Here is a 57,416-nt window from a genome sequence, read left to right as displayed (position 1 = left end):
GACCGCCCAGCAGATCCAGCAGAGTCGATTTACCCGAACCGCTGGGACCGACCAGCACCAGGAATTCGCCGTCGCCGAGTTCGAGATCGATGTCTTCCAGCGCGGTGAAACTCTCCCGCGCGCCACGTACCTGGAACTCCTTGCGCACCCCGCGCAGAACCAGTTTCGCCGATGTGCTCATCTCGCCAACTCCTCGCCATCGGGTCCGCCGGCCGGCGGATACGTTGGCACAGGGACCGGAACGATCAGGGTCATCCCAGCTCCTTCCTCGTTGCCGGCCACGGTTTCTCGCCGCGTTTCGACACGACGTAACGACGAACTATGGCCGTGTGCGCGGCTCGCGACAAGAGTTGCGCGCAGCGCGAGCCCAGACCTGGTCCGGTCGCCGGGTGGTGTGGACCGCGCGACGATTAAGGTTTGTGCTGAGAACTGGATGCGAACCATTGCGAGGAGTCGACCGGGTGCTGCGAGACGTTACCGTTGCCGTCGCGGTGGTCGTGCTGACCGTGGCTACCGCACCGCCCGGCGCAGCCGCCCCGCTACCGTGGGCGCCCGCCCCCGTGAACGCCTGTGGCGAAACGGGTTTCGATCCGCAAGCCCGGACGCCGAACCCGGACGCCGCGCCGCCCCGGCCCGCACCGGCGCAGCCGCCCACCATCCAGGTCCAGGTGCTGCAACCCAAGATCACGCCGGTGAAGATTCCCAAGCAGTTGCACAACACCCGGATCGCACCGGCGGCACTCCCGGCCGATCTGTGCGCCAACCCGTGTCCGCAACTGGCCGGAGGGCGCACCCGGACCTCGTATCCGATTCCACCGGGCACGCCGACGTGGCCGGAAGGTCCGCCGAAGCCGACGACCACGACGGCGCCGCCCACCACCACGCCCACCACCACGCCACCACCGACCGGCACGACTCCCCCGACGCCGTGGCAGCTGCCCAAGGTGCAGTTCGTGCCGCACCCGGAGACGATCCCGCTGCCCGTCACCCTGCTCGGCCCGGACGTCACCGGCCCACGCCCGCAACCGATTCCGCCCGTGGTCCATCCGCCGGTGCAACCCGCACCCGTGACGCGCCCGCTCGCGCCGTTCCAGATCCGGGACGTCTATCCGGTGAGTCAGCTGACCGGACCCGGATCGCAGAACCGCACCGATGTGCGCTGGCAGGTGGACGACACCGACCTCGGCCTCATGTGGGAATCGGCCCCGGGCCGGATCGCGGTCGCCTTCGGCGATACGTTCGGCACGGGTTTCCGGGACGGCGGACCGAGCGGCGGGGACTGGCGCAGCAATGTCATCGGCTTCAGCTCCGATCACGATCTCGCGCACGGGATGAAGATCGACAACATGGTCTCCGACGCACCCTGTCACGCCACGGAGGTGCTGGGCAGCTACAAGGTGAACAACTTCGAGATCACCGTCATCCCGACCTCCGGTTTCGCACTGGGCGATCGGCAGTACCTGAGCTATATGTCGGTTGCGCGCTGGTCCGAGAAGCCGAGCCGCTGGTGGACCAACTACGGCGGCCTGGCCTATTCCGACGACGGCGGGCAGACCTGGGTGGACAACGAGCACGCCCGGTGGGACAACGTCTTCGGCCAGGGCCAGTTCCAGGTGGTGGCGATGGCGCCGCACGACGGATACGTCTACATGTTCGGCACGCCCAACGGGCGTTTCGGCACCATCGCCCTCGCGCGCGTGCCGCAGGCGGATGTCCTCAACAAAACGGCGTACCAGTATTGGATCGATGGTTTCTGGCGGCCCACCCTCCAGCCGCCCACGCCGGGCGGTAGCGGGATGGAGCTGTCGGCGAGTCCCATCATGTCCGGTATCGCCGGGGAGGTGTCGGTCCGCTACGACACCGCCGCGGACCGCTGGGAGATGAGCTATCTCGACGCGGACAACAACGTTCTGGTGATGCGTCGATCCACCACCCCGCAAGGCATCTGGTCGGCCCCCGCCACCCTGCTGCACACCGAGGACTATCCCTCGGGCTACGGCGGCTTCATCCATCCGTGGTCCACCGGCAACGACCTCTACTTCACCCTGTCCGAATGGCGCCACTACAACGTCTACCTCATGCACGCCTCGATCCACTGACTCGGCAGGAGACGCCATGACCATCGAACATCGACCGATTACCGATGGGGGCGACCTCGACCACCTCGCCGCGCTCGGCGATCTCCTCGCGAGTACGGGATTGTCCGCGGCCGACGCCGGGGGTGAAGTCGCCTTCGTGGGGCAGGATCCGATTCTGCCGGCGCGGCATCGGCTCGGGGCCTGTATCGGTATTCCGCTCATGGGTGCGGCGGTCGGTGCGGTCGCGGTGCATCGTCGGCGCGGCGGGCCCGCTCAGGATCTGCGGCTGGACCTGCGCCAGGCCGTGCACGGCATCACCCCGCACGCGTTCTGGCATCCCACCCTCGCCGGTGAGCTGCCGCCGTTCCCGCTGGTGGCGGACAATCCCTTCCTGCTCGCGCCATATCGCACCGCCGACGGCCGCACCGTCATGGCCTCGGGGGTGTATCCGCATCTGGCCGCGAAATGGTGCCGATTCCTGGACGTCCCACCGGATTACGCGAAGGTGGCCGCGGCGTTCGCCACCCGGGACGCCTTCGAACTCGAGGATGCCGCCAACGCCGCCGGACTCCCGCTGTGCGTCGCGCGGACTCCGCAGGAATGGCTCGCACATCCGCAGGGCGCACTGCTGGCCACTCGGCCGGTGATCGGGCTGCATCGCATCGGCGACGCACCGGCACACGACTTCGGTTCGGCCGCACGACCTTTGGACGGTATCCGGGTGTTGTCGTTCACCCACGCCATCGCCGGTCCGACCGTCGGGCGCACCCTCGCCGAACAGGGTGCGGAAGTACTGTGCGCCACCCGCCCCAACGACTACGAACACGATTTCATCTATGCCGAGGCCAATGTCGGCTCCCGCAGTGCCTACGTCGATCTGAACACCGATTCCGGCCGCCAACGCGCCGACCGGCTGCTGACGGACGCGCACATCGTGGTCAACAACCATCGCGGCGACAAACTCGAGCAGCTCGGCCTGGATCCGGCACAGCTCGCGGACCGCTATCCGGGGATCATCGTCGTCTCGGTCACGTGCTACGGCTCCGAGGGGCCGTGGCGGACTCGCGGCGGTTTCGATATGAACGGCTCGGCCGCCTCGGGTCTGATGAGTATCGAGGGCGGCACGGAATCGCCGAAACTGCCCGTCACCGGCATGATCAACGATTTCATCACGGGTTATATGGGTGCCATCGGGGCCTTGGCCGCGCTGGTCAAGCGCGGCGCCGAGGGTGGTTCGTGGCACGTCACGGTGAATCTCACCCGCACCGCTATGTGGTACCGGACGCTCGGCCTGGTCGATCCGGCCGATGCGGGTTCCGATGAGCGGCACACCCTGCTCGAACCGGCCGCCTACGATGCCGCGAGTCCGCTCGGTGACGTGCACATGCTCGCACCGCCGGTCCGGTTCTCGCACACCGCGCCCGCCTGGCCGGACCCGCCGCTGGTGCCTCGTGGTTCGAGCCGCCCGCAGTGGAACACCCTGTGAGCTGATCCTTTTCCGTCGGCGTGACCGAGCGGTTTGGGCAACAATGTCCCCGGAAGGTCCACCCGAACAAAGGATTACACAGATGCGACGACCAGCATGGACACGTGCGGCGGCAGCCGTGGCACTCGCGGCTCCCGCGGCGTTCGCGGTGCTCGTGACGCCCGAGGCCTCGGCCGCACCCGCGTTGGCGGCGCCGGACGTGCAATTCAGTGCGTCCGCGCCGGGCACGGTCAGCGCGACCGTGCACAACAAGAACACCCAGCAGGGCACCGTGTGCTGGGCGACCGACATCGACAACAAGACCGCCTTCGGCAGCGGCGGCCAGGATTCGTACGCCGGACCCGGCCGGACGATCACCGTATCGATCCGGAATCTGCCGAACGGCCCGATCCACGCGCAGGCGTTCTGCGCTTACCACACCCCGCCGCTGGGTTCACACGACTACACCTCGTCCACGGCGCCCACGACCGTCACCGTCACCGGCGGCGCGCCCACCGGCAGCGCCGGATAGCCGCCGGGCCGCACGAACGCTCAGGCGGCCGGGCTCGCGACGTCGGCACGTTCGAGCCCGGCCGAGCCGTATCGAGCCGGCGGGCAGATTCCGTTGGGGCTCAGATGGTTTCGGTCTTCGTCCGGTAATTCCGGAGTACCACCGCCAGGCAGAGCAGTGCGACCACGGCACCGGCCACGAGCATGACCGGATAGCCGAGCCCGGTGGTCTGATTCAGCAGGGCCAACAGAGCGGGCAGGCCGAAGCCGAGGTAGCAGACCGAGTAGAAGACCGCGGTCAGCCCCGCCAGATCCTGTGGTTCGGCAATGCGCTCGACCTCCTGTAATCCGGCGACCAGGCCGATGCCGTTCCCGGCTCCCAGCACCGCGGCCGCGATCAGCGCGATCCACAGCGTCAGCGTGCTCGCCGCGACCGCCGCGAGCACCATTCCGGCCGTGACCAGCACGAGTGCCAGCGCCGCGATCCGCGCCACGCCGGGACGATCGATCCGCCGGGCGACGGCCTGGATGAGGAATCCGCAGCCAAGGGTCAACACCGTGAGCAGAGCCGAGAAGCCGATCTGCAGGCTGTGCGCCTGTCCGGCCAGCAACGTCGGCAGGACCGCGTAGGCCGTACCGACCGAGGCGAACACCCACACCGCCACCGGCAGCGCGACGCCCGAGAATCGGTGATGTCCGGGCGCGGGGATACGCAGGTCATCCCGCAGCCGTCCCGGATTCGGCTGCCGCACAACAGTTTCCGGAACACACATCACCCAGGCCGCGCCCGCTGCGCACAGCACGACGTTCACCAGATACGGCAGCGAATGCGGCCACGGCGCCCACTGCGCCAGCACTCCGGCCACACCCGCGCCGAGTGCGAACCCCGCGGTCAGGCTCATCGCCGAACGGCGCGCACCGCTACCGACCGCCGACGACGACGAATACGGCGGCTGCGACAACTCCTTGACCCAACTGCCACCGACGGCCATGGCCAGTCCCAGCGCCACGCCCGAGAGCACCCGGCCGACCGACAGCGCCGCCACCGCATCGGCGCCCACGGCCAGCAGCAGCGATCCCGCCGCCGCGATGAACGGCGCGGGGCACATGAGGCGGCGCCGCCCGAACCGATCCGACAGCGGACCACCGATCAGCAGTGCGGGCACGATGCCCAGCACGTAGTCGAACAGCAGCACGTCCACCGTGGTGACCGACAGGCCGTGATTCTTGTACATCACCAGCAGCGGCGTGAATTCGTTACCGCCCCAGGCGATCACGAACATCGCCGCGGCCACGCCCCGCCAGGCCCGCGGCGCGGCGACCACACCGGCCGCGCGCTCGAGCTCGACCACCGAACCGGTCATCACAGACCCCGCAATTCCAGCTGGTGCACGCCGGACAGATGCTCGACGAGCAGCGCGGCGAAGCCCTCGGCGTCACCGGACTCGATCGCGTCGGCGAGCCGGGCGTGCTCCGCCACGATCTGCGCCGCATTACCCGAACGACGTTGCACCGCAAGGCTGTTCATCCGGCGCTGCCGCTCCCGCAGTGAATCGTAGAACCCGGTCAGGAGCGGATTGCCCGCGGCGGCCACGGCGGCGCGATGGAATTCGGTGTCCATGGCCGCGAACCGCTCCAACTCCCCCGCCGCGGCCAGTTCACGCTGCGATTCGATCACCGAACGCAATTCCGTCAGCAGCGCGGTCCGATCAGCGGTCGCCAGCGCCCGCACCGCGGCCGTCTCCACCACGTACCGAGCGTGCGCGACATGTTCGGCCTCTCCCGGCGGCACCGGCACCACCAGCGCACCGCGCTTCGGATACAGCCGCATCCACCCTTCGGCCTCCAACCGTAGAAACGCCTCACGCACCGGAGTACGCGAGGTCCCCAGATCCGCGGCGACCTCCCCCTCACTGATCAACTCCCCGCCGGGCAACGCACCGCCCAGAATCCGCTCCTTGACCTCCCGATAGGCCCGCTCAGCAGATGAATACGTCATAGACACAAGATGTATCTTAGTGCGGCCGTCGTGCCGCACCCGCGATGCCCCCTGCGAACCCTCGGGTCACACCGCATTCACGGATGCATACGCGCGCCCTTGCTCACCTTGTCCACGACGTTGCGCGGTCCGTAGACGGCGAGTCCGACCAGATCGAGTGCGTCGGTGCCGACCGCGCGGACCGCGGCCCGGTTGTCGGCGTCGTTGCCGGTGGCGAACAGGTCCGAGGTGAAGACCGCCGTCTGCAGGCCACGTGCGAGCGCTTTGGCGTGTGCGGACTGCAAGGTTTCCTTGGCCGCCTCGAAGACGAGGACCGGCTGCCGGAACATCGACTGGTAGACGGCGCCGTCGGCATCCTCGTACGGTTCACCGATGACCTCCGGCCGTACCGTGCCCAGACCGCTGACCAGGAAGGCGGTCACATTCAACCGTTGCCATGCCTGCAGGTCGTCCCGCAGCAGCACCGCGATCTTGGTATCGAAACGCACATTCTCCATGCCCACGACTGTGCGCCGGTCGGGTACGCGAGGGCTTGTACGATCCTGGCATGGTTACCGGCGGCCCACTCGAGCAGGTCCGGGCCTGGCAGCCGCGGGTTCCGGGCATCGTCGAGGTGTTCCATGCCCGGTTCGTCGAGCACGTCTATCCGATGCACGCCCATGATGCGTGGACCCTGCTCATCGTCGACGAGGGCGCGGTCCGCTACGACTTGGATCGACACGAATACGGCGTGCTGGGTTCGGCGGTCTCGCTGCTGCCGCCGCATGTCCCGCACAACGGTCAGGCCGCGACCGAGAACGGCTTCCGCAAGCGCGTCCTGTACCTGGACACCGGCCAACTGCCCGAGACGATGATCGGCTCCGCGGTCGACACCCCGACGTTCACCGATCCGCTGCTGCACCTGCGCATCCGCCAACTGCATGCCGTACTCACCGCTCCGGGCGAGGAATTCGAGGCCGCCGGACGTCTGGCACTCATCCACGATCGTCTGGACACCTTGTTGCGCGGGATCGATCCGCCCGCCCGCCAGGCCGATCCCCGGCTGGCGCACCGCCTGCGCGATCTGCTGGATTCCCACACCACACAAGGCATTTCCCTGGAGCAAGCCGCGGCCCAACTGCACGCCGACCCCACCCATCTGATCCGCGCCTTCGGCCGCGAATTCGGCATGCCGCCGCACCGGTATCTCGTCGCGCGCCGGGTCGATCTGGCCCGGCCACTCCTGCTCAGCGGCATGCCGACGCGGGATGTGGCCGCCGCCACGGGTTTTCACGATCAGCCGCATCTGACCCGGCACTTCAAACGAATCCTGGGTACGACACCGGCCCGGTACGCGCGCAGCGGTCCCGCCCACTGATCGGCGTCACATCACCGATCGGACAGCTTCGCCTCCGTGATCGCCGGCTCGCCGAACCGCACTCCGCCGCACACAATTCTGCGACGAACCGTCATGCCGCGCATTCATTCAGCCGTATCGAGGCCGATCAGCCGGAGTGCGAAATCGGCGTAGCGGTCGGCGAGCTGCTCCGGTGCGACAGGGCCGTCGAGCCGGAACCATTGCGGCAGTGCGGTACACATCGTGGCGATCGCGCGGCTCGCGATGTGGATCCGGTCCCGGCTCAGACCGTGCGCATCGACGGCAGCGGCGATCGTTTCGTCGAGCAGATATTGGATCTCGTTGCGGGAAGCGGTGATTCGCCTGCGGTTCGGCGCGGTGAGACTGCGCATCTCGCTGGCGCCGATGAATGCCAGCTTTCGGCGATGGGTGTGGAACAGGGCGAGGGCTTCGACGGTGTGCGCCACCCGGTCGGCCGGCGTCGTCCCCTGATCGCGCGCTGCCGGAACGCGCCAGTGCAGCTCATCCATGGTGAGGTCGAACGCCCGCACCAGCAATTGCTGCTTATCGGGGTAATGGTGGTAGACGCCCGGCACACTCATCCCCGCCCGCTCGGCGATGGACCGCATGGTCGCGCCGTGATATCCGGTTTCCACGAAGGAATCGACGGCCGCCTCGAGTACGGGATCCATTGGCAGCGGCAGGAATTCACGCCAGTCGCGCTCGACCCGATGGGAAGCGGCGACGGCGTGGGCGCGGACCGGGCGATCGGGCTCCGGTGCCGAGTCCGGCTCACCGATCAGGCGCGGCACCGTCGTGCCGAGTTCCCCGGCCAGGGTCCGCAGCCGGGGCACGGAGACGCCGGTCCGGCCGTTCTCGATGGCGCTGAGCGTGGCGGGGCTGACGCCGATGCGCCGCGCGGTCTCGCGCAGGGAGATACCGGCCGCGGTGCGCGCGGTGCGCACCCGAGCGCCGATATCGCCCGCGGAACGGTTTCCGAGGTCCATCTGTTCAGAATATCCGAACAGTCGAAATATCCGCATCTCGGCTTTTGACACAGGTAATCGCTCCATGGCACTGTTCGTACGTGCCCCGGCCGAGCGAACGTTCGGGCAAACACGGTGAGGAGTGACTGTGGCGATCGATCTGTCCCATCCAGCCCAAGTTCACGAACTGGCCGAGTGCACACGTGAATTCGTCCGCACCACGGTCCTGCCGATCGAGGACGCGCACGGCGGCGATATCGCCGCGGCGGGCGGGGACGCGATCCGGGTCGAACTACAGCAGGCCGCACGCGACGCGGGCGTCTTCGCACCGCACGCGCCGGTCGAATACGGCGGTCACGGTCTCGGAATGTCGGATCGGGCACCGGTATTCGAGGAGGCCGGATATTCACTGTTCGGCCCGACCGCCCTGAATATCGCGGCTCCGGATTAGGGCAATGTGCACATGCTCGCCCATATCGCGAATCCGGAGCAGAAGCAGCAGTTTCTCGAACCGCTCGCCCGCGGTGACGTTCGTTCGGCCTTCGCGATGACCGAACCGGCTCCCGGTGCGGGCTCGGATCCCTCGGCACTGGCCACCCGCGCGGTGCGCGGCGAGGGCGGCTGGCGGATCAACGGCCAGAAATGGTTCATCACCGGCGCCGACGGTGCGGGGTTCTTCATCATCATGGCGCGCACCTCCGGCGAGCCCGGTCAGCGCGGCGGGGCGACGATGTTCCTGGCCCCGGCCGATACACCCGGCATCCGGGTCGAGCGCCACATCGAGACCTTGGACCGGTCGATGATCGGCGGACACTGCGAGGTGTTCTTCGACGACGTGCTGGTTCCGGATTCGGCGGTACTGGGTGCGGTCGACCGCGGTTTCGATTACGCACAGGTGCGTCTGGGCCCGGCCCGGATGACGCACGTGATGCGCTGGCTGGGCGCCGCGCGCCGCGGCCACGACGTCGCGGTGGCGCATGTGGCCGAGCGGCAGGGCTTCGGATCGCGGCTGGGCGATCTCGGCATGATCCAGAAGATGGTCGCCGACAACGAAATCGATATCGCCGCCACCCGCGCACTGCTCACGCAGGCGTGCTGGGAACTCGATCGAGGCGAGACCGCCGCCAACGCGACCTCCATCGCGAAAACCTTCGCCGCGGAAGCGATCTTCCGGATCGTCGATCGCAGCGTGCAGATGTGCGGCGGACTCGGCGTATCCGGCGATCTGCCCCTGGCGCGGCTTTCGCGGGAAGTGCGCCCGTTCCGCATCTACGACGGCCCCTCGGAGGTCCATCGCTGGGCCATCGCCAAGCGTGCCGTCGGTGCGGCCCGACGGGCACGACGCGCCGCCGAGTGAGATTCGACGGCGCTTGATCCGCCGGGCCGTCCAGGTGGCGCCTCCGCCGCTGGCCGAGGTCGCGGGCCGGGCGCAGGCACATCCGGAATACCTCGCCTCGGTGGGTTGCCGACGCGCTACTTCCAGGCGAGCCCGAGAATTCTCCTCGCGCCGCCGCACCCCTTCCGTGCGTCGCGAAGTGCGTGGGCGACGGCACAGCTCAGTGGCATGCCGTAGGCCCCGGACCAGCAAAAGTGGCTCTGCCCATTCGCACCCACCGCCTGACAGCTCCCGGTCACCGAAAGCAGGCACTGGTTTTCGTAGCCGGAAAGCTTCCGACCGGTGCAGACCCTGTGCGACGGTATATTTCACGCGGCAGAGTCCGCGCATGCGATCCGCTCGGTGATGCCGGGCCGCGCGACCGACCGCGGAACGGTGAATCGCCTGCGGCACGGCCGCATTCGTTCCGGCGCCTGCGTTCGAGCCGGACTTATCGAGGAGTGGGACATGGCCGAGGCCGAGCGGACAGCCGAGGCCGAGAATCATGTTCCGCCAGGGGAATCCGATCAACGCGAGCGGCCACCGATCGCCCGGCGTCCGGTGTTCGCGGTCGCGGCGGTGGCGGCCGTCGTACATCTGGTGGTGGCCACCCGGTTCGGCTGGCATCGTGACGAGTTCTACTACGTCCTGTGCGGCAGGCATCCGGACTGGGGTTATGTCGATCAGCCGCCGCTGGCTCCGCTGCTGGCGCGACTGGCCGCCGATCTGCCGGGCGGTGTGCTGCCGCTGCGGTTGCTGGCAATCGCCGCCCAGATCGGTTGTGTCCTATCGGCTTCCGTACTGGCCGCCGAATTCGGCGGTCGGCGTCGCGCCCAGACTCTGGCCGCGGCGGCAGTCGCCGCCTGCCCGGTGTTCGTCGCGGCCTCGATGCTGTTCGGCACGACGGTCCTCGATCAACTGTGCTGGCTGGCGGTACTCGTGCTCACCGCCGGAGCATTGCGAGTGCGCACGACCCGCGCTTGGCTCGCCGCGGGCCTGGTCGCCGGTATCGGATTGCAGACCAAGGACACTCTGGCGGTACTGCTGATCGGCATCGTCGTCGGCCTCATCACGTTCCGGCGCGACGCGCTGCGCAGTCGCGGCCCTTGGCTCGCCGGGCTGTTGGCCTTCCTTGTCGCGGTGCCGAACGTCATCTGGGACGCGCGGCATCAATGGGCGAATCTGCATATGGCGCGGGCGCTGGCCGATCAGCAGGGCGGGCCGCTCGGTGCGCTGTCCCAGGTGCCGGTACTGGTACTGCTGCTGGCCGGCCCGCCGCTGATCGCCCTGTGGTATTCCGGTGTGCGGCACCTGATTTCGCGGGAAGGACGCGACCACCGCTGGCTGCTGGCGGCGGCCGCGGTGATCCTTGCGTTGTTCACCGTCAGCGGCGGCAAGGTCTACTATGCCGCCCCGGTGCTGGCGGGCCTGTTCGCGGCCGGGGCGGTGCGAGTCGAAAGCCTCGCGACCGAACGCCGGCGATGGCGGTGGCCGCTCGCGGTCGCCGGATCCGCGACCATCGCGATCGTGATCGGCCTGCCGGTACTCCCACCGCGCGCGGAGACGGCATTGCGGCCGATCAACCCGCAGGCCATGGAAACCTACGGCTGGCCCCGATTCGTCGACCAGATCGCCCGCGCCGCAGCGCCTTTGCCCGCCGGCGTCCCCATCTTCGCCAGCAACTACGGCGAGGCCGGCGCGGTGAGCATCCTGGGCCCGGCGGCCGGACTGCACCGAACGGTGCTCAGCGGCCACAACAACTATCTGTTCTGGGGCCCGCCGCCCGGCAAGTCCGACACCGTCCTGTGTGTGGGCCAGTGGAATACCGCCTACCTGCACCGATTCTGGTCCCAGGTCACCGAAATCGCACCCCTGACCCTGCCGGACGGACTGACCGATCAGGAGACCGCCCAGCACGCAGCCATCTATCTGTGCACCCTGCCACGGGGCACCTGGGCACAGCTGTGGCCCGACCTACGGCATCTCGACTGAGATCGCCCCCGAATCCTGCCATATCTCAGCCGATTCCGATGCGCGGTGATCACTGCAGCGAGACACGAGGTGAGGCGGGCCCTCCGTCGAGCCCGCCCGCTCGTCTAGCTGTAATCGTAGAAACCACGACCGGTCTTGCGGCCCAAGCGGCCCGCGTCGACCATGCGGCGCAGCAGCGCCGGGGGCGCGTAATGCGGTTCGGCGAATTCGGCGTACAGCGACTCCGAAGCGGCGAGGGCGATATCGAGGCCGACGGTGTCCAGCAGGGTCAGCGGTCCCATCGGGTAGCCGCAGCCGCCCTTCATCGCGGCGTCGATGTCCTCGGCCGACGCATAGCCCGATTCGAGCATCCGCACCGCCTGGCACAGGTACGGGATCAGCAGCGCGTTGACGATGAACCCGGAGCGGTCACCGGCCTGCACGGTGGTCTTGTTCAGCGTGTTCTTCGCGTAATCGGTGACCGCGGCTGCCGTCTCCGGCGAGGTGACCAGCGTCGAGATGATCTCCACCAGCGGCATCACCGGTACCGGATTGAAGAAATGCATGCCCAACACCTGTTCCGGACGCTGGGTCGCGCACGCGACCTTGATCACCGGAATCGACGAGGTGTTGGTGGCCAGGATTCCGGCGGGCTTGACGATCTTGTCCAACTTGCCGAAGATCTCGTACTTCAGCGATTCGATCTCCGGCGCCGCCTCCACCACCAGATCCCGATCGGCGAAGTCGTCGATGTCCAGCGTCACCCGCACCCGCGCAATCGCCGCGTCGGCGTCGTCCTGGCTGATCCTGCCCTTGCTCACACCGCGCGAGATCGAGGCCGCGATCCGCTTCTGCGCGGCATCGACCAGTTCCTGCGTCGTCTCGAGGACCAGGACCTCACTTCCGGCCTTCGCGCATACCTCGGCGATGCCCGCGCCCATCGTGCCGCCACCGATCACACCGATCAGCTTCACAGTCACCACTCCAAATCCTGTTCGACAACAGTTCCCGGCCCAGGGCCACAGCTCAGAATACGAAGGGCGGGTACGGCACCCGCACCCCGCCGCCGTATGGGACATTCCTCACAACCTGGGCTGTAATTTGCATTCTCAAAAATCGAGAAGATAATCTCGGTCTTACAAGAGGATGATTCTCGTTCGATCGGCGCCGGTCCGGCTGGAACGGATGCGCAGGCCACGGGCGGAAAGGACCCCCGCATGACCGTCACGGACAACGATTTACCCATCCTCGCCGATGGCGATCCGCAGCCGGTCGTCGCCGAGATCGACGGCATTCCGATCTCGGGACTACTCGCCCGGGCCCGGAACCCGCGCGCCGCCGTGGTCGCACTGCACGGAGGCGCGACCACGTCGCTGTACTTCGACTGCCCGGGACATCCGGAGCTGTCCCTGCTGCGCACCGCGGCCGCCGCGGGATTCACCGTGCTCGCGCTGGACCGGCCCGGTTACGGCAGATCACACCCGTATGCGGCGACATTGGCGGACCCTCGACTGCGCGTCGAGTTGATGTACCGCGCGATCGATCATCATCTGGATGCGGCATCGCGCGGTGCCGGGGTGTTCCTGATGGCGCATTCGGCCGGGTGCGAGACCGCGGTCCGGATGGCCGCCGATGCCGAACGCGGGCCTCGGCTTCTGGGTATGGAACTCTCGGGCACCGGACGGCAGCGGCAGCCCGCGGCCGAGGAGATCCTCGCCGTGCGGCCCCGGCCCGACAATGTGAAGGTGGGCCGGTTGCTGTGGCAGCCCGCACGGTTGTACCCGCCCGAACATGTGGGCGGCGGGCTGATCGGCGCCGGCGGACCGGGTTTCGAAGGCCAACTGGTGCGGGAGTGGGCGGCCACGCACTTCCCGGAACTGGGCCCGCGAGTACGGGTTCCGGTGCGTTTCACCGTCGCCGACCACGAGAAGGTCTGGCGCAACGATCCGGCCGGCCTGCTCGAGGTCGCCGAACTGTTTCCCGCCGCCCCGCGCCTGGTGCTGAACATCCAGCCGAACTCCGGACACAACATCAGCATCGGGCATACCGCGACGGCCTACCACCTGGAGGTCCTGGCCTTCGCCGCCGAATGCGTCGTGGCCCGCGAGAACGGCGAATTCAGCGGTCCGGCAAGGCAATTCGACGGCGTGCCCGCCGGGCAGAGCTGACTCGGATCGCGGCGGCCGCATGCCGCGGTGCGACAGTCCGGTCGGTGCCGCGGCGAGTGCGACGCCGACCACGAGAGATCACCGGACGCCCGATCGGCGCGGACCTGGCCGAGTTGGCCCGCCGGCGCCCGCCTCACCGGCTGATCCGCCGGGGAACCGTTGCCGCGGTTAGCTTCTCGGGATTGCGGACGGCGTAGAAGGTGTTGATGACATCGTTCACCACCTCGATCAGATAGACCCCTTCCAGCCGGTCGCGCGAGTAGACGGCCATCGCGGGGGTGCTGTTGCAGTTGACCGTCTCGATCCGCAGCCCCGGTGCGGTCTCGGCCTTGCGGAACAGGTCGATCAGATACCGGGCAACCCGCTCCGCCCCCAGCACCGGCCGCCGCGCCGCGACGGCCTTGCCGCCGCTGTCGGCGATGAACACGACGTCCGGGGCGAGCAGGACGAGCAGCCCGCGCAGGTCACCGCTGGTCGTCGCGGCCATGAACTGTTCGGTGATCCGGGTGATCCGCGCGGCGTCAACGGGTTCGAAACGTCTGCGCCGCGCCCGTACGTGCTCGCGGGCGCGGTGCGCCACCTGACGCACGGCCATCACGGATCTGCCCACCGCGGCGGCGACGTCCGGGTAGTCGAAACCGAACACCTCGCGCAGTACGAAGACCGCGCGTTCGTCGGGGCCGAGGGTTTCCAGCAGGACGAGCATGGCCATCGACACCGATTCGGCGAGCACCACATCGGCCGAGGCGTCCGGTTCGGCGAGTTGCAGTGGCTCGGGCAGCCACGGACCGACGTAGTCCTCACGTCTGCGAGCACCGGCACGCAGCGTATTCAGTGCCTGGCGGGTCACCAACCGGGCCAGATACGACCGGGTGTCCCGGACCGCCGCCAGATCCACCTCGGCCCACCGCAGATAGCTGTCCTGTAGGACATCGTCGGATTCGGTTGCCGAGCCCAGGATTTCGTAGACGATCGTGAACAGCAGCGGCCGCAGCAGGGTGAACCGCTCGGCATGTTCGTCGGCCCTCACGCGGAGGTCACCGCCGATGCGCTCGCCCGCGGGTCGGGCCGCGGGCCGCCCGCGAGCCACCTCAGGGAACCGGGTTCGCGGGCCTCACGCCGTATTTTTCCCACGGCGAAATTGCAGGTCACCTCCTTGATCTTCGCACCCGCGCGACCGCCGATGTAGAGATTCATCGCGGTGTCGTCCTTGTGCGCGAGCTGCCGAACGCCGGTGCGGCGTCCCAGGCTCAGACAAACCCCGGTCAGTGCCACGTCGATCACTCGGGGCTCGGACCCCTCGATATGACTCAACACGGTGTCGGCGGCCTGCGCCCCGAGCGCCCCGGCGGCCTGGCTGCTCATCCGCAGCGGCTGCCCCGACGGCGTGGCGGCGTCGCCGGTCGCGACGATGCGGTCGTCGTCGACGCTGGTCAACGTCTCATCGGTGAGCAACCGGCCGATCGCGTCGGTGCGCAGCCCGCTCGCGGACGCCAGCTGCGGCACGCCGAAACCGGTCGTCCAGATGGTCAGGGCACTCGGACGCACCGCGCCGCTGGACAGGACGACCGCATCCGCACGCACCTCCAGCACCGGGTCCGATTCGAGCATCGTGACACCGTGTCGCGACAACCATCTGCGCACATACCGGCGGCCCGAGGCACTCAGCGAGGGCATCAGCGTCCCGCCGCAGACGAGAGTGACTCCCCACCCCCGCTCGGCCAGTTCGGCGGCCGTTTCGATACCGGTCGGCCCGCCGCCGACCACGGTGACCGACGCATCGGCGGACAACCCGTCCAACCGTGCGCGCAACCGTTGCGCGGACTCGAATTCACCCATGCGGCAGGCGAATGCGTCCCCACCGCGCACCGACGGCGTCGCCTCGGTACTGCCGACCGCATATATGACGTGGTCGTAGCCCAGTCCCCGCCCCGACGCCAATCGCACCGTGCGAGTGGCGGTATCGATGCGCGTGGCACTGTCGACCACCAACTCGATCCCCGCTCCGAGCAACGTCCGGTAATCGATCGTCGCCTCACCGGTTCCGGCCACCAGCTGATGCAACCGCACCCGATCCACGAAAGCCGGACGCGGATTGACCATGGTGATCCGAACGTCTCCCCGCTTACGCAACCGGTTGGCCGCGACCGTACCCGCATATCCGCCCCCGACAACCACCACGCTGTGCTCTGTCTTGTGTTCAGTCATGCCCCCGAGACACCGCCGGTCGGGCAAATATGACAGCACACGAATGTGACTTGCATCACTTCATACTGGGCGCCGGGTCGATGGCGCAAACATATTCGGCGACAGCGCGATTCGCCTCGATATCAGGCGGCGAGCTCGACGCCGAGGATACGGTCGAGGGCGTGGGCGCCCGGATCGGTGAGTTGCAGGGTGCGGCGGGTGTTGTGGCGAACCACCCAACCAGCTGATTCCATCCGGGTCAGCAGGGCCGCGCCGAGGGCTCCGCTGAGGTGGTGGCGCTGTTCGCTCCAGTCGACGCAGAAGCGCAGGAACGGGCGGCGCTGTGAGCCGGCGGCGACCAGGTCGACGCCCAGGGCGGTGAACACCGGCTCGGCGTCGGGGCCCAGCTCGTACGGGTGCGTGCGCACCGGGGCGGACAACAGGTCCCCGTCGGCGCGCTCGGCACCGCGCAGGCCGTCCGTGCGAATCAGAGCGCCGCGGTCCAGTAGCGCCTCGGTGACCGCGACGCCGAGCCGACCGGCGAGGTGGTCGTAACAACTGCGCGCACGGCGCAGGGCCGCGGCCCGGGTGGATTCCCGTAACGAGCGCACTGGACGGGTAGGAGCGAGCGCGGCCACCGCCTCGAGTGCGATGCCGACCTTCGCGTCGGCGAGACGGTAGTAACGATGGCGGCCGGAGCGTTCCACGCTCAACAGGCCACCGTCCACCAGCCGTGCGAGATGTTCGCTGGCCGTGGAGGCTGCCACGCCCGCCTCGGCCGCGAGCACCGAAGCCGGTAGCGCCCGACCGTCGGCGAGGCTGATCAGGACCCGCGCCCGCGTCGCATCGGCCAGCAGCGCCCCGACCGATGCGACATCGGCGTATCCGTGCAATGGCCGATCATCCGTCATGACACCAGTCTGCCCCGCCGACACTTCGGTATGCACCGAAATGTGGGCGCCCCCGATGCTCACCGACAAGAACCACGTCCGCTGCTTCGGGGCGCAGATATCCGGCGACGAAACCCGTTATGTCACCGTCGATTTCGGCGATAACCGGTGCGAATCGAAAATCCCGGCGCCACAGGAGACAGGCACAGCCCGATTCGGCATCCGGCACCTGGAATTCACTGCGTCGAATAGCTGATCCCACCGTGTGTGATGTTTGCGATCGAGCGGCCATCTGCCCGAGGCCCAGCAGCATCGGGATCTCCTCGGAACACTCGGCCGGACCGGCGGGCCGATGCGAGACCGAACCACCGCGCGCCCATCCTTCGGCCCACACCGAAGCTTTTCGGCGAAACACTTGGCGGCATGAGCATTTCGAAACCGATCGCGGAGGACTCTCCTCAGGTCAGGCCGGGCCGGGTACTGGGAGTGATGTGCGCCGGCATGTTCCTGGTGCTACTGGACGTCACGATCGTCAACGTCGCGTTGCCCAGCATCGGACACGGCCTGCGTTCGGATGTGGCGATGCTGCAATGGGTCGTCGACGGATACGTGGTCGCCATCGCCGGACTACTCCTGGCGGGCGGTACCGTCGGCGACCGGATCGGGCACCGTCGGGTGCTGCTCACCGGATTCGCGGTATTCGGCGCGGCCTCGCTGAGCTGCGCGATCGCACCGAATATCGGCGTGCTGATCGGCGCGCGCATCGTCCAGGGGGTCGGTGGAGCACTGCTGCTGCCCAGCACGATGGCGGTCATCGTCGAGGTGTTCCCGGATCGCGGTGAGCAGGCGCGGGCGCTGGGCACCTGGGCGGCGATCCCCTCGCTGGCACTGCCCGCGGGCCCGCTGCTGGGCGGGCTGCTCACCGGCTGGCTCGGCTGGCGTCCGGTGTTCTGGATCAATGTGCCGCTGACCGCACTGGTCATTTTCGCGACACTGCGCACGGTGCCGAACCGTCCGGGCGAGGAGCGCGAACGGATCGATCTCGCCGGCCTCGCCGGATTCGTCGTCGGATTGGGCGGGCTGGTGTTCACCGTCATCTCGATCGGGCACCACGCCGGACGGCCGACGATCGCCGCCGCGGCCGTGGTCACGGTCGCGGCCCTGGCCACAGCGCTGATCTCGTCCGCGCGCGGCGCGAATCCGGTGCTTCCGCTGGATCTGTTGCGGCGCAGGGATTTCCTGAGCCCCAACGTGGTGGCGCTGACCATGAATCTGGTCTTCAACGGGCTGCTGTTCGTCACCATGTTGTATTTGCAGGACGTCCTGGGCTGGTCGCCACTGCCGGCCGGACTGGCGGTGCTGCCGCTCGCGGTTCCGCTGGTCGTACTCGCCCCGGTATCGGGCCGGATCACCGCACGGCGCGGGCCGCGCACGGCGGTCGCGCTCGGGTGCGTCATCGCCATCGCGGGCACCCTGCTGCTGACCCGGTTGCAGGCTACCGGCGGAATCGGTTGGCTGCTGGCCGGATTCGGAATTCTGGGATGCGGCGCCGGACTGGTCACCGCTTCGGTGGTGGCGGCGGTGGTACGTGCGACACCCCCCGACCGCGCGGGGCTGGCGACCGGCACCTCCAATACCGCACGGCAGATCGGCACCGCCAGCGGCGTGGCGATCTTCGGTGCGATCGCGGGGTCCCCCACCGGGCCGCATTTCATCGGCGCGATTCACCTGCTGACCATCGCATCCGCCGTGGCCTGGGCCGGGGCGCTGGCCGCCACCGCGTACGGCGTCGCCGGACGCCCCCGAAGCGAGTGACCCCGCGTCCTCGCGAGCCGACACAGCACCGCTTCCCACCCGCTCAACGCCCGCCAGGATAGGCTTTTCGAACGAACGAGCGAAAGCGTGCCGCATCACAGCCGGAGCGAAGGCCGAGGACGCGGCGAACACGCCGGAGCGGAGCGTCGGTGCGAGGATACGGAGTTGTGAAGATGAGCCGGACCGTGGACGGGCATACCGGCGTGCCCGACGACCTGCGCGACACCGTCACGTTCGAACTCGAGGAGATCGACGAGACCGTGGCCGCGATGGTCGCCGAGCAGGCGCGGGAGCGTCCGCGCGACGGCGAGCTCATCACCCAGCGGCTCGGCCTGGACGGCGAACGTCCCGAGACGCTCACCCTCATCGGGGCGCGATACGAACTGTCCCGAGACCGTGTGCGCCAGTTGTACACTCGCGCCATCGGCCAGGTGATCCGGCGAGTGCAGGCCACCGGGCTGCCCGATACCGCGATCTTCGCCGCGCGGTATCCGGTCGGCTGGGGCGATCAGCGACTGGTGCGCACCCTGCTCGGCGAGATCTACGCGACCGACACCGATATCGCCGGACAGGATCTGGCCTATCTGCGCCTGCGGCTGGCCGGCCACGCGCTGATGGACGCCAAACGCGTGGCGGGCTTCGTCTTCCAGCAGATCGCCGGATGGCAGCAGCGCGGCCGCTGGCACGCCGTCCCGCGATTCACCGAACCCGTTGCCGGGCAGTTGATTCCGCTGCTCCGGCGAACGGACTGGGCGAGCGGTGCGGCGACGCCGCTGCCGGAGCTGCCACTGACCACGGTGGATACCGCCGACGACGCCCGCGGTTCGATCTTCGCCGAGAAGCTCGGCCGCGAAACGAGTTTCGACACTGCCCTGGAGGCACGGCTGCTGCGCATGCTGGACGAGAGCGAACAGGTCGCGGCCTACACCGAACGTCCGCTCGCGGTCGACTATCGCCTCGACGAGATCGACCGGGTGCACTATCCCACCGCCGCCGCCCGGCTCACCGACGGGCGGGCCCTGCTGATCGATGTCATCCCGCTGGCCCGGATCGCCGTGTACGGCAACCGAATCAAGCTCGCGGCAGCCCGCGCCGCGGCGCACGATCGCGGCTGGGGCCATCTGGTGTTCACCGGCAGCCGGATGGGCGAACCGGACCTACGCGCGCATACCGTCCCCGCGGCCACGGAGAACATCCTGCGCAACCGCCTGGCCGAGGGCCCCGTGGACTGGACCGAGTTCCGCCGCTACCGCGCCGAGACCGATATCCGGCTCACCGATCTGAACGCCATGGTGCTACGCCACGGCTGGCGCTGGGAGCGCGGCCCGTTCCGGTTGTCCCGCCACGGCTGATCGACCGGAACCCGTTCACCCGCAACGTCGCTCATAACGTCGCTCATTCAGCGCGAGTTCGCCGGCTCAGTGCAGGATCATCGCCGAGGCGACGAAGGCCACGATGACGAGCAGGGCGAAACAGGCGATCAACTGCCAGTGCATCACCGCCGTGCGCTGCCGCGCGATCGTCAAACGCAACGTGGCGTCGATCCGGCCGTGATCGGCCAGCCGACGACGCGCGCCGTCGAGTTCCTCGGCTACCTGTTCGGTCCGCTCCAGCCGGTGCATGAGCTTGTGTACCTGTTTGGCCTTGTCCCGAGTCGCCTTGCGCGCCAACGCCAGTGCGGTGCGCTGGTTCACCAGTTCCTGGCGCTGCTGCGCGATCACGGCGGCCTGCGCCCGCGTGTGCTGTTCCCACGTGCTCACCGTCGCCCAACCTCCTGCGGTCTCGTCGCGATATCCGAAGGCAACCTCCGCGGCGACCCACTCCTGCATGAATTCTCGCACCGTCCACGCCTGCTCCCGGGGCCGGGCGAGCCCGTTCGGCCCGGCCTCGAGCAGGCCGGACACCAGCCGGTAGTCACAGCCGTCGGCGGCGAAGTCGTCCACGGCCACACCCGGCACCTGCGCGACCCAGAATCCGGGCGGGCACAGCCACAGCACCTCGTCGACGCCGACCGCGCGCAGCCGGGCCGCGCGCTCGAGCGCGAAGCCGACATGTACCGGCGCACTGCACACCTCGATCGCACATATTCGAGATCCCTTGCGCCACAACAGTCCCGGAGTCTGCGCACCCACCGCCTTGTCCACCTCGGCGTCGTCGGCGCCCTCGGCCAGTAGTCGCCCGCGCAGCCAGTACTTGAATCGCTGCACATCCCAGTGGCAGTCGCCGCAGCCGGGCTCGCGGCACCGCTCGCCCGGCTGATGTCCACGCGGATTCGGTTCCACCGCAGGAAGATCCGCGGGTTCGGGCGCGGTCAGCAGTAACGCCTGCCCCGGCCCGGCCTCGATACGCTGCTCACGTTCGACCATGCCCGCACCTCGCCGCTCGGCTCCGGCACGTGCCAGTGGCCCGGCCGTGCCCACTACCCGCTCGCTACGCTCGCCCATGCGATCCATCGCCCCTACACCGTGCACCGGCGGCACATCCGAAACCGCCCCCTCTAGAGTGCCGTAAAGATCGGTTGTCGGCACCGCGTCCTGTCTACTTTCGTTATGCAACCGGGAGCCGCGCGTGATCATGAGACCCAGGCGCGGCGCCGAACGCCCTCGCCTGCGACGCTTTCGACCTTGGCGCACCGAACCCCGGCCGCTACGCTGCGCTGGTGACCCCCACCGAATACATGAATGTATCGTCGCCGCTCCGGGCCGCGCGGCAGGCCAATTCGGTGGCATTCGCACTCCAGGGCTTCTTCCTGGCGGTCATCCTCACCGAACTGCCGCAGGCACAGTCGCGGTTCGGCCTGAGCGATACCCTCATCCTGGTCGCGGTGGTGGTGATCTCACTGCTGGCGGCGGTGGGAAGTGTTGTGGCCGAACAGCTTGCGGTCCGCTGGTCCAGCCGGGTGACGTTGCGGATCGGACTCGGGCTGATCGCGGTCACCGGCGCGGTCATCGCCTTCGCTCCGGACAAGGCGCTGCTGTTCGCGGCATTGAGCGGATACGGCGTGGCCGTGGGCATCGTCGATGCGAGCACCAATATGCAGGCGGTGTTCATCCAGCACGGCTACGGGCGGTTCGTATTGTCGTCCTTCTACGCCGCGTGGAGTGCGGGATCGATCCTGGGCGCACTGTTCGTCTCGGGATGCGAGAAATTCCACGTCACGTGGACCGAGGCGGTATTCGCCGCGGCGTTGGTGGTGCTGGTGGCGGGGTTCGTGTTCGGACCGCGGCTGTTGGGCACCCGGCAGGCCGAGGCCGAACCCGCCGAAGCCGAGCGCGCGGCGGCCGTTCCGTTGCGGGCCTACCTGGCACTGGGTATCGCGATGGCGCTGGTGTTCGCCATCGATCTGGCGGTCGGCAACTGGTCGGCGCTGTACCTGAAGAACGAACTGCTGTCCTCCTCGGCCACCGCGGCGCTGGCGCTGGCCGCCTACCAGGGGGCCTCGCTGCTGACCAGGCTCACCGGCGATCTGTGGGTGCGACGGTTCGGGCCGCGCGTGGTCGTACTCGTCGCGGCCGCGATCGGCGTGGTCGGACTGCTGGTCGTGGTGAGCGCGCCCGGACCGCTAGCCGCGTTGACCGGATTCCTGATCGCCGGGATCGGCCTGCCCGTGATCGCCCCGCTGTGTTTCAGCGAGGCCGGACGACTCACCGGCGGCTCCGGGCTCGACGCGGTGATCGCGCGGCTGAACCTGTTCAACTACGCGGGCACGCTGATCGGCGGCGGCGTGGTGGGCGCGGTGTCCGATATGGCGAGCCTGCGCATCGGATTCGTCATACCGCTGCTGTTCGCCGCGGTGCTGGTGCTGTTCGGCCGTACCTTCCACGCGCGAACCGCCGCGACCGCATACGAACCGGACGAATCGACCTGACCGGCACGCCACCACTGCGGCGGGCGAGGTGATGTGATGCCATGGATCACGTGAACAACGACACGATGGTCACGGTCGACCGTGCCGGACTCTGGGACGCGGAGGCCATCTCCGACGTCGCGGCCGCCACGTTCCCGCTCGCCTGTCCGCCCGGACTCGCCGAGGCCGATATCGAGACCTATATCGACGAGACGCTCTCGGACGAACGGTTCGGCGAATATCTCAGCGATCCGGATCACACGGTGCTCAAGGCCGTATCCGGCGGGCAGATCGTCGGCTACGCCATGCTGATCGCGGGCGGCCCGACCGATCCGGTCGTCGCGCGAGCGGTGGATCTGCGGCCAGTGCTGGAGATCAACAAGATGTACGTCCTGCCCGGCCATCACGGCAGCGGCGTGTCGACCGCCCTGATGACCGCGGCCCTGAACCACGCACGCGACAACGGTTACGCGGGCGTGTGGCTGGGCGTCAACCAGGACAACGCCCGTGCCCAGCGGTTCTACGCCAAACGGGGATTCCGGATCGTCGGCACCCGCACCTTCACCGTCGGTGCCACGGTGTGCCACGACTACCTCATGCAGCACGCCCTGGAATCCGCCTCGCCGAGCTGAACCCGGCCGGCGCGACAAATTCGGTTCAACTCAGCAGTTCGGCCTTCAAGGCGGCGATATCGGCGTCGGTCAGCTGCAGTCCCTGGTGGACGTAACTGTCGAAGCTGCCGTACGACTTGTCGACCTGGTCGAAGGCCGCGTCGAGCGCCGACCGGGCGACCCCGTCGGCCAGGTCGCCGGCGCGGGCGTCGCGGTAGTAGCTCGACAGCAGATAGTCGTAGTCGACCGTCTTGCGGTCCACGCCCAGGATGGTCAGCAGCACCGCCGACATTCCAGCCGGTGCGATCGTTACCCGCGGTGCAGTGGTAGAGCACCGCACCGTCGCCGGTGCGGGCGATGTCGCGCAGGACGTCGACGAAAGCCTGATTCGCGCCCGATGCGGTGACGAACGCCCGGTACAGGTCGTCTCCGGCGAACAGGGTCGAGACGAGCACCTGCGGCGGCGCCTGGCCGATGACGTCGTCGCAGTGCGCGGTCGTGCCCGCGGGAATCCGATCCGGGGACAGCACGCGCTCGTAGGCGGTCCGCAGATCGTGGACGGAACGGACCTCGCGCGTGCTGAGAACGGCCAGGTCGGCGTCGGTGGCCTCGGCGAGTTCGCCGGTCGGTACACCAGACCGGTGCGCACCACGCGGCCGTCGGTGGTGCGGTAACCCCGCACGTCACGGTACCGCGCGATCAGCCTGCGGGCACCTCGTACCGCGAGAGCGCGAGCAGCCGGGAGATGGCCCGCAGGTACTTCTTGCGGTAACCGCCGTCGAGCATCTCCTGGGAGAAGATCGCGTCCAGTTTGGCCCCGGACACCGTCACCGGAATTCCCGCGTCGTACAGCCGGTCGGCCAGGACAACCACACGCAGCGCCACCGCCTGATCGGTCACCTCGTGCACGCCGGAGACGAACACCGCGCCCACTGCGGAGATCAGCGCGCCGAATCGCGAGGGGTGCAGGGTACTCAGATGTCGCAGCAGCGCGTCGAAGTCGTCGAGGGTGGAACCCGGCGTGGCCGCAGCCTTCTCGGCCAGCAGGTCGGGTGCGGTCGGCTCCGGGGCGGGCGGCAGGTCGCGGTGCCGGTAGTCCGGGCCGTCCACCCGGACCGTCTCGAACAGCGATCCCAGTTTCTTGATCTCCCGCAGGAAATCCTGCGCCGCGAAACGGCCCTCACCGAGCTGACTGGGCAGCGTATTGGAAGTCGCCGCGACCGAGACTCCGCGCGCGGTCAGCTCGGTCAACAGCCGCGAAACCAGGGTGGTGTCGCCCGGGTCGTCGAGCTCGAATTCGTCGATGCACAGCACACTGTTGCTCGCGAGCCGCTCCACCGCGTTCGTGAAGCCCAGCGCGCCCACCAGATTGGTCAGCTCGCCGAAGGTACCGAACGATTTCGGCTCGGGCGAGGCGTGGAAGATCGAGGCCAGCAGGTGGGTCTTGCCGACGCCGAAGCCGCCGTCCAGATACAGGCCCGCACCCTGGACGTGCTTCTTCTTACCGAACAGACTCCTGCGGTTCGCGGCGGCGTGGATCGAGGCGACCCGCCCGGCGAAATCGCGCGCCTTGCGCACGGCGTCGGCCTGACTGGGCTCGTTCGAATCCGGAATGTAGGAGTCGAAGCTCACCTCGTCGAATGTGGGCGGGGGCACCATCTGGGCGATGAGCTGATCGGCCGGAACCTCCGGATGGCGATCGACGAGGCGTTGTTGCACGCAAGTAGCGTACTGACGTGGTGTGATCGGTGGTTATGCAGCGTATGCCCAATGCGATCCAGTTCACAACTCTGGGACCCGACGACCTCGTGCGGCTCTACGCCTACCCCGCCTCGCTCGAATCCCCTTGGATCCGAGTCAACTTCGTCACCAGTATCGATGGCGCGGCAACCGTGGACGACCGGTCCGGTGGGCTGGGAAGTCCGGCCGACCACGCGGTGTTCGAAATCTTGCGGGACCTGGCCGATGTGGTCCTGGTCGGCGCGGGAACCGCACGTCAGGAGAACTACGGCGGCGCACGTACCGACGCCCACCGCCGCCTGCGGCTGTTCCACCACGGTCTCGGCGGCAGTCCGGACGGCTCGCCGCCCCCGATCGCGGTGGTGACCGCCAGCGCGGCGCTGGATCCGGCCGGACGGCTGTTCACCGACACCGGCCGACCGCCGATGATCCTGACCACCGTCGCCGCACCGACCGACCGCAAGCGCGCACTGGCCGACGCGGGCGCGGAGGTGATCGAGTGCGGCGAGGCATCGGTGGCCGCAGCGGACATCCGCACGATCCTGGCGCAACGCGGATTGCTGCGCGTGCTGTGTGAGGGCGGTCCCTCGCTGTTCGGCGACCTGATTGCCGCCGGTGTCGTGGAAGAACTCTGCCTCACCGCATCGCCGCTGCTCATCGGCGGTTCCGCGAGCCGAATCGCGGTGTCCCCCAAGGCGTTGCCGACCCCGATGACCTTGCGTCACGCGATCCTGGACGACGACGGCACGATCCTGACCCGCTGGGAACGCGCCCGCACCCAAGGCTGAAAGCACCCACCGGACCTGGCAGGCTGTAACGCATGCGCAGGACTCGAGCCGCACTGCTGGCATCGTCATCGCTGACGATCCTCCTCACCGCCGCCTGCGGCGCCGGCCCGTCCGATCGTCCGGGAATCGCCGAGGCCCGCCCGCATTCCGGCGGCTCGGCCGCAACCACCTCCTCGGCCCCTGCGGCGCCACCGCCGGCCGAGACGCCCAAGACGGACCTGGGCTGGCACGACTGCGCGGCGTCCACGTTCAACGCTCTGGGCCTGGGCGCGCCACCGGGCGGGCTGATCTTCGAATGCGCCGACTACTCCACCCCGATCGATGCCGGGGGCGCGGTACTGGGCACCTTCCGCAACGCCGCCGTGCGTGCCCGGCTGCCGCAGACCCCCGCGAACGCCACGCCGCTGGTACTCACCTCCGGTGCGGACCGCTCCTCCACCGCGACCCTCGCCGGACTGGCCACCGGCCCCAACTCCGCGATATTGGCCGCGCATCCGATCGTCGCGGTGGACCGGCGCGGGGTCGGCAGTTCCCAGCCGATCAACTGCCTGACCGACGACACGCGGCGCAGCCTCGCGGACAACGACCAGTTCGCCGGGGGCAACCAGGTCGATGCGATGGCCAAGATCAGCCAGGACGCCACGATCGCCTGTCAGGACTTCCTGCAGCCCTATCAGGGCACCTTCGACGCCGGACACGCCGCCGACGACCTCGATCAACTGCGCAAGCAGTGGCAGGTCGACCACATCGCACTGCTGGGCGCGGGCGACGGCTCCCGGGTGGCGCTGGCCTACGCCGCCAAATACGGCGAACACCTGGCCCGGCTCGTCCTGGATACCCCGGTGGCCGCCAACGCCGATTCCGCGACTCGCGCCGAACAGCGCGTCAAGGGCTCCGAAGCCGCGCTGACCGCATTCGCCCAACGCTGCGCCGCACTGAACTGCTCGCTGGGCAGCGATCCGCGCGGCGCGATCATCGCGCTGGTCAACCGGGCGGCCGCCGGGCAGCTCGGCGGCATCTCCGCGAACGCGCTACTGACCGCCGTCTCCGGATTCCTCGCCGACCCACGCGCCGATCAGGCCAACCACACCGCCGATCTGGCCGACGCCCTGTCCGCGGCGGGCCGCGGCGACAACGACGCGCTGAACCAGCTGATCGGCCGGGAGTCCGCCGCCACGGACGCCGACGGGCAGTTCGTTTCGACCTGCAGCGACAACCAGAAACCGGCAACCCCGGATCGGGTGAAACAACTCGAAACCGTCTGGGCCAAGCAGTATCCCGTCTTCGGCAAGGCCGCGGCGATCGGTCTCATGGCGTGTACCGCCTGGCCGACGCCGAATCCGGCGCAGCTGCCCACCACGTTCACCCTGCCCACCCTCGTCCTGGGCAACGACGCGAATCCGATCGCGGGCAGCGACGCGCGTCCCTCGGTCACCGGTGTACTCGGCGCAGCGGGTGCTCGCAGCTCCACCGTCACCTGGCAAGGCTGGGGTTATCCGGTGTTCACGCACTCGGCGTGCGCACAGCAGAACCTGGTCGGCTACCTGAAGGATGCGACATTGCCCGCCGACGGGACGGCCTGTCCCGCCTGATCGCCAGTGCCGCCGATCCCGGCGGAACGGCTACGTCGGCGGTCCGTATCGCCGCTGACACATGCGGGTGCGCGGAGCGATCACCCCGGCGATCCGACTCCGGTACCGCGAACAGCGGCGCTCGAGCGGAGCGGAGGCGGTGCCCGGGATGCGGTTTCGGCGGGTCCGAGCAACGGTCCGGGTACTTTCCGGTGTACCGTGCCCCAGTGTTCCTTCGTCAGCTCGAGCCGCGCACGGCTCGCACGACCTCCGAGGTCCTGAACTTCGCGCTATGGCCTTTCGCGGTCATGACCGTGCTGCACCAGGTCTTCGTCAAGGCGACGAACTTCAACATCACGGACGATTTCGCACCGGTGTACAAGGCGTCCCTGGCGTTCCTGAACGGGCGGTCGATATACGCCGAGAACTTCGACCTGGTGGATCCGCACTACCTGTATCCGCCGGGCGGCACGCTGCTGATCGCGCCGCTGGCGATCATCGACCCCGAGAAGTCGAAGTGGTGCTTCGTCGGAGTCAACGCGGTGGCGATGCTGATCGCCTGGTACCTGCTGCTCAAGCTGTTCAAGTTCAGCATCAAGTCCTATGCCGCGCCACTGACGCTGCTGCTTATGTTCGCCTCCGAAACGGTCATCAACACACTGGCTTTCGGCAATGTGAACGGGTGCATCCTGCTCGCGGAGGTCATCTTCATCATCCTGCTGCTCGCCCGGCGTGAACTCTGGGCCGGCGCGGTGATGGGTTTGGCGATAACCGTGAAACCGACCATCGCGCCGATGCTGCTGATACCGCTGATGCGGCGGCAGTGGAAGGTCTTCCTGCCCGCGCTCGGCGTACCGATCGCACTGACGGCCATCGCGCTGCCGCTGATCAAGGATCCGATGGACTATCTGCATCGGACCCTGCCGTACTCGATTCAGGCTCGCGACTACTTCAACAGCTCGATTCCGGGCACGGCCGCCTACTGGGGACTGCCCTCACCGCTGGTCTGGAGTATCCGGATCGGGATGGGCGTGCTCGTGCTGATCTCACTGTGGCTGCTGTACCGGTACTACCGCCACGATGAACTGTTCTTCATCTGCACCAGTTCCGGCATTCTGCTGCTCGCCGAATTCCTGATCAGCGGGCTGGGCCAGCAGTACTACTCGATGCTGCTGTTCCCGTTCCTGATGACGGTGGTGCTGCGCAATTCGGTGCTGCGGAACTGGCCCGCCTGGCTGGCGATATTCGGCTTCACCACCTTCGACAAATGGCTGCTGGACCACTGGCAGAGTGTGGGCCGCGACCTGGAGTACCTGCGGATCACCTTCGGCTGGGGCCTGCTGTTGTTCGTCACGTTCTGCGTACTCGGTGACCGGTATCTGACCGCACGGCGCGAAGGCCGGCTCGACTCCGGGATCGACCCGTTGTTCCTGTTGCAACCGGACCACAACCCAGCGCCCCTGCCGGACGGTCCTCGGCCGCCACGGTCTGCGCCCCCGCAGACCGCCGCGGCCACCGATCTGGCCGATCCGGACGATGAGCAACCCAGTACCGCACCGGACGAGGCGGGCGTTCTGCGCTGAACGCCTACCCGTAGTTCGCCCGAGAATTGCCGGACAAGCCCGATCCACCGTATTCATGATTACAACGTGCCGTTCCTACCTGTCCGGATCGCACTACTGTGACCCGGACACTCACCTCACATCTCCCGGGAGCTGCCGTGTTGTCGAAAATCATTGCGGTGGGCGCGTTGTCACTGGAGCTTGCGATCGGCCTCACCGGTGTCGCCGGCGCCGACCCGCGGGTTCCCGACACACATTCGGCCGGTCCGTTCACCCAGTCGGGCGAATCGACCGGTAAGGCCGCCTGCGAGCAGGCGGCGATCAACACGGGGCATTACAGCGGCTGCTTCGAATATCCGTCCGGCAGCAGGGAGTGGTACTACGTCCCGCCCTCGGCGGGGTGAGTCCGAACCGTCGGCTGCGCGGCAGCGCGGTGCACCGTCGTCTCATTAGAATCGGCCTATGAGTTCCGAGTCCGAGACGTCGCTGCCCGCACCCAAGATCGTGCTGACCCCGCAGGAATGGCGGGCCAAACTCAATCCGCAGGAGTACGCGGTACTGCGCGAGTCCGGTACCGAGCGGCCCTATACCGGCGAATACACCGATACCGAAACCGCCGGTGTCTACGAGTGCCGGGCCTGTGGTGCGGAACTGTTCCGCAGCACCGAGAAGTTCCATTCGCACTGCGGCTGGCCGTCGTTCTTCGATCCGGCGGATTCGGGTGCGGTGCTGCTGCGAACCGACGACTCACTGGGTATGCGCCGTGTCGAGGTGCTGTGCGCCAACTGTCACAGCCACCTCGGCCACGTCTTCGAGGGGGAGGGATACCCGACCCCGACCGACAAGCGGTACTGCATCAACTCGATCTCGCTGCGCCTGCACCCCTCGAACGACGCAACACACTGAGGCGACGGGGGAACAGTACGGCGCGAAACCGGCACCACGCATGACCCGATTTACCGGGGCTCGCGATGCTCGGCTCGAACCGCTAGTGCTCCGGGTTGCGACCGCGGTCAGGGCAGTGAGGCGATCAGCTGCTCGAGTTCGACTCGCGGACCGGTGAAGAACGGAACCTCCTCGCGCACATGTCGCCGGGCCTCGGTGGCGCGCAGATCCCGCATCAGATCGACGATGCGATGCAGTTCGGGCGCCTCGAACGCCAAGATCCACTCGTAGTCGCCGAGGGCGAAGGCGGGAACGGTGTTGGCACGCACGTCGGGATAATCGCGGGCCTCCTTGCCGTGGTCGGCCAGCATCTTGCGACGTTCGGCGTCGGGCAGCAGATACCAGTCGTACGACCGCACGAACGGGTAGACGCAGAGGTAGTTGCCCGGCTCCTCACCGGCCAGGAAGGCCGGGATATGACTCTTGTTGAACTCCGCGGGGCGGTGCACCGCGGCATTGCTCCACACCGGGGCGCTGGCCCGGCCCAGTTCGGTGGTGCGGCGCAGATCGGCGTAGGCGGCCTGCAGATCCTCGATACGGTCGGCATGCCACCAGACCATGAAGTCGGCGTCGGCGCGCATTCCGGCGACGTCGTACAGGCCGCGCACGACCACGCCCTTGTCGGCGAGACCGTCGAAGAACGCACGCGCCTCCTTGATCGCCGCCTCGCGATCCTCGCCCAATGCCCCGGGCTGCACCTGGAACACCGAGAACATCAGATACCGGATGGTCGAATTGAGCGCCTGGTAATCGAGTCGTGCCATACCCCCTATGGTGCCACTGCGGATCGTGCGGCGACACAGCCGCACCCGTTGCCGGGCAACACGCCGCGCGAAGCGGGTGCGGATCCAGCCAACGGGTGCGTCCATTGGATAGTTATGGACTCGTAATGCCTTGTGTGCCAGCATTTTTCGCATGACAACACCGACCGCCCACGACACTCGGCAAACCCTTGTCGACAGCGCCCCACCGGAACGGCCACGGTTCCCCGATCACGGTGTGAGAGATCGTTCGACCGCGCCAGGCGCACTCGAACGGGGCCTTCGTTCCCGCCTGCGGAGAGCATTCGCCCGATTCAGACGCGCGCGGAACTTCCTCGCGCCCGTCCGTCCGCGAGCACCCCGGAACCGCGGTTCAGCTCGTTCGCCCGGCGATGATCTGCTCGGCGGCGGCCGTACCCGATGCCGCGCAGGCCGGGACGCCGACACCGTGCAGGTAGGCGCCTGCCACCGCGAGGCCGGGCGTCGCGGCGACCGCCGATTCGATCGCGGACACGACCTCGGCGTGCCCGGGGGCGTACTGCGGCAGGCCACTGCGCCAGCGCTGGACCGCCGCGGCAACCGGCTGTATCGAGATCCCGGTCACCGTCGCCAGATCCTCGCTCGCGGCGGTGACGAGTTCGGCATCGGAGAGCGCCAGCAGGCTGTCGTCGCCGAACCGGCCGAACGAGGCACGCACGATCGCGACGTCGCGGTCGGCCAGGTGCGGCCACTTGCGACTGGACAGCGTGAAAGCCTTGGCCCGCAACGATTCTCCCGTGGCGACCAGGATGCCGGAGTTCTCCGGCAGCGGCGTGTCCGCCGGCAGCGCCAGCGCCACCACCGCCGAGGAGGACAGCTCGATCCGCGCGACCGCACGGGCGGCCTCGGGCACGGCCGAGACCAGCAGATCGGCGGTGACGGGTGCGGGTGTGGCGAGGACGACCGCGTCATACTCCCCTACCGGTCCCAGCCGCCAGCCGCGCGGGGTGCGCGTCAGATCCGCTGCGGCGGTATCGATGTCGAGTTCCGGGTTCGCGGCGCCCAGCAGCGCGTCGAGCAGGGCGCGGTAACCGTCGCGAATACCGCCGAAGACCGGTGTGGTCGAGGGCGGCGGCAGCGCACGCGACACCGCACGCGTCAGATTCGGAGCGCCCGCGTCGAGGGCCGCGGCCAGACCCGGCAGTGCGGACCGCACGCCGATCGAATTCGCCAGTCCCGCATACACTCCGCCCAGCAACGGCTCGACGCTGCGACTCACCACCTGTGCGCCGAACCGTTCGGCCACCAGGTCCGCAACCGAAACGTCGTCGCCTGGCGTCCAGTGCAGCGGTCGGTCCGGCTCCGCGGCGATCTGCCGCAGCGTCGCCTCGTCGACCAGGCCGGCCATGGAATCCGCCTGTGTGGGAATGCCCATCAACGTGCCCGTCGGCATGGGATGTGCCGCGCCGCCGGCCCAGATCAGTGGCCGCCGCCCGGAGGGATGCACCAACTGGTCCTCGAGACCCAGCTCGCGCAGCAGAGCCGGGATTTCGGGCCGCCGCCCGACGAAGGCCTCCGCGCCCAGATCCACCGGCCCGCCCGCGAGCATGCCGGTGTGCAGCGTCCCCCCGATCCGCTCGCGCCGTTCCACGAGCACCAATTCCAGTTCGGCTCCCAGCGCCGCCCGCAACCGATAGGCCGCGACCAGCCCGCTGATCCCCGCACCGACCACCGCGACCCGCATCGACCACACTCCTCACCGCGCCGACGAACCCGCCTCACCGAGCCCGTACCGAACCTACTCGGCGAATCGCAGCCACCGCGTCCGACCGCCCCTGGACATCCGATTATTGGCCCCGCCGCCTGTACTGACCGGCGAGCAGTGCCGTGTCGAGGCCGCGGCCCTCTCCCGGAACGTCTACGAGCGGACCGCGAGCAACGCCATGAGTCGATCAGCCGCGCGAACCCGCCCGCGAGCACACACATAGCCGACGTGGGGACCGGACGTGCGTTCGATCAGCACGCACCCCACCTTGCCCCGGGGCACCGATTTACAGAGGCAGGCTGTGGACCAGGTCCACCACGGCAGTGATGGCGCCCGGATCGGTATCGGGTAGGACGCCGTGGCCGAGGTTGAATATGTGACCCGCCGCGCCGAGGGTGATCGCTTCGTCCGCTTCATGGGCGATGCGGCGCACCTCACGCTCGAGCACCTCGGGTCCAGCGAACAGCGTGGCGGGATCGAGATTGCCCTGCAACGCCTTTCCAGGTCCGACGCGGCGCACGGCCTCGGTCAACGGGACGCGCCAGTCCACCCCGACCACATCGGCTCCGGCCTCGCCCATCGCGCCGAGCAGCTCACCGGTACCGACGCCGAAGTGGATGCGCGGCACTTCCGGTCCGGTGATCGTGGCGACCTCGGCGAAGACCCGCTCCGAATGCGGCAGGACGAACTCCCGGTACTGTGCCAGCGACAGCGCGCCCGCCCAGGAGTCGAACAGCTGCATCGCGTCCACACCCGCGGCCAGCTGGGCGCGCAGGAATTCGATGGTGATATCGGTGAGCACACCGAGCAACTCGTGCCAGGTGTCCGGATCGGCGAGCATCATCGCCTTGGTGCGCTCATGGTGTTTGCTGGGTCCGCCCTCGACCAGATAGGACGCGAGAGTGAAAGGGGCACCGGCGAATCCGATCAACGGCGTATCGCCGAGCTCGCCCACCAGCAGCCGCACGCCCTGGGCAACCGCACCGACCTCCTCGTGTCGCAACCGCGGCAGCGCCCGCACATCAGCGGTCGAACGCACCGGATTCGCCACGACCGGCCCCACCCCGGCCACGATATCCAGGTCGATCCCGGCCGCCTTGAGCGGAACGACGATGTCGGAGAACAAGATCGCCGCATCCACCCCGTGCCGACGAACCGGCTGCATGGTGATCTCGCAGACCAGCTCCGGATCGAAACAGGACTCCAGCATGCCGATCCCGGCACGCACCTCGCGGTACTCCGGAAGTGACCGCCCGGCCTGTCGCATGAACCAGACGGGACGCCGCGTCGGGCTCGCTCCACTGGCAGCGGCGAGGAAGGGCGCGTCGGACAACCGGCGACGTATTGGTGTGCTCATCACGGCCATCGTATGCGACCAGCGACACCACCCCTAAGCGCCACTCGAACCCCCACATCACCCCAATTCTCCGGTTTGCGGCGGAGCTCCTCGACCGGACGCGCGACAGGTACCGAGGCCGGTTACCCGACACGGCGCGGGTGCCGCGCCTCGAGATACCGCAAACTGCCGCCGTGGTGCGGAGGCCGCGTCACGGCGCGCCTCCGGTCTTACCGACCGGTTCGGGGATAGGTTCACATTCGTGACACCGCTCGACTTCCGCGACGGCGCCGCACCGACCCCGGGCCCAGCCGGCGAACCCGCCCAGTTTCGCGCCGCGGTCGATGCGATGGGCACCGCATCCGTGCATCCCCGGATCGAGCTTGCACCGATTCGACCACCGCAACGCTTGGCCCCGTATTCGTATGCCATCGGCGCCGAAGTCAAGCACCCGGACACCAATGTGATCCCCGTCGATTCCGAGGACGACGCGTTCGGCCGGTTGATCCTGCTGCACGATCCGAACGGCCAGGACGCCTGGCACGGAGTGTTCCGGCTCGTCGCCTACATCCAGGCCGATATCGATGCGGCCCTGGCCGGGGATCCGCTGTTGCCGGAGGTCGCCTGGAGTTGGCTGGTGGACGCGCTGGAATCGCGCGAGGAATCGTTCACCGCGCTGGGCGGCACCGTCACCTCGACCAGTTCGATCCGGTACGGCGATATCGCCGGGCCGCCGCGCGCCTATCAACTGGAGTTGCGGGCCTCCTGGACCGTGGACTCCACCGAACTCGGACCGCACGTCGAGGCATTCTGCGAAGTACTGGCCTATGCGGCCGGTTTACCGCCCGCGGGCATCACTCATTTGCGGCCTCGTCCGCAGAACACCGACGACCAGTTCTGACCGCGACGTAGAGTTCTTGGCTATGTCAGTTGCCGACGAGTCCGCGAAGTTCCAGGGCGAGGACCGGGACGTTGCCGCCGTCCCGCTGCTCGAGCCCGCCGAGGGCGTGCCCCCGGTCACGGATACGGCGCGGGCCGTCGAAGAGGTAGCGGCGCGATTGGCCGCCGGTACCGGACCGCTGGCGGTGGACGCCGAACGCGCCTCGGGATTCCGCTATTCCAATCGTGCCTATCTGATTCAGTTGCGCCGCATGGGTTCCGGGACCGTGCTCATCGATCCGATTCCGGTGGCCGACGCACTCGAACCGCTGGCCGAGGCGATCAACGATCTGGAATGGGTGCTGCATTCGGCCGATCAGGATCTACCCGGGCTGGCCGAGCTCGGCTTACACCCGGCGCGTCTGTTCGACACCGAATTGGGCGGGCGGCTGGCCGGATTCGAGCGAGTGGGTCTGGCCGCGATGGTGGACAAATTGCTCGGCCGCGAGTTGCGTAAGGGCCACGGCGCCGCCGACTGGTCCACCCGCCCGCTACCCGACGATTGGCTCAACTACGCCGCACTCGACGTGGAACTGCTGCTGGACCTGCGCGAGGCGGTCGCCGAATCACTCCGCGATCAGGGCAAGACCGACTGGGCGGCACAGGAATTCGAACACGTCCGCACGATCGAACCCGCCGCGCCGAAGCCGGACAGGTGGCGGCGCACCTCGGGCATCCATACCCTGCGCCGCCCGCGCCAGCTCGCGGTGGTACGCGAATTATGGTCCACCCGTGACAATTTGGCCCGGTCCAGGGATGTCGCACCCGCACGGATCCTGCCGGATTCGGCGATCGTGGCGGCGGCGGCCGCGGATCCGAAGAATATTGCCGCACTGCGCGCCCTTCCGGTCTTCGGCGGCCCGCGCCAACGCCGGTACTCGCGGGAATGGCTCGGTGCGGTGGAACGCGCACGCGCTCTGCCGGATTCGGAACTGCCCACACTCAGCCAGCCGTTCGACGGCCCGCCGCCGGTGAACCGCTGGGAACGGCGCGATCCGGTCGCCGCGGCCCGCCTCGCCGCCGCTCGCGTCGCCATGAACGAGCTGTCGGCGCGCTATGCGATCCCGGTGGAGAACCTGCTGACCCCGGACCTGCTGCGCCGTCTCTGCTGGGATGGGCTGCCCGAATTCCGTTCCGGCACAGTGCCGGACGATCCGGTCCGCGCCATCGATGCCTATCTGACGGCCTGCGGGGCCCGGCCCTGGCAGCGAGAACTCGATGTCGCGCCCCTGGCCGCGGCACTGTTCGCCGGCCAGCCCAGCCCGCCTCGCAACTGACGACCACCGCCGAGCGCGGCTCGGCGGCGCGGGCTCGGCCCGAGTCCTCAGACCCCGCCCAGCCAGCCGGTGATGCGCTGTGCGATATCGGGTGCGGTGAGGCCGAGTTCCTCGTGGATCTGCGCCCGGGACGCGTGGTCCAGGAATCGTTGCGGTACACCGATATCGCGGGTGGGTACGTCGATGCCGCCCGCGCGCAGCCGCGCAGAGACCGTGGAGCCGATTCCGCCGTGCAGGCCGCCGTCCTCCAGGGTGACCACCAGGCGATAGTTCTCGGCCAGTTTCATCACCGTGTCCGAAACCGGCAGGACCCAGCGCGGATCCACGACGGTGACCGAAATCCCTTCCGGTGCGAGCAGATCCGCGACCTGCATCGCCGTCCGCGCGAAGGGACCGACCGCGACGAGCAGGACGTCACCGTGCACGGTGTGCGCCGAACCGCCCTCGGGCATCCGCAGCACATCGACACCGTCCAGTCGCTCGATCGCCGAGATATCCTCGGCGACAGCGTCTTTCGGGAAGCGCAGGACGGTCGGCCCGTCGGCGACGGCGAGCGCCTCGGCCAGTTCCTCGCGCAACGTCGCCGCGTCGCGCGGCGCGGCGACCCGGATACCGGGCACGATGCCCAGCACCGACAGATCCCACATACCGTTGTGGCTGGCGCCGTCCTCACCGGTGACGCCGGCGCGATCCAGCACGAGCGTCACCGGCAGCTTCAACAGCGCGACATCCATCACCAACTGATCGAAGGCGCGGTTGAGGAAGGTGGAGTACACCGCCACCACCGGGTGCAACCCGCCCAGCGCCAGACCCGCCGCAGAGGTCACCGCGTGTTGCTCAGCGATGCCGACGTCGAACATCCGGTCGGGGAACCGCTCGCCGAATGGGGTCAACCCGGTCGGGCCGGGCATGGCGGCGGTAATGGCAACCACGTCGTCGCGCTGTTCGGCCTGGCGGATCAGTTCCTCGGAGAACACGGAGGTCCAGCCGACCGACTTCGCGGCAGTGGACCGGCCGGTCTCCGGATCGATCGAGCCGATCGAATGCATCTGGTCAGCCACGTGATCCTCGGCCGGTTGATATCCGCGGCCCTTCTGGGTGACCACGTGCACCACGACCGGGCCGCCGAAGTCCTTGGCACGCCGGAACGCGGCCTCGAGCGCGACGGTGTCGTGACCATCGACCGGGCCGAAATATTTCAGGCCCAGATCGCTGAACAGCTCCTGCGGCGCGACAGCGTCCTTGATCCCGGCCTTGAGCGCGTGCAGCATCGAGTACGCCGACCCGCCCACCCGCGGAATCCCCTGAACGAACCGCTTGGTCGCGTCGAGAGCCTGCTCGTAGGCGGGCTGCATGCGCAGTGCGCCGAGTCGATCGGCCAGACCACCGATGGTGGGCGAATAGGACCGGCCGTTGTCGTTGACGACGATCACCACCGAACGGTCCTGTCCGGCGGCGATATTGTTCAACGCCTCCCAGCACATGCCGCCGGTGAGCGCGCCGTCGCCGACCACGGCGACGACATGACGACGCTGCTTGGTCAGCGCGAACGCCTTCGCCAGACCGTCGGCATAGGACAGCGAGGCCGAGGCGTGCGAGGACTCCACCCAGTCGTGCGCGCTCTCGGCGCGGCTCGGATAGCCCGACAGACCGCCCTGTTTGCGCAGCCGGTCGAAGCAGTCCCTGCGGCCGGTGAGCATCTTGTGCACGTAGGCCTGGTGGCCAGTGTCGAAGATGATCGGATCCGCCGGGGAGTCGAAGATCCTGTGCAGCGCGATCGTCAGTTCCACCACGCCCAGGTTCGGCCCCAGATGACCACCGGTCACCGCGACCTTCTGAACGAGGAACTCGCGAATCTCCTCTGCCAGCTCACTCAGTTCCGGTGCCGTCAGCCGGCGCAGGTCCTCGGGCGTCTCGACCCGGGAAAGCACTCCCACCGCTATCGCTCCCTACTCCGGAGGTGTCGTCTGTTCCGAACAGTCTACGGAGCCGTCCGGGGAACCGATGACCGGAACAGCGACCTGGCCGCGACACCGGCGCGCCGTCAGCAACATCACACCGAACCCGCGGCCGGAGTGAGCATGCGCAAGGCACGCTCGAGGGCCCGGCGGCATCACCCGCGAATCGGCTCCAACAGGGCCAGGCATTCGACATGGTGGGTTGCCGGGAAGGCGTCGAAGGCGCGCAGACGAGTGGGCGCGTAGCCGTGGGCACGGTAGAGCGAGATGTCGCGGGCGAACGCGGCGGGATCACAGCCGATGTGCACGATGCGCGCCGGTCCCGCCGCCGTCAGCGGGGTGATCACCGCCTTACCCGCTCCGGCGCGCGGCGGATCCAGGACAACGACATCCGGGGTGGCACGGTGCATTCCGTCACTCAACCAGCGTTCGACGCGCTGCGCGTCCAGGCTCACCCACGGCATGTCGGTGAGCGCGGCGGAGCCGTCCGCCACGGCCGACCGCGCCGATTCCACGCCGAACACCGCGCCTTCCGGCCCGGCAGCCGACCCGATCCGCGCGGCGAATACGCCCGCGCCGCAATACAGATCCCAGGCTCGCATTCCCGGCGACGGATCCGCCCACTCCGCCACGACATCCGAATAGCATTGCGCCGCACCGCGATGCGGCTGCCAGAACCCGGTAGCCGATACCTCCCACCGCCGACCGGCCACGTATTGCACCGCCCGGCCGGTCCCCTCGACGACCCGTTCACTCCGGGGTGCGTGCGCCGCCGCTCGCCGAGCCGCGGCACCGCGACGATCACCCCCGCCGCGCCGACGATCACCGGCCCGGGCCGCACGCCACTCGGCACCGTGGCCGCGCCCGCCCCGCCGATCACCCGGCCGCCGCTCGCCTCCGGCCGGATTCGCCGCTCGCCCGATCTCGTCACGATTCGGCGTGCGGTCCGCGGGAGCCAGTTCGACGATATGCCGCACCCCGTCGCCATCCACCGCCACCACGAGATCCGCACCCGGCGTCCAAGTCCGCTCGGCGATCCCGGTCATCGCCCCCGAAACCGGTTGGGGACAACGCAGATCCGTGATGATCGCGGTACTTCGGAAGCCGTGCACACCCGCATGTCCCCGCGCGTCCACCGCCAGCCGGATCCGGGTGCGCCACCCGACGTCCGCCGCTCCTTCGCCCGGAAAGGGCTCCACCTCGACCTCGGTCTCCCACCCCGCCACCCGGCGCAACTGCTCACGCACAACCGCGGCCTTCAACTCGCGCTGCGCCGCGGGCGTGGCGAAGGAGAAGTCGCAACATCCCGCACCGCCGGGCCCCGACACCGGACACGTCGCGGGAACCCGATCCGCGGAAGCCTCGAGGATCTCCACCGCCTCCGCCCGGCAGAACGACCCACCCCGATCCTCGCTCACCCGAGCCCGCACCAGTTCCCCGGGCAAGCCGTGCCGCACGAACAAAACCCGCCCCTCGTGCCGCGCGACACAGAAACCCCCGTGCCCGGGAGCGCCCAACCGCACCTCGAAAACAGAACCCTCCCAACCTGTTTCGACACGCTTACTCATCGGCACGTCCCTCGCAACCACATTTGCCGCTCCGCCCGCTCACCGGCCACACCGTCCGCACGACAGGACCGCGCCCCTGGTCGGGGAGCGTCGCCCGCGCCCACGTCCCCGGATCGCCCATCGGACGACCTTTCCCACATCCCGATCTCCTCCCCGGAGCAGGCCCTGCTCACCCGAGCTCGCCCACCAGGCGAATCACACCGCGGGGAGAACGACTCCGGCCGGCCAGACGCTCCACGACGCCGCACAGCTCGGACCATGAGCACTCCCCGTGGACGTGCGGCACGCGCGCGATGCCCGTGCCGCGGGCCCTCGGACACGATGCAGACCTCCGGTTTCGTCGCGGCCGTGCTGATCGATCAGCAGCTTCACCGCGTGCACGCAGCCCGGGGTGCTGGTCGTGACAACCCGCCGAACGGGCCCGCGACATCGGGTCGTCGGGTTCCCATCCGGACGAGCCGACCGACGCGGAACGATCGCGGGCGGTTGCCGTGTTCCGCATCGGCGAGCGGACGAACCGCGACGGCCGCGCGCAGATGGCGGCGAACAGACTCGACTGCGCCGTAACGGGATGTGATCGACGGTCGCACGGTTGCCACACCTCGGCGGCTCCCGTCGCGAGGCGCATCCGGTCACGCGAGAACGGCCTGCGAGTCCGGATGCCCGGCAGGCCGGAACGGCGGCCGAGCGCAGCGGGAGCGCACCCGGAGGCAGTGGTGCGCGTCGAGGGGAACATTCCGGTCAGCATAGAGCTGTGAGAACGGCGACCTAGCAGCGTGTCGGGGGTTTCGCCGCGCGCGCCCAGGGGAAAGACGGTGCGAGGACCAGCAGCGGGTACGGTTCCTGCTGAACGAATCAGACCGCACACCACGGTTTCCGAAATGGGGTTGGCACGGTGTACGTAGTGATCATGGGGTGTGGCCGCGTGGGCTCAGCCCTCGCACGCGCACTGGTCCGGATCGGCCATCAAGTAGCCGTGATCGACCGCGACCCCAGCGCCTTCCTGCGCCTCGGCAAGGACTTCCCGGGCGAACAGGTGACCGGCGTCGGCTTCGACCGGGACGTGCTCCGGCGCGCGGGCATCGAAAGCGCGGGCGCCTTCGCGGCGGTTTCCTCCGGCGACAACTCCAACATCATCGCGGCGCGGGTCGCGCGGGAGACGTTCGGTGTGGAGCGGGTGGTGGCGCGGATCTACGACGCCAAGCGCGCCGCGGTCTACGAACGTCTCGGCATACCCACCATCGCCACCGTGCCGTGGACCACGGACCGGTTCCTGCGCACCCTGATCGGCGACGACAACGCGTCCTCCACCTGGCGCGACCCCACCGGTACGGTCGCGATCACCGAACTGCCCCTGCACGAGGACTGGTTCGGGCGCACGGTGCAGGCTCTGGAGGACACCATCGGCGCCCGGGTCGCGTTCATCATCCGTTTCGGCCAAGGGGTGCTGCCCACCCCCAAGACGCTGTTGCAGGCCGACGACACCGTCTACGTCGCCGCCACGTCCGGCCGCGTCGGCGAGGCGGTCGCCCTCGGCGCCACCGCACCCTCGAGCGAGGAGGAGTCGTGAAGGTAGTCATCGCGGGGGCGGGCGCGGTGGGCCGCTCCATCGCCCAGGAGCTATTGCGCGGCGGCCACGAGGTGATGCTCGTCGAACGACGACTCGATCACATCGATCGCAGCGCCGTCCCGGCAGCGGTCTGGGTGCACGGCGACGCCTGCGAGCTGGAGCTGCTCGAGGAGGCAGGGCTGCAGGACTACGAGGTAGTGATCGCGGCAACCGGCGACGACAAGGCGAATCTGGTGTTCAGTCTGCTCGCCAAGACCGAATTCGGTATCCGGCGGGTCGTGGCCCGGGTCAACGATCCACGCAACGAATGGCTCTTCGACGGGGCCTGGGGCGTAGATGTCGCCGTCTCTACGCCGCGCCTGCTGGCCTCATTGGCCGAAGAGGCCGTCTCCGTGGGCGATCTGGTGCGGCTGATGACGCTGCGGCAGGGTCAGGCCAATCTGGTGGAGATCACGCTGCCCGTGGACACTCCCCTGGCCGGGCGCGCCGTGCGGAGCCTGACTTTGCCGCGCGATGCGGCCCTGGTGACGATTCTGCGCGGCGGCCGGGTCATCGTGCCGCAGCCGGACGATCCGCTCGAGGGCGAGGACGAACTGTTGTTCGTGGCATCGGTGGAGGCCGAGGAAGAACTGCGCAGAGCCCTGGGCGTCAACGGTTTTCGCGCTCCGGCGATCTCCTGAGCGCACTCAGGGAGTCTCCGGCAGCAGTTCGTTCTCCCGCAGCCGCGCGCGCAGCTTGTTCAGCGCGCGGTGCTGCATGACTCGCACAACTCCCGGACTGGTGCCGATCGCCTCGGCGGTCTGCGCCGCGGTCCAGCCCAGGATCAGACGCATCACCAGCACCTCGCGATGTGCGGGCGTGAGCACCTGCATGAGCTCGAAGGTGGCGTGCCGCCGCTCGGCCGCCAGAGCCACCTCCTCCGGGCCGGGTGAGGTCGAGGGCTGGTCCGGCAGGTCCGCCATCGGATAGGCCGTGTGCTGCCCGGCCCGGCGGAAGGCATCGGCCACCTTGTTGGCCGAGATGCCGTAGACGAACGCCAGGAACGTTTTGCCCTGATCACGATAGCGAGGAATCGCCTGCACAGTCGCCAGGCAGATCTCCTGAGCGACATCATCGGCGGTGAGCTGCAGATTCCCACCCGACCCCAGCCGCGCCGCGCAGTAGCGCCGCACCAGCGGATGCACGATGCGCACGATATCGGTGACCGCCCGGTCGTCTCCGGCCGCGGCCACGCCGATCAGCCGATCCAGCTCCGCGGCGATCCGCTGGCTCTCCGAACGAATGGGCGCGGGGGCGCTGGGCCGTGACGATCCGGCCGTCCGCGCCGGGCTCTCCTGCGTGATCACTCGGATCCCTTTCGCCGATTCTCCATGACTCTCACGGAGAATCCTGCTGCGATCCGGGCCCACCGACCAGGCACCCCAGGGGTGGATTCGCCCTCACCCACCGCCTTTCTCACATCCGTGCTCCGGTCCCCGCGCTGCTGCGAATTCGCCCCTCGAGCGGAACGTTCAGCGGGGTCGCGGTTCAGCGGGGTCGCGACGAACAGGGCAGTTGGCGCCGATCGAGCGTCGACCGCCGCTACCGACATCTCGCCCGTACCCGGTGACGCTCGGCGCATTCGCCTGCCCCGACGACATCGGCCGCGGCTCTCCGGTGCACCGGGTCACGTCCGCGCAGCAGACGTTCCCAGGCATATGCCCGAATGAAGCAAAGCACCCACGCGCGGGGACGGATCTCCCGAGCCGGAAGGAAGTCGCTCAGTCGCGCTCGACCGGAGCGTGCCCGGCGCGACGCACCGCCCACACCGTGACCAGCAGCGCCAGAGCGGTCAGTGGCCAGCCCATGACAATGCGGGTGACCGCGAGCAGGCCGGTGCTGTTGTCGTTGTAGAAATGCGATTGGACCAGGTAGCGGGCGCCGAAGACGAGTACCCACACCAATGTCGCGAGGTCGTAGAGCCGTAGCGCCCGGCGATCCGAACGCCACTGCGTGCCATGCCCGTTCAGCACACCCCAGATCACCCCGGCCAACGGCCAGCGCACCACCAGCGATGCCAGGAAGACGCCCGCGTACAGCAGGCTGGCCCAGATACCGAACAGGAAGAAGCCCTTGGCCGCACCCATTCGATAGGCGATGAACGCGCATACGCCCACCCCCAGGAATCCGGAGATCGCAGGCTGCACGGGGTTGCGGCGCACCAGCCGCCAGACCAGGATCGCCGCCGCGACGCCCAGGGCGGTCCAGATGGCCGCGGCCAGACCCCACAGCGCGTTCGCCGGGACGAAAACCACGACCGGCAGCGTCGAGTAGATCAGGCCGCTGACACCGCCGAGTTGCTCGAGCAGCGTGTCTTCGCGATCCTCGGTGTCCGCGTCGTCGGTGTCCGCGTCGTCCGCGCGGAAGTCGTCCGCGGCGACGGAGCGCGTACCGCGTGCGGAATCGCCGCGAAGGGCGTGGCGCGGCCCGCGGTCAGCGGGTGCACGGGACGAGCCGGGCTGGTCGGTGGACACGGCGCGGCGCTCGTTCTCGGCGACGAGAGCCCCCTCGTCGTTGCTGGGTGTCGACATGCGTCAGGAATTCCCGCGGAGTTCGTAGTAGGGGTTGAAGATCACCTTGGCGCCATCGCGTTCACCGATGCGGCCGCGAACCAGGATACGGCGTCCTGGTTCGATCCCGGGAATGCGACGGCGGCCGATCCATACGAGGGCGATCGCATCGGTGCCGTCGAAGAACTCGGCCTCGAGGCTGGCGTTGGCCGCCTTCGGACAGGCCTCCACGCTGCGCAACCGCCCCAGCATGGTGACCTCTTCGCCGCGGCGGCATTCGGCGGCCTGGCAGGCTCCCGACGCTTCCGAGGTCTCGGCCAGTTCCTGAGCATCGAGCCGGTCCAGATCGGCTGTCAGCCGGTAACCCAGACGCCGGAAGTATCCGCTGTCGGGGCCGGCCTTGCGCACTACGGCGCCGGAGCCCGCCCTGTTTCTGCCGGAGAAAGGCATGTCGCGTCACTTCCTGCACTGCTGACGGCGCGGGCGCGCACCATCTGGTTTCCGTACGACCGGCCGGTTGGCCGTACACCGCCACTGTAGAACGGGCCGACCAGGCCCGCCACGGTGCCCGGCCCTCGTGTGACGGCCATTGCATCGGCGATGTGGTCCCCCCAGTGGTACCCCGGGCCCCAACGAGTCAACCCACCTCTGGCAGATCCGCTCGAACGAGCCGAAACACCTCGCCGGTCGGCGCCGTCCCCGGCCGCCACAGTCTGCCGAATGCCTGTTCGCACGCTCACTCCTCGGCTGCCGAACAACGTCCGAATGTGCTGGTTATCACCCCCGGGCCGGTCCCGGCGGCCGCGCAGCACCAACTCGGCGAGCCGTACCCTACCGACGTGCCCGGCATCGGCCGATATGCCACCTACTACGCTCAGTCGATGCCCGATCTGTCCCGCCCGGCGATCGTCGTCGGACTGCCCGGAACCGGCTCCGATGCCGACTTCGCCCGCCGCGCGTTCGAACCCGCCTGTGCCGCAAGGGATCTGCCGTTCATCGCGGTGCAACCGGATCCGCGGGATGTGGTGGCCAGTTATCGGGCCGCGCTGGACGAGGCCGCCCGCTCGGGCCCGGTGCTCGCGGCGGGGATCTCGCTGGGCGCGGCGATCGCGGTCGAATGGGCTTGCGCACGAGTCGAATCCGCGTTCGGAGTGATCGCGGCGCTGCCGGCCTGGACCGGGGCGGACACCACCGGATGCCCGGCCGCCCTGAGCGCCGCGGCCACCGCTGCCCAGTTGCGCGCGGACGGCCTGGAGGCCGTCGTCGAGCGAATGCGCCTGAGCAGTCCGGCCTGGCTGGCACAGGCGCTGACGCAATCCTGGCGCGGGCAGTGGCCGGATCTACCCCAGGCTCTCGAGGAGGCCGCCGGTTATGCCTGGCCGACTCCGGAAACCCTTGCGGGACTGCAGGTTCCTACCGTGATCGTCTCGGCTGTGGACGATCCGGTCCATCCGGCCGCGGTCGCCGAGGACTGGGCCGAGCTGATTCCGCGCGCCGAACTGCGTCACATCACCCTGGCCGAGCTGGGCACGGACCCGGCGGTGCTGGGCGCCCACGGCCTCGGCGGTCTGACGAACCGCCGGGCCGGGGCCGCCCACGACAGCTAGTTCAGGCCGAGCTGCTGCATGGCCGAGCCCTCCGAACCGCGACGCGGCCGCTCGGGTTCGGGTGCGACCGCCGGGTAACTGCCCGTCGCGTGGGCCTGTGCGGCCGCGGCCTGCGCCGCGAGCGCCTGCTGCTGAGCCTGTACCTGCTGCTGATGTGCGGCCTGCAACTGGTCGGCCAATTCCTGCGGCAGCACCACCGGCAACGGATCGCGCACCGGCAGCGGATCATCACCGCGCCGGACCACGGTCTCGCCGAGGACGCTGCGGGCCGCCGTGACCAGCGGCTGCCCCTCGTCCACCGCCCCGGACGGCCCGGCCGCGACCAGACGCACCATCCACCGATACCCGTCGACCCCGATGAAACGCAGATCGGCGCCCTCGGTGACCGCGTGCAACTCACGGCCCCACGGACCGGTCTGCACCGACACCTGAGCGCCGTCGTTCCGTAGCGATTCGGCCAGGTCGGCGGCGACCATCCGCCACTGACCGGCCGATTTGGGCGCGGCATAGGCGGCCACGGTCAACCGGCCGTACTCGGTGGCCAGATGGACCGCCTGCGGGGTGCCGTCGGGGGTCATCTCCACCTGCAACTGCCCGCCCTGGGGCACCGGCACGATGACCGAGCCGAGATCCAGACGCTGCTCGGTCACGTCCTCGAGCAGATCGGCCACGTCGTCGAAATCGTAGGGGCCGGTACGCGGCCCTTCGTCCAACTCCTCGACGTCGTCCTCGTAATGCTTTGCCGCGTAGGACCTTTCACGATAGGCCGGTTCTTCGTAGACCGGCTCGTCGAGCGGGCCGTCGTAGTCGTCGTCCTCGTCGTAGTACTCCGCCTCGTCGTACTCGTCGTAGGCGTAGTCGTCGTATTCACCCGCGCCGCGGGCATCCCCCCTGGAGCGCTTATTTCGTCCGAACATCCTCATGCCTCCTCGCCGGCCGGGCCTTCCCCACCGGCACTACTCCCATTATCGAGGCTGGCGTGACCGCCACTGGACCCGTATCCCCCCGCGCCTCGCGCGGTGTCGTCGAGCCGGTCCACCGCCACGAAATCGACCAGCTCCACCCGCTGCACGAGCAGCTGCGCGATGCGATCCCCGCGACGCAGTTCGATCGCCGTGCGGGGATCGTGGTTGATCAGACAGACCTTGATCTCACCGCGGTATCCCGCATCGATCGTGCCGGGGGTATTGACGATCGACAGTCCGGTCTTGGCGGCCAGTCCGGAGCGCGGATGGATCAGGCCCACCGTGCCGATGGGCAGGGCGATCGCGATGCCGGTTCCCACGAGCACCCGCTCGCCCGGCTCCAGGATGACGTCCTCGGTGGTGCACAGGTCCACACCCGCGTCGTCCGGGTGCGCACGCGTGGGCACAGGGATGCCGGGATCGAGCCGCAGCACAGGGATGGATGGAGTACCGGTCACATCCTGGGAGCCTACGCGGTCACCCGGTCACCGACTGACCTAGTCTGATGTGGTGTCCGACCAGCCTTCGCAGGTAGCCAAGCCGAACGAACAGAGTGCCGCTCCCGTGTACTCAGAACGCCAGTGGGCGCCGTTGTGGTGGTGGCCCGTGGGCATGGGCATCGTGGCCCTGCTGGCGGCCACCCTGCACATGGGCGCGCCGGGAATCCACGCCTGGCTGCCGTACGTCCTGTTGATCCCGGTGCCGGTGTGGGTGTTGCTGTGGATGGGACGCCACCGAGTCGAAGTCGCGCGCGATGCGAACGGAACTCTCGAATTGCGCACGGACAAGGCTCATCTACCGGTAACGTATATCTCCCGGGCAGCGGTCGTACCGACCAGCGCCAAGAGCGCCGCGATGGGCCGCCAGCTCGACCCTGCCGCCTTCGTGCAGCATCGACCCTGGATCGGACCCATGGTGCTGCTCGTCCTCGACGACCCGGACGATCCGACGCCGTACTGGCTGATCAGTGCGCGCCACCCGGACAGGGTCCTGGCCGCGCTGGGCATCGAGCCGCGCAAGGCCTAGTGCCGGGCCCGCTGTGCGTGATCGGGCCACCCGCGCAGGTGAATGCCGCGCTCGGCAAGCCGAGCGCGGACTGTCGGATGCGCTTCCCATGGCTGTACGGGGCTGTGTAGTGCGTGGACGGCTGTTCGCGTGGCCGTGGGGCTCACCGCGGATCACCGCCCCGTGGTGCGTCTGCGCCCTGCTCAGGCGGCGCAGTCCATGCAGATGAGCTGTCCGCCGGCCTCGCTGGCGAGTCGGCTGCGGTGATGAACCAGGAAGCAGCTCGAACAGGTGAACTCGTCGGCCTGCTTCGGGATCACCCGTACGGAGAGCACTTCCTCGGACAGATCCGCCCCGGGAAGCTCGAACGACTCCGCGGTATCGGATTCGTCGATATCCACGACGGCGGACGCGGCCTCGTTGCGACGGGCCTTCAGCTCCTCGAGCGAGTCCTCGGAAACCTCATCGGATTCGGTGCGCCTAGGTGCGTCATAGTCGGTTGCCATGTCGTATCCCCTCGTCCTCACTTCATATATCCCGGACCGGTTCCCTCCGCGTCGATCCCTCTCGGAATCGGCTCGGCGAGTACCGCCCCGCCGGTGGTGTACGTCACGTGTACACCGGTCGCACACCGGTCCGGATCTGCGGAATCCATTCCGGATCGCGCTCGGTAAACGCAGGACGTGCCCTGGTTGTTCCCGATAACGCACACCTGATTCACCTCGGTCGATTCGAATCAGGCCGCCAGACAATAGCGGACGTACGGGCAAAAGTCGCAATCAAAACACTCGTGAGTCGAAACTGAGGGTCAATCGACACGTCGAACGAGCACCTACACGATTCGGTGTCCACTCCTGACACGCCCCGTGACCGATACGAGACCCAATCTTTACTCGCGCCACTGCCTCACAACTACCCCACCACCGCCCCCACTGCCCCTGTGCTGCCCAATCCACCCCAGCTCAGCTCAGACAAGGCACGCCCACACCCACGAGAGGACACCTGCCTGGCACACCTCGTTCGCCAACACCGAACCACCGCAACCGCGGTTTGCGGCGCGGGCTTGCCGCCCGGACGCGTGGCGGGTGCGAGGAACGAGTGCCCGACACGGGGCCGGGCGGTGAGCCTTACAGCGCCGCAAACCCGGCGGAGCGAAGCGGAGGCCAAAGCCCCAGCAAACCCGCCGGAGCGAAGCGGAGGCCAATGACACAGCTACGACCAGCCAACTCGTATGGTGTGCATGTGGTTTCACTGATCACCGAAGGCAGCCCGACCGATAAGAAGGGGCGTCCGTTCCTGCGGAGGCGCTATCAACCGTGGGTCGCGATGGTTGCGATCCTGGTACTGATCTGCGCGATCGTCTGGATCAAGGCGCTGACGACCGAGGACCACAGCCATGCCGCCATGGCCTGCAACTCGCCGTCCCCGGCCACCGACCCGAAGTCGGCGCAACCGATGGGGCTGGGTGAGCGGGTGTCCCCCTCGCGCCTGCACGATGTGGAACCGGCGCCGCTGGCACAGGCCAAGGTGCGCGTCTACAACGCCTCGGGCGAGCGCGGCCTGGCCGAGCACATCGCCACCAGCCTGCGCGACTACGGCTTCGCGGGCCCGCCGCCGCCGCAGTACGCCAACGATCCGGTCTACGTCAACGGCGATCTGAACTGCACCGGTCAGATCCGCTTCGGCGTCAGCGGCCGTCCCGCCGCCGCGGCGGTGCAACTCGTCGCCCCCTGCGCGGAACTGATCGAGGACCACCGCAAGGACGACACCGTCGACCTGGCCCTGGGCTCTCTGTTCGGCAACGACCTGCAGCCCAGCGACAACGCCGAGGAAGTGCTCAAGTCCCTGAAGAACCCGGCCCCGGGCAACCCCGCTGTCGACTCCGGCCTCCTCGACGCCGCCCGCACTGCCAACTGCTGAGCTGTATTCTCGGCCTCCGCTTCGCTCCGGCGGGTGCGCGGCGCTGTAAGGCTTGCCCGCGCCGCAAACCAAGGTTGAGGTTGTCCGGGTGTGCCCGAATTACGGCACCGGCTTCGAGACGCCGAGTTCGTCGAAGAGTCCGATGAGCTCATCCGCGATGCCGGGGGCGGCCGCGACGACGAGTTCACCGGTTTTCGCGACCGTTCCGGCCGCGGGCAGGCGCAGGCGCGCGCCCGCCTCGGCGGCGATCAGCGCGCCCGCGGCCCAGTCCCAGGTGTTGAGCCCGTGCTCGTAGTGGGCATCGACCAGACCGGCCGCGACCATGCACAGGTCGAGGGCCGCCGAGCCGATCCGCCGGATATCGCGCACTCGGGGCAGCACCTCCGCGATCAGCTCTCCCTGCCTGGCGCGGCGTTCGGCGCTGTACCCGAAACCGGTCGCCAGCAGCGCCATCGAGATCGTGTCGGCCGCGGAGCAGCGCAGCGTGGTCACCGTTCCGTCCGGGCCGATTTGTTCGGCTCCCGCGCCGAGGCCCGCGCAGTACACCTGCCCCCCGGCCACGTCGGCGACCGCACCGGCCAGTGACCGGCCGTCCCGCATCGCGGCGACGGACACCGAATAGGCCGGGATGCCGTACATGAAGTTCACGGTGCCGTCGATCGGGTCGACGACCCAGACGATCTGCGACCCGTCGCCGACGCTGCCGCCGCCCTCCTCGCCGAACACCCGCTCACCGGGACGCAGTTCGGCGAGCAGATCGCGGATCAGCTCCTCGGTCTCGGTGTCCACGACGGTTACCGGGTCGGTCGGGGTGCTCTTGGACTGCACGGCGTCCGCGCGCAACGCGCCCGCCGCGCCGCGGACCTCGGTCCGCCGCAGACGTACGTGAGCGGCCGCGGTTTGCGCGAGATGTACTGCGACACTGCGCAATTCGGTAATGTGTTCGGAGCTGGGGACAGGGACGGCAGAGGTGGTCGATTCCGGCACGACCTCCATCGCATCACAGATGTCCCGCGACGCGCATTAGGCTTGTCGTGCACGACACAGATCTGTCCGTCGCGCGCTCCAACGCACATCGGCGTGTATCGTGCCGCCCGCACTTGTTTCGGCCCGGCATCACAGGAACGAGGAGTCGTCAATGTCCACTCGGGGACAAGCATTCGGGATCGATATCGGAGGGAGCGGCGTCAAGGGCGCGCTAGTGGATCTGACGACCGGAGACCTCGCCCACGAGCGCATCAAGATCGCCACGCCGCATCCGGCCACGCCGAACGCCATCGCCGAGACGGTCTCCGAGCTGGTGAAAAAGGCCGACTGGGACGGCCCGGTCGGCATCACGCTGCCCAGCGTGATGGTCAACGGCATCGCTCGCACCGCCGCCAATATCGACAAGAGTTGGGTGGACACCGACGCACGTCAGCTGTTCTCCCTGGCCCTGGGCGGTCGCGACGTCGTGGTGCTCAACGACGCGGATGCCGCCGGATTGGCCGAGGACCGATACGGCGCGGCCAAGAATATCGAAGGTCTGGTCATACTGCTCACCTTCGGCACCGGTATAGGCTCGGCCCTGATGTACCGCGGCACGCTGGTGCCGAATACGGAATTCGGACACATTGATATCGATGGCAAGGAGGCCGAGCACCGGGCCGCCTCCTCGGTCAAGGAACGAAAGAATTTGTCCTACAAGGAATGGGCCGCGCAGGTGACCAAGGTGCTGGTGACCCTGGAAAACCTGCTGTGGCCGGACGTGTTCGTGGCGGGCGGCGGCATCAGCCGCGACGCCGAGCACTGGATACCGTTGCTGGGCAACCGAACCCCCGTGGTGGCCGCGCACCTGCGCAATACCGCGGGCATCGTGGGGGCCGCGATGGCCGTCGATGCCGGTATCGCGCCGTAAGCACATCGTTCGGATAGTTACAATGGAACGCATGCCCGGCGGTGAGCCGGAAACCGACCCCGGCACCAGAGCCGGGATACCCCGACAGAACCGCTCCGCCGGAATGATCACTCTGGCGTGACGCCGCACGAACACAGTCACGAAAGGGCGTACGTGGTAGCCACGAATACCCGACAGACCGCCGAATCGGCCGACGAGGCCGACTCCGCAGAGAACGCCGCCGCACGGCCGGTCCGAAAGGCTGCCGCGAAGAAGGCCCCGGCCAAGAAGGCCGCTGCCAAGAAGGCGCCTGCCAAGAAGGCCGGCGCCAAGGCGGCGGCCAAGAAGGTCCCGGCCAAAAAGGCCACGACCAAGAAGGCCGGGCCCGACGGCGAGGGCGAGGAGAACCTGGACGAGGAGGCCATCGACCTCGAGGATCTGGGCGATCTGGAAGTCTCCGAGGACGACCTCACCGAGGAGGAGGTCGTCGAGGAGGCCGCCGAGGAAGAGGAGGCCGAGGCCGACGAGCCCACCGCGGCCGACAAGGCCTCCGGTGACTTCGTCTGGGACGAGGAGGAGTCCGAGGCGCTGCGGCAGGCCCGCAAGGACGCCGAGCTCACCGCCTCCGCCGACTCGGTGCGTGCCTACCTCAAGCAGATCGGTAAGGTCGCGCTGCTCAACGCGGAGGAGGAGGTCGAGCTCGCCAAGCGGATCGAGGCCGGCCTCTACGCCACCGAGAAGTTCCGCGAGCTGTCCGAGAAGGGCGACAAGCTGCCGGTCACCACGCGCCGCGATCTGAACTGGATCATGCGCGACGGCAACCGCGCCAAGAACCACCTGCTGGAGGCCAACCTCCGTCTGGTGGTGTCGCTGGCCAAGCGCTACACCGGCCGCGGCATGGCGTTCCTGGACCTGATCCAGGAGGGCAACCTCGGCCTGATCCGCGCGGTGGAGAAGTTCGACTACACCAAGGGCTACAAGTTCTCCACGTACGCCACCTGGTGGATCCGTCAGGCGATCACCCGCGCGATGGCCGACCAGGCCCGCACCATCCGCATCCCGGTGCACATGGTCGAGGTCATCAACAAGCTGGGCCGTATCCAGCGCGAGCTGCTGCAGGACCTGGGCCGCGAGCCCACGCCCGAGGAGCTGGCCAAGGAAATGGACATCACCCCGGAGAAGGTCCTCGAGATCCAGCAGTACGCCCGCGAGCCCATCTCGCTGGATCAGACCATCGGCGACGAGGGCGATTCCCAGCTCGGCGACTTCATCGAGGATTCCGAGGCCGTGGTCGCGGTCGACGCGGTGAGCTTCACGCTGCTGCAGGATCAGCTGCAGTCGGTGCTGGAGACGCTGTCCGAACGCGAGGCCGGCGTGGTCCGGCTGCGCTTCGGCCTCACCGACGGCCAGCCGCGCACCCTCGACGAGATCGGTCAGGTGTACGGGGTCACCCGTGAGCGCATCCGGCAGATCGAGTCGAAGACGATGAGCAAGCTGCGTCATCCGAGCCGCTCCCAGGTGCTGCGGGACTACCTGGACTAGTACGCGAGTCGACGGGAGCGTCGCCGGGGAAACCCGGCGACGCTCGCGCGTTCGCATCATCACCAATTCGCTTCCCGCACAACGTTTCCGGCGCTCAATTCCGCGGACTACCCGGCGACATGCCTTCGCCGACAACACAAATGCTGGCAGACTGATCATTTGTGGAGCAGTTGGTATTGGTTTTCATTCTGGCGTTCGCGACGATTCTGGCTCAGCCGCTGGGGCGTAAGACAGGTCTCGCACCGGCTGTACTGATGACCGTCTTCGGCTTGGTACTGGCGATCGTTCCGCAGATACCGAATGTGACCATCTCCCCGGAACTGATCCTGCCGCTGGTGCTGCCGCCACTGCTGTACGCCTCGGCCCGGCGCACCTCCTGGCAGCAGTTCGCCGGTAACGCGACTCCGATTCTGCTGCGCGCGGTCGGGCTCGTCGTCGTGACGGCCGCGGCCGTGGCCGCGGTATTCCACCTCTGGTATCCGGCTGTACCGGTGGCCGCGGCACTGGCCCTGGGCGCGGTGGTCGCGCCACCGGATCCGGTCGCGGTGAGCGCGCTGGCCGATCGGCTCGGCCTGCCTCGCCGCCTGATGTCGGTGCTCGAGGGTGAGGGCCTGTTCAACGACGTCACCGCTATCGTGCTCTACAACGTGGCCATCCAGGCCGTCGCGACCGGCAAGATCTCCACGCTGCACACGGTTCTGGAGTTCGTGATCTCCGCGGTGGTCGCGATCGTGGTCGGCTTGGTGCTGGGCTGGGTGGGCAGCCGGATCATGCGCCGTCTCGAGGAGGCGCCCTGGCAGGTGGCGCTGGGTCTGATGCTGCCGTTCGCCGCCTACGGTCTGAGCGAGGCCGCACACGGTTCCGCGGTGCTGTCGGTTCTCGTGTGCGCACTGTATCTCACCGACGCCGCAACGGATTTCAGCGACAGCGACTACCGCATCGTCGGCGATTCGTTCTGGGACGTCATCGATATGCTGGTGACCGGATTCGCCTTCGGGCTGATCGGTCTCGAGCTCAGTTCGGTGCTCGCGGCGACCGGGCCGGAATGGCCGCGCCTGCTGGCCGGCGCGGGCATCGTCATCGCGGTCGTGGTCGGGTTGCGCCTGGCCTGGCTGATGACCACCACGCTCATCATGCGCGGCGTTTTCCACAGCAGTACCACTGATGAGCCGCACACCTGGCGCGAGACGATCGTGACGTGGTGGGCCGGCATGCGCGGGGTGGCCTCCGTCGCGCTGGCCCTGGCCGTTCCGCTCACCACCGAGTCCGGCGCGCAGTTCCCGGGACGTTCGGAGATCCTGTTCACCGCCTTCGCGGTGGTGCTGTTCACGCTGCTGCTACAGGGCACGACCCTGCCCGCGGTGGTGCGCGTCAGTCACGTCCAGGCGGACACCGAGGTCGAGCGCGCCCTCGAACGCGGGCTGTGGGTACGGATCCTGCGGGCCGAACTGACCCGGCTGGACGAGCTCGTCGACAACGAGCAGCTGCCGCCCGCGGTTTCGCAGCGTCTGCGCGAGGGCTTCGAACGCCGTCTGGCCACCGCCGATCCGCCGACGGCGGGCGATGTGAAGGATGCCGCCAAACCGCTGCGTTTCTCCCATACGATTCGTGCGATCACCCACGAGGTGCTCGAGGCCGGCCGCTCCGAGGCGATGGCCGCCCGGCGCGAGCCGGGAATGCCTCCCGATCTGGTGGACCGCATGATGCGCCGACTCGACCTGCGCCCGCCGCCGTTCCTGTAGCATCGCCCGGCCCCGGGATGCGGCACACCCGGTTCGGCGACGATCGCACCGAATGGCGACTTCGCTTGTGCGACTGATTGTTCCGCGCGAGCAGTCCGGTACCGGTCCATGGTCGCCCGATATTCGCCCGATCGGCGGACCGCGGCGTTCCAGTGCCATTGACGCACTCGCGACACGCCGACTGGTCGTGCAACCACGTCGACCTGGCCCGAATCCGGGCAATCCCCTCTACACATCCCAGCAATTTACCGGATGTTTCAGGTCTAAATTTGCTACCAGCGAGTACGCGGCTACTGTGCGGTGATGTCTTCGCCGATCGGTGAGGCGAGGACTGGCTAGCAAGGAGTCGGCATGCCCGCTATCGACCAATTCACCTACGGGTGGCTCACACCCGCTCTCGCCTATCTGTTGTCCGTCATCGGGTCGTTGCTGGCGTTGCGGTGCATGACCCGGGCCCGCACCAGCCCCCAGCCTCGGGGATGGATCATCACCGCGGCGGTGGCATTGGGCGGCACCGGCATCTGGGTCATGCATTTCGTTGCGATGCTCGGCTTTTCGATCCACGGCGCGAGCATCCGGTACGACATCCCCATCACGTTGTTGAGCGCGGTGCTCGCGATCGCGGTGGTATGGATCGGACTCTGGGTCGTGGTCCGCAGACAGGGTGAGCCCGCCTCGTTGCTCACCGGCGGAACGGCCACCGGACTCGGCGTGGCCGCGATGCACTACGCGGGCATGTACGCCATGAAGTCGAATGCCGCAATGGAATACGACCCCTGGATGGTGCTGCTCTCGATCGCCATCGCGATCCTCGCCTCCTCCGCGGCGCTCTGGTTCGCTCTGCACGTACGCGGCGTGCTGGCCTCGATCGGTGCGGCGATGACCATGGGCATCGCGGTCTGCGGGATGCACTACACCGGCATGTACGCCATGCACACCCATCTGTCGGACCAGATGAGCATGCCTTCGGGCGCGACGGCACAGGCATTGCTCACCCCGCTGATCATCGGCGTCAGCATGGTGACGATCCTGCTGTTCCTGCAGGTGGGCATCACCGATCCCGACGAGCCCGACCTCTCGCGCATTCAGGGTCAGCACGCCAGCCGCTACTGGCCCAGCCGGGACTGACCGGACCGCCGTCGTACCCGGGCTCGAATCGGACTGCGGTGCAACGACTCCGGCCCCGCTACGAACGGGCGCGCGGATGCGTCCGCCCGAACGGACCGGCCCCGGCGAGGACAGGACCGCGGCCCGACCGATCCGCCGCACGGGACATCACCCGATTTCGAAGGCGCGTTGCCGAGCGGGCGCCACTCGCGCGCGCGAGGATGATCGTGTGCCCGTCACCGCGCTGATCCACTACCGCTCCCCCTGGACGCGGACCATCGACGTCGGTGTGGTCCGGCAGGAGCTGCGGGACTGGTGGCGCCCCCCGGGGCGGGCCCCACGGGCGTTGCGCGCGGCCCGCGACCACCTCGGCGCCGCACCGGCCTCCTGGGCCTACGCGTTCACCCTGTTCGTCACCTGGTGGACCCTGCGCGGGATCAGCGATGTCGCCGGGCACCGGCTGATCCTGTCGCTGTCCACGAATCTGCACAATATGCGCCACGAACCGGTTCAGGTACTGGTCGCTTCCGCGTTCTGGACCGAGGGCGGCTTCCCGTGGGGGACGATTCTGGGCTTTCTCATCGTGATGGCCTTCGCCGAACGCTGGCTGGGCACGGTGCGCTGGATCCTGGTATTCGCGGTCGGTCACGTCGGCGCGACGTTGATCGTCGTCACCGGTATCGCCTATGCGGTGCAGCATCAACTGATTCCGGTGAAGGTGGTGCATGCCGCGGATGTCGGTACCTCGTACGGCTTTTCGGCGGTGCTGGCCGCGCTCGCCTTCCATCTGCCCGGTCTCGCACGGATCGTATGGTCGGTATGTCTCCTGGGTTGGTATGTCCTGGGCGTGTGGCGCGGACGCACTTTCACCGACTACGGCCACCTGACCGCGGTCCTGATCGGGTTCGCGTTCGGTGGTCTGGCCCTGCTGATCTCGCTACGACTGGAACGGCTGGGCGCGCGACGACGCGCGGCTACTCCGGCAGCGCCGGATAGCTCCCATCCGGGCCCGGCCGATACTCGGTGACCGACACCACAGCTCGCATCGGCAGCGGGCCGTACAGATGCGGGAAGCGCATCGATTCCGGATCCGTCGGGACGCCCGGTTCCCAGGCCACGGATGCGCCGAGCAGGTCGGGATCGAGCCAGAGCAGAACCACGTCGTGACGGCCGCCGAACAATCGGTTGGCCGGGAGGTGAACCTGCTGCGGCGCGGAGAGGTGGATGAAGCCCTCGGCATCGAGCGACTCCGTGCGCCGAATCCCCTCGGCCCGCGCGCGATCCCATTCCTCGCGGGTGCACATGTGAACCAGCCTGCGCGCGTGCGGGATTGGGGCTTCGGTCGCGTCCATGCCTCGACCCTAGCCGATTCGCCACACCCTCTGGCCTCGAAGTTTGCCGCATCCCGAGTGTGAGTGTCGGTGCCCCGGGGTAATCTCCGATCAGACAACTGGATCGGCAAGTTCTCGACAACCGAAAGCAAAGTGGGACCGTCTCCTACGGGCATGTTCGCGTACAGCGAAACGCCTGGTCATGTTACGGAAAACACAGTGAAACATCTTCGGGAACAAAGCCCCCGTCCCAAACGTCTGAGAGAGTAGTCAATACCACTGCTGGGAAGTAGCGGCAGCGAGCTCGCGGAGGAGACCGCGGGCCCCACACCCAGGCGAACGGTCTTCTGCACCGGGAGCCAGGACGGAGGAGTCATGCCAGGAACCCTGACTAGCACCCCACTGACCGCGGTCGACCGGTGCGACCGCTGCGGGGCGGCTGCACGTGTACGCGCAGTCCTTCCTGCCGGCGGTGAGTTGCTCTTCTGCCAGCATCACGCCAACGAGCACATGGAGCGTCTGCGCGAGCTCGAGGCCGTGATCGATACGGAGTCGGCACCGGCGCTGTAATCAGCTCCTCACGTCCGCTCGACAACTGAATCTTCCGAAGTACGCATACGGGCGGTCCCTCTCGGGGCCGCCCGTTTCTCGTTCCCGAAGGTCCCTACACACCCAGCCCCTTGGCCAGAACCGGCCAGGACTTGATGAAGTTCTCCCGCCAATATCCCCACGAGTGTGTGCCCGAGGGCTCGAAGTTGAAGGTCGCCGGAATGCC

The 57,416-nt window shown here is 68.3% G+C and carries 55 protein-coding genes and 2 pseudogenes (2 of these 57 only partly in view); 29 read left to right on the top strand and 28 right to left on the bottom strand.

All coding sequences use genetic code 11. The features are described from left to right. Positions 1-181 carry the start of an ABC transporter ATP-binding protein gene (locus NV1_RS21800; protein WP_067894199.1) on the bottom strand. The gene continues 674 nt to the left of window position 1, outside the view, so only the first 181 of its 855 coding nucleotides appear in the window; its start codon is at positions 179-181; its stop codon lies beyond the left edge, outside the window. 280 nt (positions 182-461) lie between these two features. Between NV1_RS21800 and NV1_RS21795 the strand changes: the two genes are divergently transcribed. The 3 genes from NV1_RS21795 (at position 462) to NV1_RS21785 (ending at position 4,075) form a co-directional block, all read left to right on the top strand. Next, positions 462-2,099 (top strand): glycoside hydrolase family 183 protein, encoded by a 1,638-nt coding sequence (locus NV1_RS21795; protein WP_067894198.1) that lies wholly within the window; start codon positions 462-464, stop codon positions 2,097-2,099. Positions 2,100-2,115: 16 nt separating this feature from the next. Continuing rightward, complete coding sequence (locus NV1_RS21790) at positions 2,116-3,564, top strand: CoA transferase (RefSeq protein ID WP_084525611.1); 1,449 nt, start codon at positions 2,116-2,118, stop codon at positions 3,562-3,564. An 82-nt stretch (positions 3,565-3,646) separates the two neighbouring features. Next, a complete protein-coding gene (locus NV1_RS21785; protein ID WP_157117218.1) occupies positions 3,647-4,075 on the top strand; it encodes a hypothetical protein in 429 nt (142 codons plus the stop codon). Positions 4,076-4,175: 100 nt separating this feature from the next. Here the strand turns inward: NV1_RS21785 and NV1_RS21780 are convergent, their stop codons facing one another. The 3 genes from NV1_RS21780 to NV1_RS21770 form a co-directional block, all read right to left on the bottom strand. Then, positions 4,176-5,417, bottom strand: coding sequence for an MFS transporter (locus tag NV1_RS21780; RefSeq protein WP_067894192.1), 1,242 nt, complete (start codon positions 5,415-5,417; stop codon positions 4,176-4,178). Further along, positions 5,417-6,052 carry a GntR family transcriptional regulator gene (locus tag NV1_RS21775; RefSeq protein WP_067894189.1) on the bottom strand — a complete coding sequence of 212 codons (636 nt, stop codon included), beginning with the start codon at positions 6,050-6,052 and terminating at the stop codon, positions 5,417-5,419. The genes NV1_RS21780 and NV1_RS21775 overlap by 1 nt, the downstream gene beginning before the upstream one ends. 77 nt (positions 6,053-6,129) lie before the next feature. Beyond that, positions 6,130-6,549, bottom strand: coding sequence for a DUF2000 domain-containing protein (locus NV1_RS21770; RefSeq protein ID WP_067894682.1), 420 nt, complete (start codon positions 6,547-6,549; stop codon positions 6,130-6,132). 50 nt (positions 6,550-6,599) lie between these two features. Here NV1_RS21770 and NV1_RS21765 point away from each other — a divergent pair, with 50 nt between their 5' ends. After that, positions 6,600-7,409, top strand: coding sequence for a helix-turn-helix domain-containing protein (locus NV1_RS21765; protein ID WP_067894186.1), 810 nt, complete (start codon positions 6,600-6,602; stop codon positions 7,407-7,409). Between the two features lie 104 nt (positions 7,410-7,513). Here the strand turns inward: NV1_RS21765 and NV1_RS21760 are convergent, their stop codons facing one another. Beyond that, a complete protein-coding gene (locus NV1_RS21760) occupies positions 7,514-8,395 on the bottom strand; it encodes a TetR-type transcription factor C-terminal domain-containing protein (RefSeq protein ID WP_067894183.1) in 882 nt (293 codons plus the stop codon). Between the two features lie 127 nt (positions 8,396-8,522). On the opposite strand from NV1_RS21760, the pseudogene NV1_RS21755 reads away from it, so the two are divergent. Continuing rightward, positions 8,523-9,731 (top strand): annotated as a pseudogene (locus tag NV1_RS21755) (acyl-CoA dehydrogenase family protein). Between the two features lie 486 nt (positions 9,732-10,217). After that, a complete protein-coding gene (locus NV1_RS21750; RefSeq protein ID WP_084525647.1) occupies positions 10,218-11,741 on the top strand; it encodes a glycosyltransferase family 39 protein in 1,524 nt (507 codons plus the stop codon). Between the two features lie 104 nt (positions 11,742-11,845). Here NV1_RS21750 and NV1_RS21745 read toward each other — a convergent pair whose 3' ends face one another. After that, positions 11,846-12,694 carry a 3-hydroxybutyryl-CoA dehydrogenase gene (locus NV1_RS21745; RefSeq protein WP_067894677.1) on the bottom strand — a complete coding sequence of 283 codons (849 nt, stop codon included), beginning with the start codon at positions 12,692-12,694 and terminating at the stop codon, positions 11,846-11,848. 243 nt (positions 12,695-12,937) lie between these two features. Between NV1_RS21745 and NV1_RS21740 the strand changes: the two genes are divergently transcribed. Continuing rightward, on the top strand, positions 12,938-13,888 hold the full coding sequence (locus NV1_RS21740) for an alpha/beta hydrolase (RefSeq protein WP_067894180.1): 951 nt from the start codon (positions 12,938-12,940) through the stop codon (positions 13,886-13,888). A gap of 133 nt (positions 13,889-14,021) precedes the next feature. On the opposite strand, the gene sigJ is transcribed toward NV1_RS21740, so the two are convergent. The 4 genes from sigJ to NV1_RS44610 form a co-directional block, all read right to left on the bottom strand. Further along, positions 14,022-14,918 carry an RNA polymerase sigma factor SigJ gene (gene sigJ / locus NV1_RS21735; protein ID WP_067894674.1) on the bottom strand — a complete coding sequence of 299 codons (897 nt, stop codon included), beginning with the start codon at positions 14,916-14,918 and terminating at the stop codon, positions 14,022-14,024. After that, on the bottom strand, positions 14,915-16,096 hold the full coding sequence (locus NV1_RS21730; protein WP_067894177.1) for an NAD(P)/FAD-dependent oxidoreductase: 1,182 nt from the start codon (positions 16,094-16,096) through the stop codon (positions 14,915-14,917). The genes sigJ and NV1_RS21730 overlap by 4 nt, the downstream gene beginning before the upstream one ends. A 122-nt stretch (positions 16,097-16,218) precedes the next feature. Further along, positions 16,219-16,986 carry an ArsR/SmtB family transcription factor gene (locus NV1_RS21725; protein ID WP_157117216.1) on the bottom strand — a complete coding sequence of 256 codons (768 nt, stop codon included), beginning with the start codon at positions 16,984-16,986 and terminating at the stop codon, positions 16,219-16,221. Further along, positions 16,976-17,278 (bottom strand): GNAT family protein, encoded by a 303-nt coding sequence (locus tag NV1_RS44610; RefSeq protein WP_169813372.1) that lies wholly within the window; start codon positions 17,276-17,278, stop codon positions 16,976-16,978. Before NV1_RS44610 ends, NV1_RS21725 begins: the two co-directional genes overlap by 11 nt. A gap of 110 nt (positions 17,279-17,388) precedes the next feature. Between NV1_RS44610 and NV1_RS21715 the strand changes: the two genes are divergently transcribed. Both NV1_RS21715 and NV1_RS21710 read left to right on the top strand, forming a co-directional pair. Continuing rightward, entirely contained in the window at positions 17,389-18,780 is a 1,392-nt protein-coding gene (locus NV1_RS21715; RefSeq protein WP_067894170.1) for an MFS transporter, read from the top strand. 173 nt (positions 18,781-18,953) lie between these two features. Further along, entirely contained in the window at positions 18,954-20,132 is a 1,179-nt protein-coding gene (locus NV1_RS21710) for a sigma-70 family RNA polymerase sigma factor (protein WP_067894167.1), read from the top strand. A 66-nt stretch (positions 20,133-20,198) separates the two neighbouring features. On the opposite strand, the gene NV1_RS21705 is transcribed toward NV1_RS21710, so the two are convergent. Further along, the gene (locus NV1_RS21705; protein ID WP_245713849.1) at positions 20,199-21,233 is read right to left on the bottom strand and encodes a hypothetical protein; all 1,035 of its coding nucleotides are present in this window, start codon (positions 21,231-21,233) and stop codon (positions 20,199-20,201) included. 206 nt (positions 21,234-21,439) lie between these two features. On the opposite strand from NV1_RS21705, the gene NV1_RS21700 reads away from it, so the two are divergent. Together NV1_RS21700 and NV1_RS21695 are read left to right on the top strand one after the other, a co-directional pair. After that, positions 21,440-22,648 carry an MFS transporter gene (locus tag NV1_RS21700; protein WP_245713848.1) on the top strand — a complete coding sequence of 403 codons (1,209 nt, stop codon included), beginning with the start codon at positions 21,440-21,442 and terminating at the stop codon, positions 22,646-22,648. 41 nt (positions 22,649-22,689) lie between these two features. Further along, positions 22,690-23,259: a GNAT family N-acetyltransferase gene (locus tag NV1_RS21695; RefSeq protein ID WP_174557466.1), complete on the top strand. Its 570-nt coding sequence runs from the start codon at positions 22,690-22,692 to the stop codon at positions 23,257-23,259. Positions 23,260-23,284: 25 nt separating this feature from the next. On the opposite strand, the gene NV1_RS46425 is transcribed toward NV1_RS21695, so the two are convergent. From NV1_RS46425 to zapE, 3 genes and pseudogenes are all read right to left on the bottom strand, one after another. Beyond that, complete coding sequence (locus NV1_RS46425) at positions 23,285-23,521, bottom strand: tyrosine-protein phosphatase (protein WP_281181867.1); 237 nt, start codon at positions 23,519-23,521, stop codon at positions 23,285-23,287. A 70-nt stretch (positions 23,522-23,591) separates the two neighbouring features. Then, a pseudogene (locus NV1_RS46420) lies at positions 23,592-23,831 on the bottom strand (tyrosine-protein phosphatase); the annotation flags it as partial. A gap of 106 nt (positions 23,832-23,937) precedes the next feature. Beyond that, positions 23,938-24,957, bottom strand: a complete 1,020-nt coding sequence (gene zapE, locus NV1_RS21680; RefSeq protein ID WP_067894158.1) for a cell division protein ZapE — start codon at positions 24,955-24,957, stop codon at positions 23,938-23,940. A gap of 35 nt (positions 24,958-24,992) precedes the next feature. On the opposite strand from zapE, the gene NV1_RS21675 reads away from it, so the two are divergent. The 5 genes from NV1_RS21675 to msrB all read left to right on the top strand — a co-directional run bounded on the left by NV1_RS21675 (position 24,993) and on the right by msrB (position 29,805). Further along, positions 24,993-25,766 (top strand): pyrimidine reductase family protein, encoded by a 774-nt coding sequence (locus tag NV1_RS21675; RefSeq protein ID WP_067894155.1) that lies wholly within the window; start codon positions 24,993-24,995, stop codon positions 25,764-25,766. A gap of 32 nt (positions 25,767-25,798) precedes the next feature. Then, a complete protein-coding gene (locus NV1_RS21670; protein WP_067894152.1) occupies positions 25,799-27,358 on the top strand; it encodes an alpha/beta hydrolase in 1,560 nt (519 codons plus the stop codon). 206 nt (positions 27,359-27,564) lie between these two features. Continuing rightward, complete coding sequence (locus NV1_RS21665; RefSeq protein ID WP_067894150.1) at positions 27,565-28,920, top strand: glycosyltransferase family 87 protein; 1,356 nt, start codon at positions 27,565-27,567, stop codon at positions 28,918-28,920. Between the two features lie 137 nt (positions 28,921-29,057). Continuing rightward, positions 29,058-29,303 (top strand): hypothetical protein, encoded by a 246-nt coding sequence (locus NV1_RS21660; RefSeq protein ID WP_157117212.1) that lies wholly within the window; start codon positions 29,058-29,060, stop codon positions 29,301-29,303. A gap of 58 nt (positions 29,304-29,361) precedes the next feature. Next, on the top strand, positions 29,362-29,805 hold the full coding sequence (gene msrB, locus NV1_RS21655) for a peptide-methionine (R)-S-oxide reductase MsrB (RefSeq protein ID WP_157117210.1): 444 nt from the start codon (positions 29,362-29,364) through the stop codon (positions 29,803-29,805). 107 nt (positions 29,806-29,912) lie between these two features. Here the strand turns inward: msrB and hemQ are convergent, their stop codons facing one another. The 3 genes from hemQ to hemE form a co-directional block, all read right to left on the bottom strand. Beyond that, positions 29,913-30,608 (bottom strand): hydrogen peroxide-dependent heme synthase, encoded by a 696-nt coding sequence (hemQ, locus tag NV1_RS21650; RefSeq protein WP_067894144.1) that lies wholly within the window; start codon positions 30,606-30,608, stop codon positions 29,913-29,915. 370 nt (positions 30,609-30,978) lie between these two features. Continuing rightward, entirely contained in the window at positions 30,979-32,328 is a 1,350-nt protein-coding gene (locus tag NV1_RS21645) for a protoporphyrinogen oxidase (RefSeq protein WP_067894654.1), read from the bottom strand. Positions 32,329-32,635: 307 nt separating this feature from the next. Continuing rightward, positions 32,636-33,715 (bottom strand): uroporphyrinogen decarboxylase, encoded by a 1,080-nt coding sequence (hemE, locus tag NV1_RS21640; RefSeq protein WP_067894141.1) that lies wholly within the window; start codon positions 33,713-33,715, stop codon positions 32,636-32,638. 232 nt (positions 33,716-33,947) lie between these two features. On the opposite strand from hemE, the gene NV1_RS21635 reads away from it, so the two are divergent. Together NV1_RS21635 and NV1_RS21630 are read left to right on the top strand one after the other, a co-directional pair. Beyond that, positions 33,948-34,586 carry a DUF3000 domain-containing protein gene (locus NV1_RS21635; RefSeq protein ID WP_084525609.1) on the top strand — a complete coding sequence of 213 codons (639 nt, stop codon included), beginning with the start codon at positions 33,948-33,950 and terminating at the stop codon, positions 34,584-34,586. A 22-nt stretch (positions 34,587-34,608) separates the two neighbouring features. Continuing rightward, entirely contained in the window at positions 34,609-35,901 is a 1,293-nt protein-coding gene (locus NV1_RS21630) for a ribonuclease D (RefSeq protein WP_067894139.1), read from the top strand. A gap of 47 nt (positions 35,902-35,948) precedes the next feature. On the opposite strand, the gene dxs is transcribed toward NV1_RS21630, so the two are convergent. Then, on the bottom strand, positions 35,949-37,838 hold the full coding sequence (gene dxs, locus NV1_RS21625; protein ID WP_067894136.1) for a 1-deoxy-D-xylulose-5-phosphate synthase: 1,890 nt from the start codon (positions 37,836-37,838) through the stop codon (positions 35,949-35,951). 176 nt (positions 37,839-38,014) lie between these two features. Further along, on the bottom strand, positions 38,015-39,427 hold the full coding sequence (locus NV1_RS21620) for a class I SAM-dependent RNA methyltransferase (protein WP_067894133.1): 1,413 nt from the start codon (positions 39,425-39,427) through the stop codon (positions 38,015-38,017). Positions 39,428-40,322: 895 nt separating this feature from the next. Here NV1_RS21620 and NV1_RS21615 point away from each other — a divergent pair. Next, positions 40,323-40,997 carry a potassium channel family protein gene (locus tag NV1_RS21615; protein WP_067894130.1) on the top strand — a complete coding sequence of 225 codons (675 nt, stop codon included), beginning with the start codon at positions 40,323-40,325 and terminating at the stop codon, positions 40,995-40,997. Continuing rightward, complete coding sequence (locus tag NV1_RS21610; RefSeq protein ID WP_067894127.1) at positions 40,994-41,677, top strand: potassium channel family protein; 684 nt, start codon at positions 40,994-40,996, stop codon at positions 41,675-41,677. The genes NV1_RS21615 and NV1_RS21610 overlap by 4 nt, the downstream gene beginning before the upstream one ends. Before the next feature lie 6 nt (positions 41,678-41,683). On the opposite strand, the gene NV1_RS21605 is transcribed toward NV1_RS21610, so the two are convergent. From NV1_RS21605 to NV1_RS21595, 3 genes are all read right to left on the bottom strand, one after another. Next, positions 41,684-42,343 (bottom strand): sigma-70 family RNA polymerase sigma factor, encoded by a 660-nt coding sequence (locus tag NV1_RS21605; protein ID WP_373864643.1) that lies wholly within the window; start codon positions 42,341-42,343, stop codon positions 41,684-41,686. A 414-nt stretch (positions 42,344-42,757) separates the two neighbouring features. Next, positions 42,758-43,345, bottom strand: a complete 588-nt coding sequence (locus NV1_RS21600; RefSeq protein ID WP_067894647.1) for a DUF3159 domain-containing protein — start codon at positions 43,343-43,345, stop codon at positions 42,758-42,760. A 225-nt stretch (positions 43,346-43,570) separates the two neighbouring features. Beyond that, positions 43,571-43,996, bottom strand: coding sequence for an OB-fold nucleic acid binding domain-containing protein (locus NV1_RS21595; protein ID WP_245713847.1), 426 nt, complete (start codon positions 43,994-43,996; stop codon positions 43,571-43,573). Between the two features lie 431 nt (positions 43,997-44,427). Between NV1_RS21595 and NV1_RS21590 the strand changes: the two genes are divergently transcribed. After that, positions 44,428-45,153: an alpha/beta fold hydrolase gene (locus NV1_RS21590; protein WP_067894644.1), complete on the top strand. Its 726-nt coding sequence runs from the start codon at positions 44,428-44,430 to the stop codon at positions 45,151-45,153. Here NV1_RS21590 and NV1_RS21585 read toward each other — a convergent pair. Together NV1_RS21585 and dut are read right to left on the bottom strand one after the other, a co-directional pair. Continuing rightward, positions 45,150-46,070 carry a DUF3710 domain-containing protein gene (locus tag NV1_RS21585; protein WP_373864642.1) on the bottom strand — a complete coding sequence of 307 codons (921 nt, stop codon included), beginning with the start codon at positions 46,068-46,070 and terminating at the stop codon, positions 45,150-45,152. The two genes, NV1_RS21590 and NV1_RS21585, sit on opposite strands and share 4 nt — an antisense overlap. A gap of 2 nt (positions 46,071-46,072) precedes the next feature. Continuing rightward, positions 46,073-46,576 (bottom strand): dUTP diphosphatase, encoded by a 504-nt coding sequence (gene dut, locus NV1_RS21580; RefSeq protein ID WP_067894118.1) that lies wholly within the window; start codon positions 46,574-46,576, stop codon positions 46,073-46,075. A gap of 52 nt (positions 46,577-46,628) precedes the next feature. Here dut and NV1_RS21575 point away from each other — a divergent pair, with 52 nt between their 5' ends. Beyond that, positions 46,629-47,144 carry a DUF3093 domain-containing protein gene (locus NV1_RS21575; protein ID WP_084525644.1) on the top strand — a complete coding sequence of 172 codons (516 nt, stop codon included), beginning with the start codon at positions 46,629-46,631 and terminating at the stop codon, positions 47,142-47,144. Positions 47,145-47,326: 182 nt separating this feature from the next. On the opposite strand, the gene NV1_RS21570 is transcribed toward NV1_RS21575, so the two are convergent. Further along, the gene (locus tag NV1_RS21570) at positions 47,327-47,629 is read right to left on the bottom strand and encodes a DUF4193 domain-containing protein (RefSeq protein ID WP_067587334.1); all 303 of its coding nucleotides are present in this window, start codon (positions 47,627-47,629) and stop codon (positions 47,327-47,329) included. A gap of 736 nt (positions 47,630-48,365) precedes the next feature. On the opposite strand from NV1_RS21570, the gene cei reads away from it, so the two are divergent. Then, the gene (cei, locus tag NV1_RS21560; protein WP_067894638.1) at positions 48,366-49,043 is read left to right on the top strand and encodes an envelope integrity protein Cei; all 678 of its coding nucleotides are present in this window, start codon (positions 48,366-48,368) and stop codon (positions 49,041-49,043) included. A 99-nt stretch (positions 49,044-49,142) separates the two neighbouring features. Here the strand turns inward: cei and NV1_RS21555 are convergent, their stop codons facing one another. Next, entirely contained in the window at positions 49,143-50,039 is an 897-nt protein-coding gene (locus NV1_RS21555) for an inositol monophosphatase family protein (RefSeq protein ID WP_084525608.1), read from the bottom strand. A 142-nt stretch (positions 50,040-50,181) separates the two neighbouring features. Here NV1_RS21555 and ppgK point away from each other — a divergent pair, with 142 nt between their 5' ends. The 5 genes from ppgK (at position 50,182) to NV1_RS21530 (ending at position 56,337) form a co-directional block, all read left to right on the top strand. Further along, the gene (gene ppgK, locus NV1_RS21550; protein WP_067894112.1) at positions 50,182-50,940 is read left to right on the top strand and encodes a polyphosphate--glucose phosphotransferase; all 759 of its coding nucleotides are present in this window, start codon (positions 50,182-50,184) and stop codon (positions 50,938-50,940) included. Between the two features lie 153 nt (positions 50,941-51,093). Next, positions 51,094-52,461 (top strand): RNA polymerase sigma factor, encoded by a 1,368-nt coding sequence (locus NV1_RS21545; RefSeq protein WP_067894632.1) that lies wholly within the window; start codon positions 51,094-51,096, stop codon positions 52,459-52,461. A 161-nt stretch (positions 52,462-52,622) separates the two neighbouring features. After that, the gene (locus NV1_RS21540; protein ID WP_067894108.1) at positions 52,623-54,203 is read left to right on the top strand and encodes a Na+/H+ antiporter; all 1,581 of its coding nucleotides are present in this window, start codon (positions 52,623-52,625) and stop codon (positions 54,201-54,203) included. Between the two features lie 351 nt (positions 54,204-54,554). Next, a complete protein-coding gene (locus NV1_RS21535) occupies positions 54,555-55,331 on the top strand; it encodes an MHYT domain-containing protein (RefSeq protein WP_067894104.1) in 777 nt (258 codons plus the stop codon). Between the two features lie 208 nt (positions 55,332-55,539). Continuing rightward, positions 55,540-56,337: a rhomboid-like protein gene (locus NV1_RS21530; protein WP_174557465.1), complete on the top strand. Its 798-nt coding sequence runs from the start codon at positions 55,540-55,542 to the stop codon at positions 56,335-56,337. On the opposite strand, the gene NV1_RS21525 is transcribed toward NV1_RS21530, so the two are convergent. After that, positions 56,285-56,662, bottom strand: coding sequence for a DUF952 domain-containing protein (locus NV1_RS21525; protein WP_067894098.1), 378 nt, complete (start codon positions 56,660-56,662; stop codon positions 56,285-56,287). The genes NV1_RS21530 and NV1_RS21525 overlap by 53 nt on opposite strands. 354 nt (positions 56,663-57,016) lie before the next feature. On the opposite strand from NV1_RS21525, the gene NV1_RS45845 reads away from it, so the two are divergent. Then, positions 57,017-57,211, top strand: a complete 195-nt coding sequence (locus NV1_RS45845) for a DUF7455 domain-containing protein (RefSeq protein WP_067664704.1) — start codon at positions 57,017-57,019, stop codon at positions 57,209-57,211. A 94-nt stretch (positions 57,212-57,305) separates the two neighbouring features. Here NV1_RS45845 and NV1_RS21515 read toward each other — a convergent pair whose 3' ends face one another. Further along, positions 57,306-57,416 carry the final stretch of an alpha/beta hydrolase gene (locus NV1_RS21515; protein WP_067894094.1) on the bottom strand. The gene runs 924 nt beyond the window's last position, so only the last 111 of its 1,035 coding nucleotides appear in the window; its start codon lies off the right edge, out of view; the stop codon is at positions 57,306-57,308.

The sequence above is a fragment of the Nocardia vaccinii NBRC 15922 genome, from assembly GCF_001613305.1.
Classification (GTDB): Bacteria; Actinomycetota; Actinomycetes; order Mycobacteriales; family Mycobacteriaceae; genus Nocardia; species Nocardia vaccinii.
The sequence above is the reverse complement of the archived record's forward strand: the minus strand, read 5'-3'. Positions and strand labels throughout refer to the sequence as shown.

Excerpts from the sequence above, each read along its gene's own strand:
- NV1_RS21525 (WP_067894098.1), bottom strand. The coding sequence starts at position 56,662 with ATGGACGCGACCGAAGCCCCAATCCCGCACGCGCGCAGGCTGGTTCAC.
- msrB (WP_157117210.1), top strand. The coding sequence starts at position 29,362 with ATGAGTTCCGAGTCCGAGACGTCGCTGCCCGCACCCAAGATCGTGCTG.
- NV1_RS21570 (WP_067587334.1), bottom strand. The coding sequence starts at position 47,629 with ATGGCAACCGACTATGACGCACCTAGGCGCACCGAATCCGATGAGGTT.
- NV1_RS21585 (WP_373864642.1), bottom strand. The coding sequence starts at position 46,070 with ATGTTCGGACGAAATAAGCGCTCCAGGGGGGATGCCCGCGGCGCGGGT.
- NV1_RS21620 (WP_067894133.1), bottom strand. The coding sequence starts at position 39,427 with ATGAGTAAGCGTGTCGAAACAGGTTGGGAGGGTTCTGTTTTCGAGGTG.
- NV1_RS21710 (WP_067894167.1), top strand. The coding sequence starts at position 18,954 with ATGAGCCGGACCGTGGACGGGCATACCGGCGTGCCCGACGACCTGCGC.
- NV1_RS21785 (WP_157117218.1), top strand. The coding sequence starts at position 3,647 with ATGCGACGACCAGCATGGACACGTGCGGCGGCAGCCGTGGCACTCGCG.
- NV1_RS21775 (WP_067894189.1), bottom strand. The coding sequence starts at position 6,052 with ATGACGTATTCATCTGCTGAGCGGGCCTATCGGGAGGTCAAGGAGCGG.
- NV1_RS21780 (WP_067894192.1), bottom strand. The coding sequence starts at position 5,417 with ATGACCGGTTCGGTGGTCGAGCTCGAGCGCGCGGCCGGTGTGGTCGCC.
- NV1_RS21790 (WP_084525611.1), top strand. The coding sequence starts at position 2,116 with ATGACCATCGAACATCGACCGATTACCGATGGGGGCGACCTCGACCAC.
- NV1_RS21740 (WP_067894180.1), top strand. The coding sequence starts at position 12,938 with ATGACCGTCACGGACAACGATTTACCCATCCTCGCCGATGGCGATCCG.
- NV1_RS21730 (WP_067894177.1), bottom strand. The coding sequence starts at position 16,096 with ATGACTGAACACAAGACAGAGCACAGCGTGGTGGTTGTCGGGGGCGGA.
- NV1_RS21695 (WP_174557466.1), top strand. The coding sequence starts at position 22,690 with ATGGATCACGTGAACAACGACACGATGGTCACGGTCGACCGTGCCGGA.
- NV1_RS21595 (WP_245713847.1), bottom strand. The coding sequence starts at position 43,996 with ATGCCTTTCTCCGGCAGAAACAGGGCGGGCTCCGGCGCCGTAGTGCGC.
- NV1_RS21705 (WP_245713849.1), bottom strand. The coding sequence starts at position 21,233 with ATGGATCGCATGGGCGAGCGTAGCGAGCGGGTAGTGGGCACGGCCGGG.
- NV1_RS21725 (WP_157117216.1), bottom strand. The coding sequence starts at position 16,986 with ATGACGGATGATCGGCCATTGCACGGATACGCCGATGTCGCATCGGTC.
- NV1_RS21770 (WP_067894682.1), bottom strand. The coding sequence starts at position 6,549 with ATGGAGAATGTGCGTTTCGATACCAAGATCGCGGTGCTGCTGCGGGAC.
- hemQ (WP_067894144.1), bottom strand. The coding sequence starts at position 30,608 with ATGGCACGACTCGATTACCAGGCGCTCAATTCGACCATCCGGTATCTG.
- NV1_RS45845 (WP_067664704.1), top strand. The coding sequence starts at position 57,017 with ATGCCAGGAACCCTGACTAGCACCCCACTGACCGCGGTCGACCGGTGC.
- NV1_RS21675 (WP_067894155.1), top strand. The coding sequence starts at position 24,993 with ATGCAGCGTATGCCCAATGCGATCCAGTTCACAACTCTGGGACCCGAC.
- ppgK (WP_067894112.1), top strand. The coding sequence starts at position 50,182 with ATGTCCACTCGGGGACAAGCATTCGGGATCGATATCGGAGGGAGCGGC.
- NV1_RS21750 (WP_084525647.1), top strand. The coding sequence starts at position 10,218 with ATGGCCGAGGCCGAGCGGACAGCCGAGGCCGAGAATCATGTTCCGCCA.
- hemE (WP_067894141.1), bottom strand. The coding sequence starts at position 33,715 with ATGGCCGTGATGAGCACACCAATACGTCGCCGGTTGTCCGACGCGCCC.
- NV1_RS21630 (WP_067894139.1), top strand. The coding sequence starts at position 34,609 with ATGTCAGTTGCCGACGAGTCCGCGAAGTTCCAGGGCGAGGACCGGGAC.
- NV1_RS21765 (WP_067894186.1), top strand. The coding sequence starts at position 6,600 with ATGGTTACCGGCGGCCCACTCGAGCAGGTCCGGGCCTGGCAGCCGCGG.
- NV1_RS21715 (WP_067894170.1), top strand. The coding sequence starts at position 17,389 with ATGAGCATTTCGAAACCGATCGCGGAGGACTCTCCTCAGGTCAGGCCG.
- NV1_RS21760 (WP_067894183.1), bottom strand. The coding sequence starts at position 8,395 with ATGGACCTCGGAAACCGTTCCGCGGGCGATATCGGCGCTCGGGTGCGC.
- NV1_RS21645 (WP_067894654.1), bottom strand. The coding sequence starts at position 32,328 with ATGCGGGTCGCGGTGGTCGGTGCGGGGATCAGCGGGCTGGTCGCGGCC.
- NV1_RS21535 (WP_067894104.1), top strand. The coding sequence starts at position 54,555 with ATGCCCGCTATCGACCAATTCACCTACGGGTGGCTCACACCCGCTCTC.
- NV1_RS44610 (WP_169813372.1), bottom strand. The coding sequence starts at position 17,278 with ATGCTGCTGGGCCTCGGGCAGATGGCCGCTCGATCGCAAACATCACAC.
- NV1_RS21590 (WP_067894644.1), top strand. The coding sequence starts at position 44,428 with ATGCCCGATCTGTCCCGCCCGGCGATCGTCGTCGGACTGCCCGGAACC.
- NV1_RS21555 (WP_084525608.1), bottom strand. The coding sequence starts at position 50,039 with ATGGAGGTCGTGCCGGAATCGACCACCTCTGCCGTCCCTGTCCCCAGC.
- NV1_RS21670 (WP_067894152.1), top strand. The coding sequence starts at position 25,799 with ATGCGCAGGACTCGAGCCGCACTGCTGGCATCGTCATCGCTGACGATC.